The 57,671-nt window shown below is 43.4% G+C and carries 55 protein-coding genes and 1 other annotated feature (2 of these 56 running past the window's edge); of the genes, 15 read left to right on the top strand and 40 right to left on the bottom strand.

Annotated features, from left to right (window positions below; translation table 11 throughout):
* Positions 1-998, bottom strand: partial view of a hypothetical protein gene (locus BUB28_RS07245; protein WP_072950221.1) — the 5' portion only. It extends 331 nt beyond the left edge of the window; 998 of the gene's 1,329 nt are visible here — the first part of the coding sequence; the start codon lies at positions 996-998; its stop codon lies beyond the left edge, outside the window.
* 189 nt (positions 999-1,187) lie between these two features.
* Here BUB28_RS07245 and BUB28_RS07240 point away from each other — a divergent pair, with 189 nt between their 5' ends.
* A complete protein-coding gene (locus BUB28_RS07240) occupies positions 1,188-1,694 on the top strand; it encodes a VanZ family protein (RefSeq protein WP_072950219.1) in 507 nt (168 codons plus the stop codon).
* A gap of 233 nt (positions 1,695-1,927) precedes the next feature.
* Here the strand turns inward: BUB28_RS07240 and BUB28_RS07235 are convergent, their stop codons facing one another.
* From BUB28_RS07235 to BUB28_RS07070, 34 genes are all read right to left on the bottom strand, one after another.
* Positions 1,928-3,148, bottom strand: a complete 1,221-nt coding sequence (locus BUB28_RS07235) for a MarR family transcriptional regulator (protein ID WP_072950217.1) — start codon at positions 3,146-3,148, stop codon at positions 1,928-1,930.
* A 230-nt stretch (positions 3,149-3,378) separates the two neighbouring features.
* Complete coding sequence (locus BUB28_RS07230; protein WP_072950216.1) at positions 3,379-4,308, bottom strand: AEC family transporter; 930 nt, start codon at positions 4,306-4,308, stop codon at positions 3,379-3,381.
* A 164-nt stretch (positions 4,309-4,472) separates the two neighbouring features.
* Positions 4,473-5,306 (bottom strand): hypothetical protein, encoded by an 834-nt coding sequence (locus BUB28_RS07225; RefSeq protein WP_072950214.1) that lies wholly within the window; start codon positions 5,304-5,306, stop codon positions 4,473-4,475.
* 157 nt (positions 5,307-5,463) lie between these two features.
* Positions 5,464-5,982 carry a hypothetical protein gene (locus BUB28_RS07220; RefSeq protein WP_207647089.1) on the bottom strand — a complete coding sequence of 173 codons (519 nt, stop codon included), beginning with the start codon at positions 5,980-5,982 and terminating at the stop codon, positions 5,464-5,466.
* 119 nt (positions 5,983-6,101) lie between these two features.
* A complete protein-coding gene (locus BUB28_RS07215) occupies positions 6,102-6,518 on the bottom strand; it encodes a Fur family transcriptional regulator (protein WP_072950211.1) in 417 nt (138 codons plus the stop codon).
* Between the two features lie 11 nt (positions 6,519-6,529).
* Complete coding sequence (locus tag BUB28_RS07210) at positions 6,530-7,072, bottom strand: hypothetical protein (protein WP_072950209.1); 543 nt, start codon at positions 7,070-7,072, stop codon at positions 6,530-6,532.
* Between the two features lie 117 nt (positions 7,073-7,189).
* Complete coding sequence (locus BUB28_RS07205; RefSeq protein WP_072950208.1) at positions 7,190-7,834, bottom strand: DUF2225 domain-containing protein; 645 nt, start codon at positions 7,832-7,834, stop codon at positions 7,190-7,192.
* Positions 7,835-7,845: 11 nt separating this feature from the next.
* Positions 7,846-10,125 carry a Tex family protein gene (locus BUB28_RS07200; RefSeq protein ID WP_072950206.1) on the bottom strand — a complete coding sequence of 760 codons (2,280 nt, stop codon included), beginning with the start codon at positions 10,123-10,125 and terminating at the stop codon, positions 7,846-7,848.
* Positions 10,126-10,189: 64 nt separating this feature from the next.
* Positions 10,190-11,230 carry an alpha/beta fold hydrolase gene (locus BUB28_RS07195; protein WP_072950205.1) on the bottom strand — a complete coding sequence of 347 codons (1,041 nt, stop codon included), beginning with the start codon at positions 11,228-11,230 and terminating at the stop codon, positions 10,190-10,192.
* 128 nt (positions 11,231-11,358) lie between these two features.
* Entirely contained in the window at positions 11,359-12,126 is a 768-nt protein-coding gene (locus tag BUB28_RS07190; protein WP_072950203.1) for an MmcQ/YjbR family DNA-binding protein, read from the bottom strand.
* Positions 12,126-12,692, bottom strand: coding sequence for a 3'-5' exonuclease (locus BUB28_RS07185; protein WP_175547816.1), 567 nt, complete (start codon positions 12,690-12,692; stop codon positions 12,126-12,128). The genes BUB28_RS07190 and BUB28_RS07185 overlap by 1 nt, the downstream gene beginning before the upstream one ends.
* 211 nt (positions 12,693-12,903) lie before the next feature.
* The gene (locus tag BUB28_RS07180) at positions 12,904-14,295 is read right to left on the bottom strand and encodes an O-antigen ligase family protein (RefSeq protein ID WP_072950201.1); all 1,392 of its coding nucleotides are present in this window, start codon (positions 14,293-14,295) and stop codon (positions 12,904-12,906) included.
* A 122-nt stretch (positions 14,296-14,417) separates the two neighbouring features.
* Complete coding sequence (locus BUB28_RS07175; RefSeq protein WP_081373423.1) at positions 14,418-14,891, bottom strand: VanZ family protein; 474 nt, start codon at positions 14,889-14,891, stop codon at positions 14,418-14,420.
* A 100-nt stretch (positions 14,892-14,991) separates the two neighbouring features.
* Positions 14,992-16,011: a UDP-glucose 4-epimerase GalE gene (gene galE, locus BUB28_RS07170; RefSeq protein WP_072950200.1), complete on the bottom strand. Its 1,020-nt coding sequence runs from the start codon at positions 16,009-16,011 to the stop codon at positions 14,992-14,994.
* Positions 16,012-16,080: 69 nt separating this feature from the next.
* A complete protein-coding gene (gene rfbC, locus BUB28_RS07165; RefSeq protein ID WP_072950198.1) occupies positions 16,081-16,689 on the bottom strand; it encodes a dTDP-4-dehydrorhamnose 3,5-epimerase in 609 nt (202 codons plus the stop codon).
* Complete coding sequence (rfbD, locus tag BUB28_RS07160; protein ID WP_072950197.1) at positions 16,689-17,579, bottom strand: dTDP-4-dehydrorhamnose reductase; 891 nt, start codon at positions 17,577-17,579, stop codon at positions 16,689-16,691. The genes rfbC and rfbD overlap by 1 nt, the downstream gene beginning before the upstream one ends.
* A 3-nt stretch (positions 17,580-17,582) precedes the next feature.
* On the bottom strand, positions 17,583-18,611 hold the full coding sequence (gene rfbB, locus BUB28_RS07155) for a dTDP-glucose 4,6-dehydratase (protein ID WP_072950195.1): 1,029 nt from the start codon (positions 18,609-18,611) through the stop codon (positions 17,583-17,585).
* A gap of 12 nt (positions 18,612-18,623) precedes the next feature.
* Positions 18,624-19,511: a glucose-1-phosphate thymidylyltransferase RfbA gene (gene rfbA, locus BUB28_RS07150; RefSeq protein WP_072950194.1), complete on the bottom strand. Its 888-nt coding sequence runs from the start codon at positions 19,509-19,511 to the stop codon at positions 18,624-18,626.
* A gap of 22 nt (positions 19,512-19,533) precedes the next feature.
* Positions 19,534-20,472 carry a glycosyltransferase domain-containing protein gene (locus BUB28_RS07145; RefSeq protein ID WP_072950192.1) on the bottom strand — a complete coding sequence of 313 codons (939 nt, stop codon included), beginning with the start codon at positions 20,470-20,472 and terminating at the stop codon, positions 19,534-19,536.
* A gap of 3 nt (positions 20,473-20,475) precedes the next feature.
* Positions 20,476-21,708 carry a nucleotide sugar dehydrogenase gene (locus tag BUB28_RS07140; RefSeq protein WP_072950190.1) on the bottom strand — a complete coding sequence of 411 codons (1,233 nt, stop codon included), beginning with the start codon at positions 21,706-21,708 and terminating at the stop codon, positions 20,476-20,478.
* A gap of 10 nt (positions 21,709-21,718) precedes the next feature.
* Entirely contained in the window at positions 21,719-22,765 is a 1,047-nt protein-coding gene (locus tag BUB28_RS07135; RefSeq protein ID WP_072950189.1) for an NAD-dependent epimerase/dehydratase family protein, read from the bottom strand.
* Positions 22,766-22,787: 22 nt separating this feature from the next.
* Positions 22,788-24,299, bottom strand: coding sequence for an MATE family efflux transporter (locus tag BUB28_RS07130; RefSeq protein WP_072950187.1), 1,512 nt, complete (start codon positions 24,297-24,299; stop codon positions 22,788-22,790).
* On the bottom strand, positions 24,299-25,375 hold the full coding sequence (locus tag BUB28_RS07125; protein WP_072950185.1) for an NAD/NADP octopine/nopaline dehydrogenase family protein: 1,077 nt from the start codon (positions 25,373-25,375) through the stop codon (positions 24,299-24,301). The genes BUB28_RS07130 and BUB28_RS07125 overlap by 1 nt, the downstream gene beginning before the upstream one ends.
* Before the next feature lie 2 nt (positions 25,376-25,377).
* Positions 25,378-26,241, bottom strand: coding sequence for an ATP-grasp fold amidoligase family protein (locus BUB28_RS07120; RefSeq protein ID WP_072950183.1), 864 nt, complete (start codon positions 26,239-26,241; stop codon positions 25,378-25,380).
* A gap of 41 nt (positions 26,242-26,282) precedes the next feature.
* Positions 26,283-27,359 (bottom strand): EpsG family protein, encoded by a 1,077-nt coding sequence (locus BUB28_RS07115; RefSeq protein WP_072950182.1) that lies wholly within the window; start codon positions 27,357-27,359, stop codon positions 26,283-26,285.
* A gap of 17 nt (positions 27,360-27,376) precedes the next feature.
* Positions 27,377-28,315 (bottom strand): glycosyltransferase family 2 protein, encoded by a 939-nt coding sequence (locus BUB28_RS07110; protein WP_072950180.1) that lies wholly within the window; start codon positions 28,313-28,315, stop codon positions 27,377-27,379.
* A 9-nt stretch (positions 28,316-28,324) separates the two neighbouring features.
* Entirely contained in the window at positions 28,325-29,311 is a 987-nt protein-coding gene (locus BUB28_RS07105) for a glycosyltransferase family 2 protein (protein ID WP_072950179.1), read from the bottom strand.
* Positions 29,312-29,335: 24 nt separating this feature from the next.
* Entirely contained in the window at positions 29,336-30,379 is a 1,044-nt protein-coding gene (locus BUB28_RS07100) for an NAD-dependent epimerase/dehydratase family protein (RefSeq protein WP_072950177.1), read from the bottom strand.
* Positions 30,380-30,382: 3 nt separating this feature from the next.
* A complete protein-coding gene (locus BUB28_RS07095) occupies positions 30,383-31,099 on the bottom strand; it encodes an IspD/TarI family cytidylyltransferase (RefSeq protein ID WP_072950176.1) in 717 nt (238 codons plus the stop codon).
* Between the two features lies 1 nt (position 31,100).
* Positions 31,101-31,847: a CDP-alcohol phosphatidyltransferase family protein gene (locus tag BUB28_RS07090; protein WP_081373422.1), complete on the bottom strand. Its 747-nt coding sequence runs from the start codon at positions 31,845-31,847 to the stop codon at positions 31,101-31,103.
* The gene (locus tag BUB28_RS07085) at positions 31,844-32,422 is read right to left on the bottom strand and encodes an acyltransferase (RefSeq protein ID WP_072950174.1); all 579 of its coding nucleotides are present in this window, start codon (positions 32,420-32,422) and stop codon (positions 31,844-31,846) included. Before BUB28_RS07085 ends, BUB28_RS07090 begins: the two co-directional genes overlap by 4 nt.
* A gap of 5 nt (positions 32,423-32,427) precedes the next feature.
* Positions 32,428-33,552: a glycosyltransferase family 4 protein gene (locus tag BUB28_RS07080; RefSeq protein WP_072950172.1), complete on the bottom strand. Its 1,125-nt coding sequence runs from the start codon at positions 33,550-33,552 to the stop codon at positions 32,428-32,430.
* 16 nt (positions 33,553-33,568) lie between these two features.
* Positions 33,569-34,267, bottom strand: a complete 699-nt coding sequence (locus tag BUB28_RS07075) for a sugar transferase (protein ID WP_072950171.1) — start codon at positions 34,265-34,267, stop codon at positions 33,569-33,571.
* A 15-nt stretch (positions 34,268-34,282) separates the two neighbouring features.
* On the bottom strand, positions 34,283-35,500 hold the full coding sequence (locus tag BUB28_RS07070; protein WP_072950169.1) for a DegT/DnrJ/EryC1/StrS family aminotransferase: 1,218 nt from the start codon (positions 35,498-35,500) through the stop codon (positions 34,283-34,285).
* Positions 35,501-36,278: 778 nt separating this feature from the next.
* Here BUB28_RS07070 and BUB28_RS07065 point away from each other — a divergent pair.
* Positions 36,279-36,821 carry a stage V sporulation T C-terminal domain-containing protein gene (locus BUB28_RS07065; RefSeq protein ID WP_072950168.1) on the top strand — a complete coding sequence of 181 codons (543 nt, stop codon included), beginning with the start codon at positions 36,279-36,281 and terminating at the stop codon, positions 36,819-36,821.
* A 45-nt stretch (positions 36,822-36,866) separates the two neighbouring features.
* Here BUB28_RS07065 and uvrA read toward each other — a convergent pair whose 3' ends face one another.
* On the bottom strand, positions 36,867-39,689 hold the full coding sequence (gene uvrA, locus BUB28_RS07060; RefSeq protein ID WP_072950166.1) for an excinuclease ABC subunit UvrA: 2,823 nt from the start codon (positions 39,687-39,689) through the stop codon (positions 36,867-36,869).
* A 291-nt stretch (positions 39,690-39,980) separates the two neighbouring features.
* On the opposite strand from uvrA, the gene BUB28_RS07055 reads away from it, so the two are divergent.
* Complete coding sequence (locus tag BUB28_RS07055) at positions 39,981-40,136, top strand: rubredoxin (protein WP_072950164.1); 156 nt, start codon at positions 39,981-39,983, stop codon at positions 40,134-40,136.
* A gap of 37 nt (positions 40,137-40,173) precedes the next feature.
* Here BUB28_RS07055 and BUB28_RS07050 read toward each other — a convergent pair whose 3' ends face one another.
* A complete protein-coding gene (locus BUB28_RS07050) occupies positions 40,174-41,643 on the bottom strand; it encodes a DUF1846 domain-containing protein (RefSeq protein ID WP_072950163.1) in 1,470 nt (489 codons plus the stop codon).
* Between the two features lie 223 nt (positions 41,644-41,866).
* On the opposite strand from BUB28_RS07050, the gene BUB28_RS07045 reads away from it, so the two are divergent.
* The 5 genes from BUB28_RS07045 to BUB28_RS07025 all read left to right on the top strand — a co-directional run bounded on the left by BUB28_RS07045 (position 41,867) and on the right by BUB28_RS07025 (position 46,364).
* A complete protein-coding gene (locus BUB28_RS07045; protein WP_072950161.1) occupies positions 41,867-42,994 on the top strand; it encodes a GGDEF domain-containing protein in 1,128 nt (375 codons plus the stop codon).
* Between the two features lie 52 nt (positions 42,995-43,046).
* Positions 43,047-43,253 (top strand) — a binding site (T-box leader).
* A 49-nt stretch (positions 43,254-43,302) separates the two neighbouring features.
* Positions 43,303-43,764: a hypothetical protein gene (locus tag BUB28_RS07040; protein WP_072950159.1), complete on the top strand. Its 462-nt coding sequence runs from the start codon at positions 43,303-43,305 to the stop codon at positions 43,762-43,764.
* A gap of 96 nt (positions 43,765-43,860) precedes the next feature.
* Positions 43,861-44,430, top strand: coding sequence for an ATPase (locus tag BUB28_RS07035; RefSeq protein WP_072950157.1), 570 nt, complete (start codon positions 43,861-43,863; stop codon positions 44,428-44,430).
* Positions 44,431-44,449: 19 nt separating this feature from the next.
* Positions 44,450-45,667 (top strand): tyrosine--tRNA ligase, encoded by a 1,218-nt coding sequence (gene tyrS / locus BUB28_RS07030; protein WP_072950155.1) that lies wholly within the window; start codon positions 44,450-44,452, stop codon positions 45,665-45,667.
* A gap of 136 nt (positions 45,668-45,803) precedes the next feature.
* A complete protein-coding gene (locus tag BUB28_RS07025; RefSeq protein WP_072950154.1) occupies positions 45,804-46,364 on the top strand; it encodes a prepilin-type N-terminal cleavage/methylation domain-containing protein in 561 nt (186 codons plus the stop codon).
* Positions 46,365-46,416: 52 nt separating this feature from the next.
* Here BUB28_RS07025 and BUB28_RS07020 read toward each other — a convergent pair whose 3' ends face one another.
* The gene (locus BUB28_RS07020; RefSeq protein ID WP_207647088.1) at positions 46,417-46,899 is read right to left on the bottom strand and encodes a hypothetical protein; all 483 of its coding nucleotides are present in this window, start codon (positions 46,897-46,899) and stop codon (positions 46,417-46,419) included.
* A 142-nt stretch (positions 46,900-47,041) separates the two neighbouring features.
* Positions 47,042-48,013: an RING finger protein gene (locus BUB28_RS07015; RefSeq protein ID WP_072950150.1), complete on the bottom strand. Its 972-nt coding sequence runs from the start codon at positions 48,011-48,013 to the stop codon at positions 47,042-47,044.
* A 185-nt stretch (positions 48,014-48,198) separates the two neighbouring features.
* On the opposite strand from BUB28_RS07015, the gene yfmF reads away from it, so the two are divergent.
* From yfmF to folD, 4 genes are read left to right on the top strand one after another with little or no spacing between them, the layout of a single operon-like run.
* Positions 48,199-49,464, top strand: coding sequence for an EF-P 5-aminopentanol modification-associated protein YfmF (gene yfmF / locus BUB28_RS07010; protein ID WP_072950148.1), 1,266 nt, complete (start codon positions 48,199-48,201; stop codon positions 49,462-49,464).
* Positions 49,464-50,741 (top strand): EF-P 5-aminopentanol modification-associated protein YfmH, encoded by a 1,278-nt coding sequence (gene yfmH, locus BUB28_RS07005; RefSeq protein WP_072950147.1) that lies wholly within the window; start codon positions 49,464-49,466, stop codon positions 50,739-50,741. Before yfmF ends, yfmH begins: the two co-directional genes overlap by 1 nt.
* Before the next feature lie 5 nt (positions 50,742-50,746).
* Positions 50,747-51,910 (top strand): prolipoprotein diacylglyceryl transferase, encoded by a 1,164-nt coding sequence (lgt, locus tag BUB28_RS07000; protein WP_072950145.1) that lies wholly within the window; start codon positions 50,747-50,749, stop codon positions 51,908-51,910.
* The gene (gene folD / locus BUB28_RS06995) at positions 51,911-52,768 is read left to right on the top strand and encodes a bifunctional methylenetetrahydrofolate dehydrogenase/methenyltetrahydrofolate cyclohydrolase FolD (protein WP_072950144.1); all 858 of its coding nucleotides are present in this window, start codon (positions 51,911-51,913) and stop codon (positions 52,766-52,768) included.
* Positions 52,769-53,105: 337 nt separating this feature from the next.
* Here folD and BUB28_RS06990 read toward each other — a convergent pair whose 3' ends face one another.
* Complete coding sequence (locus tag BUB28_RS06990; RefSeq protein WP_072950142.1) at positions 53,106-53,846, bottom strand: hypothetical protein; 741 nt, start codon at positions 53,844-53,846, stop codon at positions 53,106-53,108.
* Between the two features lie 531 nt (positions 53,847-54,377).
* On the opposite strand from BUB28_RS06990, the gene BUB28_RS06985 reads away from it, so the two are divergent.
* The 3 genes in view from BUB28_RS06985 to BUB28_RS06975 are tightly spaced (at most 49 nt apart) and all read left to right on the top strand, a layout consistent with a single transcriptional unit that may run on beyond the window.
* Positions 54,378-55,904 carry an MBOAT family O-acyltransferase gene (locus tag BUB28_RS06985; RefSeq protein ID WP_242939956.1) on the top strand — a complete coding sequence of 509 codons (1,527 nt, stop codon included), beginning with the start codon at positions 54,378-54,380 and terminating at the stop codon, positions 55,902-55,904.
* A gap of 12 nt (positions 55,905-55,916) precedes the next feature.
* Positions 55,917-56,873, top strand: coding sequence for a GDSL-type esterase/lipase family protein (locus BUB28_RS06980; RefSeq protein ID WP_072950140.1), 957 nt, complete (start codon positions 55,917-55,919; stop codon positions 56,871-56,873).
* A gap of 49 nt (positions 56,874-56,922) precedes the next feature.
* Positions 56,923-57,671, top strand: the 5' portion of a protein-coding gene (locus BUB28_RS06975; protein ID WP_072950139.1) for a protein kinase domain-containing protein. 568 nt of this gene lie beyond the right edge of the window; only the first 749 of its 1,317 coding nucleotides appear in the window; its start codon is at positions 56,923-56,925; the stop codon falls past the right edge of the window.

Raw genomic sequence — 57,671 nt, 5'->3', positions numbered from 1 at the left:
AATCTGAGTGCATCTGTGTCCATTTCGCTGAAATAGATCCTCTTGCCGTGTTCGCCGTCAACTTCATCAATAAGATCGGCAGATGGATTTTTTACGTAATATCTTCCGTCTGCTTCCTTGCCGATGCCGAAGAAATCAAGCTGTTCATCGTTGAGGGTATCAATATAAACAGGAGCAACGTCAGAAGCTGTAAGTCCTAACGCAAACTTTCGGCTTGCTGAAAGATTTATGAGCTGGAGCTTGTTATCGTAAGTATATCCAAGCTTTTCAAGCTCGGCATCTGTAACTGTTACCTCGATCTTGTCTGAGATAGCGTTGAGATGATCGGTTATCTCCTGACGGTTCTCTGTGGACCAGTTTACCTGTACCTCGTCGTCAGAAGGTCTGTCAAGGAACACTACGCGCTCCATATTTTTAAGTGTGAATGTAACGAAGGAATACTTTACATCAGCGGTATTAGGCTCTACGTAGATAGCTGTGCTTCCGTTTGAGGTATCAACGCTGTTCACGATCCTGTATCTGTAGTCACCCGATGGTGAAACGCCTCTGCCTACCTCTGTCTCCTTTGCAGGTGATACAAAGAACGATGTAAAGAGGAAGTAGCCCAGTGCGCCGAAAATATACATCAGGAGTATGACAGTTGCAAGAGCTGTCTTTACGCCCTCTCCTGCGCCCGAAAGCAGAAGTATCACAATTCCAACGACTATTATGGGTATGATAAGTCCCCATTCGCCGAAATACAGCAGCACCACGGGCAGCATCGCGGGAAGTATGATAAAGCTGGATATTCGTGTAAGTATCTGATGTCTCGTATAAAGCATTATGATAAGCGCTGCAAGCGAGACACCTGTTATGGACAGGCACAGTGAAGTGCGCTGGTGTACGTGTATATCGTAAAATATGGAGTAATAGCAGAGCTTGCATACAAAATAGGTGTATATAACGCTGAGAATCGCTACAACTCTCTTTGTCCAGACATTTGCGAATAATCTTTTCATTATTGCCTCCAAATTTTTATTATCTATATGTAAAAGCTATGCGGCTTAAAGTCACACACAGTATATTATACCATTTTTATTCTCAGGTTACAAGTGATTTTTTGAATTTTTTCCGAAAAATCTTATGCTTTACAAAAGTCAGCAATAATTGTATAATATATACAGCAAGATATGAAAGGAATTATAACAATGGCCGAAAAAATCAGACAAATAAAGCCCTTACAATGGATATTCGCTGCACTTACCTTAGCTGTAATGATAAATATTTTCATTTTTTCCAACGAAAAGGCTGAAAAGTCCTCCGAGACCAGCAGCAGGATCACAAGGTTAGTGATAAAGATCGTTTACGATGATTACAATGACAAACCCATCGAAGAGCAGAACGAAATATGGGAGAGGACTTCATTCATAGTCCGAAAATCAGCTCATTTTTCAATATATACTCTCCTCGGCTTATGCGCCTCTTTTGCAGTCGGAAAAAGAAAGCTTTTCACCATGAAAAGTCTCGGAGTCGTGATATTCGGTTTCCTTTATGCGGCTTCCGATGAGTTCCACCAGAGATTTGTGGAGGGACGCTCCTGCGAATTCCGCGATATGATGATAGATACGGGCGGAGTCCTTACAGGTATGCTCATATCATTTGCAGTCATGGGGATAGCTGCGGCTTTTGTACGCAAACGGCTTAATAGCCGTTAGCTGTTAGCCGTTAGTGGAATGGGCACCACAATTATGCATTGAAATAACGTCGCCATACAAGCAAAAGGCTCGCGGACTGCCAAAGGCAGCCCCTACAATATGCCATTTATAATCATTATACTCCGTCCGCGGAGCAGAAACCTTAACTCTCAACTAATGGGTGGCGAAACGCCGCCCCTACAAACTAAAAAACCCGTAAGGAGCTGAGCTTCTTACGGGTTTTGTTACTAATATTACTGCATACCGCCTCTGATGTAGAAGTTATCCTGAATGATAAGAGCGCAGCCGCCGAGGAAATTGTTCTTTCCGTCTAATCTGCTGAGTACCACTCTGTCAGCGATCTCTTCACTTACAAGGCGTATCATCTCACGCTTGCAGTAGTCAAACTGCTTTTCATTGAGCTTGAAGTTATGAAGAACTATCCTCTTTGCAAAATGGCTGATAGCCAGATTGTTGATAAGAACAGTATATTTTGCGATAAGGTCATCAACAAGTGCCTTTACAGGCTCTTCGCCTCTCATAAGTGCCATAAATACGTTATCTGTATTTATTGCTGTCTTGTCACCCTCTGTAAGCTCGTACAGAACAGGTGTCTTGTCCTTGGAATATATCTCATAGAAAGCGTTGAGCATTGCTGTTCTTGAAAGCTCAGCCTTTACAGAGCCGTTAGGATAGCCCTCGTATGACTTTCCGTTAGGGCATACGATATATCTCTCGATAGTAGATGTATAGGATATATAATCGGCTGAAAGCTCATTCTTGTTGATTATTGCAAGATTTACCTGATTTCCGTTGTGTATGAACGCCTGATTAGTCTGATAGCCGTTCTGTGTTCTGAAATCATTGCTTGCAAGTGCCATAAGTCCTATGGCATTTCCGCAGTGGATCTCGAAATTGAGTCCGCCTGAGAGCTTGTCAATGAAATTTGTGAAATCAAGAACGCCGTCCTTGTAGAATATCTTCAGCTTGCCCCACATTGAAGGAACTACGCCGACACCCAGTCCGAGTATCTTGTCCTTTGTAAGAGCACTGTTCTCAACCATTTCGTTGCTAGTCTTGATTATGTAGTTGATGATATCCTTGCTTGTAGTTCTGTCATCAATGACCATGCTTGCCTTGTCCAGCACCTCGGAATTAAGGTTTGTAAGTCCGATGCTTACTTCCTTTTCATCTACGGTCGCACCAAGAGCAAAACGGCTGTTTACATTGATGTCAATAAGTATTTTTCTTCTTCCCTTCTGAAGCTTCTCGGTATTAACGGGAGCTTCGCCTATCTCGACAAGCACACCTTCCTCTATCATCTCGTTTGTAATGATAGTTACAGCAGCTCTTGTGATCTCAAGAGCACTTGCTACGTCTACTCTCGAAATAGGTCCTGATTCTCTGATGACTCTGAGTATCTGCATTCTGTTACGTCTTTTCAGGTCAAGCTTACTAATTCCTCTTTTTTCCATACAACAACAACTCCATTTCTTAAATCGTTTCGGATTACTTCTTCTCCGCAATTACAACCAACATATCCCCTTGGAACGTCTTGTTACTGTTAAATATTACTGCTGGTATAATTTTTTCTTTTTATTTTAAACTCAATCTCTTTTAACGTATTTATATTATAACACAATATTATTAAAATTCAAACCTTTTAACGCAATTATTTCTAAAATCAGCGTTTTTGACAAACTGATTATATTATTTTTGTTAAATATTCCGTAGCTTTGACAACCAACGGCAATGTACCTACGGAAAGTATAGTTCCTGCGGTAAAAATCTCCGATGCGTATACAGAATTTTTTCCATAACGAATGGAAAGAAGTGTGCACATTGCTGCCGGTGGAGCTGCTGCCGCAACCAGTACAGTCATGCGAACTTTGTCATCAAAACCAGAAAAAAGTGAAAGTGGTACTGCCAATATTAATGGCATAACAAAAAGTTTTAAAAAGCAAACATAGTACACTCTGTAATTTTTTAGCAGTTTCGGTACGTCAGTTGCAGCAATTGTAACTCCCGAAACTATCATCGCCATAGGTGTATTTACATCCTTTATAAAGCCAAGTGCTGTGAGTGCTGTATCAGGCAGCCTTATCTCAAGGAAGAATGTTATGAGTCCAAGTATTATTGAGATTATGGTCGGCGAATAAAATACCTTGACCACCTGCTTGAAGTCCTTCTCACCTGATACAAGTATTACGCCATGTGTCCACACGATAAGGTTAAATACCGTTATAAATGCAGTAAGGTAGAATACTCCCTCATCGCCGAAAAGTGCATTTACGAGAGGTATGCCCATAAATCCGCAGTTTGAATATACTGACGAAAAACGTTCTATCTCAAATTCCCTGCCTGCCTTCTTTCGTACAAGTATGTACGAAAAAGATATCATCACAGACATTGCTATTACCGAAATAACAAATGTAAGCAGCAGATTTTTTGCCAGCTCCGCTTTATAGGGCTTCTGGTAGGACATGAATATTACCACAGGATTTACTACCTGAAGCACGAATTTTGAAAGATCTTTATTCGACGCTTCGCTTATGAGCTTGGTTTTGGCGCAAATCACGCCAACACCTATAAGTATCAGCATTATTATAGTCTGATTAAGTATAGTTGATGCCATTTTAGCCTCCGAAATATGCATATATTACAGCCGAATATAAACTATGTAGAAAGCTGAGACGTTCTGCTGTTTTTCATTAACCGAATTATTTTACCATATTTCTGATAATTAGTCAACAAAAAAATCCGAAGCATTTCTGCTTCGGATCTTATTCGCTATATTGATCAATCAAGAGAATCTGCTGAAGATGAGATGACCTTCCAGCCATCGCCCTTTATCTTAACGACACAAAGCTTTTCTGTTTCATGTCTCTTCTTGCCGTCTTCATCTCTGTACTTGAGTCTTACCTTGAATTCATAGCCCTTTGTTACTTCGATATCATCATCTGCATCGTATTTCTCGCAGATATCTGAGAAATAATCTTCAGCAGCATTGAGCTGTGACTTGCTGAGCTTTTCTTTTCTTATGATCTTTTCATAAGAAGGTATTGTCTCATCATCTTCAAGATCATCTATCTGATCTTCGATACGGTTATTGATCTGCTTTACCATTTTATCAAATTTATCATCGTCCTTGAGAGCATCTATTGCAGAATCAGGAAGTGTAAGAGATAAAATAGTCTTTCCGCCCTTATCATCGGAAGAAGCCTTTATGAATTTCTTGAGAGTACCCTTTGCTCCGCCGCCAAAAATAAGGCAGATAAGACAGATGATAAGAACTAAGATAACGCCTGCCGCTGCATAAACAGCACTCTTGTTGTTCTTCATGCCGCCCGGGAGCTTTTCTGATAACTCGCCTGCTAAACCATCGACCTTTGTTGCACCCTGCTTGAGGCTGTCGCCTACCTTATCAGCAACATCTCCAGCCTTTTCCTTCAGCTCTGCTGCTGTGTCCTTAGCCTTATCAGCAACACTATCAGCAGCCTTTTCAGCTGTATTCTGCACGTTGTCGACTTCTTTTTCTTCTTTTTCTTTAACTTCTCTTTCTGCCTTTGAAGCTGCACAGTCACATGAACCGCCGTCAGGTATCTGCTTGCCGCAGAATTTACAAAATGCCATAAAAAAAACCTCCATAAACAAAAAATATTACAAGATATATTTTATCATATTTTTCTGTATTATGTCAAGTGAAAGAATTTAATTATACTATACACCGTGTTTTTTCAGCAAAATGCATAAAAAGCATAAGTCCGAACTTTGCGAAATAACGCAAATATTATTTATCTGTGTTTCTTCCGCAGACAGCCATATACGGTATAATTACTGCCATAGCGGGAACAATAACAGGAACAAGCATTGCTGCAAGCTCTGCTCCCGTAAGGTCGGAAGAATTTGCACTGCTGTTGATAAGATTGTAAAGCTGCAAAAAAGCTGCGTTAAGCAGCTTATGCCAGCGATAATAGTCAAAACTGCCGCCTTTTGCGGATATATACAGGACTATCCAGCTCACGAGCGGCGGCACGGTCACAGCCGCACCTGCTGCAAATATCCCCGCAGCTTTGACGGTTTCACCGCTCATTCTTGCAAACTTTATATCCGCCCTTGCCGCTTTCACCGAAAAATCCGCAAGCACAAATATCATCAGCAATACTGTGCAGACAAGACATATGAACTTTATAAACGGATTTCCCGAGGCTGCAAAGGTGATATCAATGAAAATGCAAAGTATCTCGGAAGCTGCAAGCCTCAGCAGGGCGTTAAGTATTTTCATGGCTTTTCCTTTCAAATATCTCATAAAAATCAAATTAACGGGCATAATATCCACGGAGGTGGTACTATGCCCGAAAATAACGAAAACGATGTTAAGATCTATATTCCAAGAAGCTCCGACAGCAAAAGCAGTGAAGCAGCCTCTCAGTCGGCGTCCTTGCAGTCGGAACAGCGTCCGTAGAAAACAGTCTGGGAATAATCTATCTCAAAGCCGTGCTCATCTTCTATATGATGAGTCAGCTCTGCAAGATGTTCGCAGTCAAGGTGTATGAGTCTGCCGCAGGTAAGACATTTCAGGTGGAAATGGCTGCGGCAGTGCTCGTTATCTTCGATATACTGATAACAAGCTGATGTTTTGCCGTCAAAGGCATATTTCCTTACAAGTCCATTCTCAACAAGCCTGTCCAGCTGTCTGTAAATAGTTGCCACGCCCACAGGCGTACCCTCGGCAGACAGGAATGCACTTATCTCCTGCACATTGGTATGCTTATCTTTATTACTGATAAGATATTCCAGCAGTTTCTCCTTCTGCTTGGTATTATATCCAGACTCTCTTTTCATCGTTACCTCCGTCAGCGTGTGATTATCTTCCAGCCCTCATCGTTCAGACTTACTACTATTACAGTCTCATCACTTGCAGCTTCGCCGTTTTTCGTATAGCTGTATGTGACCTCGTAGCCTTCCTTTACATCAAAGTCGCTTTCCTTCATGTCAACACCGAACATTTCGCTGGATTCAGCAAAATATTTCTTTACGCCCGAGACCTGTTCCTCACTGAGCGGCTTTGCTTCCTTTATCTCACCAAATGCAAACTTATCGCTGCTTTTTGACAGATTTTCCTGCTGATTCTGATTGAAGGTATCCACAAGGCTGTCGAAATCACCGTTCTGCTTCATAGCGTCAAGTGCAGCATCGGGATACATATACGAATAGAAGACCTTTCCTCCGCCGTTGGAATTCATGGCGTTGAAACATTCCTTTATCGCACTTTCATAAGAACTGCTGTTCTGCTGAGTTACCTTTGCACTTTTTATTTCCTTTTTCTTTGGCTCACAGCCTGTAAAAATACAGGCAGCTGCTGTCAATGCAACCAGAATAGCTGCAACTCTTTTCATCTTGTTACCTCCGTTGTTATCTTTTCATTATTCATACAGATTATATCACTATTTAGCACTATTGTCAATGTCAGTACATATTTTAAAGCCGCACTTCAACAGTGCGGCTCATTATCGTTATTTCAGCACTACTCCATTTGCTTCGTCTGCCTTATGGCAGGAGCTGTCGCCTTTTTCTGCAAGCTCGGCTTCAAATGCTGCAAGAGCCATTATAAGCCTTGAAGGGAACAGTCTGTCCTTATAATCGCGGATAACGCGCTCAAAATCGCCGCTTCTGCGCATAAGGTCAGCAGCAAGAAGCATAAAATCAGGCTTATCTTTAAATTCCTGCTTATGCAGGTCAAAGATCTTCAGTGCAGCTCTGCGGCACTCAGCAGCCTTTTCATCGTCATTTTCATCGTCATAATACCATGCTGCATAGAGACAAGCTTTCATAGCTTCTTCATATACCTTGTTCTTTTCGCAGACCAGAGACATTTTCATAAACTTCTCTGCAAGTCCGCTGCAACCTGTATTCTTGTACTTCTCACTCTCAAGGAATTCCTTTGTAAAAAGCACGGGAATTTCTATCGAAGCATTGCAGTAGCCGCAGTGAGGGCACTCGCTTACCCAGTATTTAAGGTATGAACGGTGCTCACCATTGGGACGCATATCAAGGTCGGGAACACTTGTATCGGGGTCAAACTCCGCTACCACAGTCTGAGAAGATGTCCCGCCGCACACAGCACATTTTATTTCTACTTCATCAGTTCTGAAAGACATATGCTCTCTCCTTATTTCTGCTTGATACGGAAGCTGCTGTTGTGGAGCTGTGAAGCATCAAAGCCCTTTGGCTTGCGATTTTCACGCTTTCTGTTATCGTTTCTGCGCTCAGACTTCTTCTGCTGCTTCTTCTCCTCATCGTCATTAAGGATCATTGTAAGAGATATGCGGTTTCTTTTCAGGTCTACATCAAGGACTTTTACCTTTACGACCTCGCCTACCTTTACGGCTTCAAGAGGGTGCTTGATGTATCTGCTGCATATCTGAGATATATGAACGAGTCCGTCCTCGTGTACGCCGATATCAACAAAGCAGCCGAAATCTATGATATTGCGGACTGTACCAACAAGCTCCATACCGGGCTTTAAGTCCTTTATCTCCATGATATCGCCGCTTCTGAGAAGTGGTGCCGGGAGCTCGTCACGAAGGTCACGTCCGGGCTTTTTGAGCTCGCCGATGATATCTGTAAGTGTAGGCACACCTATGCCGAGATTTTTGCTTATATTTTCAAGACCGATACTGTCAGCCTTTTCTGTAATGCCTTCAGCTCCGCTGCCTGCGATATCAGCAAGTGTAAAGCCGCACTCGCTGAGAAGTGAAGATGCTGCCTCGTAGCTCTCGGGGTGAACTGCTGTGTTGTCGAGCGGATTTTTACCGTCACGGACTCTCAGGAAGCCTGCGCACTGCTCGAAAGCCTTCTTGCCAAGCTTCGGTACTTTAAGGAGCTCCTTACGGTCTGTAAATCTGCCGTTCTCCTCACGGTAGGTAACGATATTCTTTGCAACTGTTGCGTTGATGCCTGCGATATAGGAAAGAAGCGAATGTGATGCTGTATTGAGGTCAACTCCGACAGAGTTAACACAGTCCTCAACAACGCCGCCAAGTGCTTCGCTCATTCTTGCCTGCGGCATATCATGCTGATACTGTCCTACGCCTATAGCCTTAGGGTCTATCTTTACGAGCTCTGCAAGAGGATCCTGCAAACGGCGGGCAATTGAGATAGCTCCTCTGATAGAAACATCGTACTCGGGGAATTCCTCGGCTGCCACCTTTGATGCAGAGTATACCGAAGCTCCTGCTTCGCTTACTACCATGTAGCTTACGTCCTGAGGTACTTCCTTTGCGATCTCGGCAGCAAAGCTCTCGGTCTCGCGTGAAGCTGTACCGTTACCGATAGAGATAACGTTTACATTGTATTTCTGGATAAATTCCTTTACCTTCTTCTTTGCAGCCTCAACAGCTCCTGCCGAGCCTACAGGGTAAATGATAGCAGTGTCGAGGACCTTGCCTGTACCGTCTATTACAGCGGTCTTGCAGCCATGTGCATAACCGGGGTCAAGTCCCAGGATAATGCTGCTCTTGAGCGGCGGCTGGAGAAGCATCTGACGAAGATTTGCTGCGAATACCTTTATGGACTCCTCGGCAGCCTTAGCACTCATCTCTGAACGTATCTCACGCTCGATAGACGGGAAGATAAGTCTCTTGTAGCTGTCTGCGGCAGCAGCTCTCACAAGCTCTCCGCAGGCATTGTTAGCCTTGATATACTTGCCGAAGATAACGTCTGTAGCCATGGTCTCGTCAAGCGTTACAGCTACCTTCAGGAAGCCTTCCTTCTCGCCTCTGTCAAGTGCGAGAACACGGTGGTTTGCTACCTTTGGGATAGCCTCGGAATATTCATAATAGTTCTGATAAACGCTCTCAGCCTCAGGGTCGGAAGCCTTTGAGACAAGTTCACCCTTTTCGCCTGCAAGTGTACGGAGCTTCTTTCTGATATCGGCATCATCTGAGATATCCTCAGCGATGATATCCATAGCTCCCTGTAAAGCAGTCTGAGCATCGTTTATCTTCTTCTCTTCATCTATATAAGCCTCAGCTTCCTTCTCGGGCTCTGTGGAATTCTCCTGAGCCATGATAAGTACAGCAAGTGGTTCAAGTCCGTTTTCACGGGCAATGCTCGCACGGGTACGACGCTTTGGCTTGAAGGGACGATAGATGTCCTCTACCTCTACAAGTGTAACAGCTGCGCTGATAGCAGCCTCTATCTCAGGAGTCATCTTCTCCTGCTCTGTGATAGCATTAGTTACCTCCTCCTTGCGCTTTTCAAGGTTGCGGAGATACATGAGTCTGTCATAGAGCTCACGGAGTATCTGGTCATCGAGAGAGCCTGTGAGCTCCTTTCGATAACGGGCGATAAACGGTATAGTCTTGTCATCGTCGATAAGTGCGACTGTATTGTCTACCTGCTCCTGTTTAAGTCCGAATTCCTTTGCCAGTGTCTTGTTGATATCCATAATTGATCCTTTCATTTTACGATATAAGGACCGTGGGTACTGCCGCGGTCCTGTAGATCGTTATTTATTCATTTACTGTTTCTTCGTTTTCCTGCTGTACGGGAGCTTCCTCAGCAGATGCAACTGCCGCTGCTGTGGCTGCCGCTTCGGCAGCTTCCTCCATACGCTCCTCGTTCCAGCGGTCAAGCCACGAAAACAGAGTTTTTGCAATATCCTTATATACGTTTATGCTGTTTTTCTCCATGAGTACGTCATGGCGCATACCGTCGAACAGTCGGTGTGATATGCTGTCGTATCCGATCTTTTCAAGCTTTGATACCAGCTTCATAAACTTCTTCTCCGATACCATCGCGGTATCTTCCTTGCCCGATATAAAGCGTATAGGAAGCTTTGGATTTTTCAGCTGCCAGCCTGTTCCCGACTGTGAGTTCCTCATTATCCACAGCATCTCCTGATAGCCGTTGAGTGTAGGCTTGAAGTTGCAGAGCGGATCCTCATTATATGCAAGGACCACGTCAGGATCGCTGCATCTCCATGAATTTATGGGATCCTCAAAGAATTTTCCGAGGCTGTCATCTATAGTATCGAATATTTTCTCGCTTCTTGAACGGCTTCCCGGACGCTTTGAAGCTACTGAATTTATGACTCTTGTCACAGGTGAGAACGGGCTGTAATAAAGGCTGCCGAGAAGAACAAGTCCGTCTATGCAGTCGTCGTATTTCTTGATGAAGCACTTTGCGCCCGAAGCTCCAAGACCGCTTGCAGCCATAAAAACAGGAACATTAGGGTAAGCTGCTTTTATGCGCTTGTTTAGCTGAGCGATATCGCTTACAAAGCCCTCGCCGCCTTTTCTGAACATAAAGCCGATATCTTCAGACTCCATGATACTTCCGCCGTGACCGCGGTTATCGTGTATTACTGTTATAAATCCCTGCTCTGCAAGGTAATCCATAAAGGGGTAATATCTCTCCTTGTGCTCATTCATACCGTGAACTATCTGGACAATGCCGTTTATATCTCCCGAGGGCACTGCCATTACAGCCGAGATCACAAGCTCATCGAAATCAGAAGTCAGTTGAAATTCCTTCAGATCAGCATTAAGCATAAAGTTCCTCCTGTCAAAAATCGGAAAAAATAAAAATACACTTACATCGAATATTATACCATATTAACGGAAATAAATCAATAGCATGAGCTTTTCCGCTAAATAACGTTGTTTCTAAAGTATTTGCGTCATATGATGCCTTTACTTTTGCAGAGACATTTAAGCTCGCGGCTGAGTGCAGGCGGTACTCCTCTCGGTCCGCGGACTGCACCTGCTCCAAGCTCTTTCATTGCCGTCAGCGGCATATCGCTTTTATCAAAGCGGCATATAAGCTTCAGCTTCATTGCCTTTCTTATATGATAATCACCGTTATCGTATTTATACGGTATATCCACCTCTATAGCCTCGCACTTGTACATTATTGCGGATACGGGCGCAGCCATGTACATATAGATGATATCTCCCACTATTATGTTTGATGTCTGCTTCCAGAGTATCATACCGTCACGCTGAAAGTCCTGCTCAACATCGTACATGGAAGGAGATGCAGGTATGAGCCACTCCTTATTATCAGTTCTGAGCCTTTTGCTGCCGCCGCTTTGCTTTATGAGCTCATAGCTCATATCCAGCAGCGAGAATACCTGCTCCTCGGCAACAGTGCCGTCAAGGAGCACTGTTATCCAGCTTTCCTTCTGCATATGGTAGGCAGGGTGTATGCCCTTCATAGCAAGCAGAGAGCCTGTCATAAGCGGACTGCACTTCACATTCACGATGTCATAGCTCACGCCCTTTGCAAGTCCAAGCTTGCTGCCATCCACACACATGATTATGCCGTACCATTTATCGTTGCTCTCACAGCGTAATACCGCACAGTCAGGAGTCCTTGCCCAAAGATATTCGGGCTTTGTGCCGTAACGGTCGGCTGCATACTCTATGAGTCTGTCCTTCAGAGCCATTATATAGCCTCCTGCCTGCGCATCTCGTCGCGCAGACATATATAGCAGGCGTTGCATATCTCGCAGTCCCTTGCGGCTCTGTGAGCACCTGCTATCTCTATTCCGTAATGTGCGGCAACAGTGGTCTGCTTCCTGTCGGGAAGAAGCGTAAGCACCTTCCGCGAAAATCTCAGCACATCTACAAAATCATTCTGCAAATATATCCCGTGACATCTGAGAAGATTGTCATAGAGAAAGTTGATATCAAAATTAACGTTATACCCCATGAGCATATCGTTACCTGCAAATTTATAAAAATCAAGTATCGCAGTATTTATATCGGGAGCATTTTCTACCATTGTATCATCTATACCTGTCATTCCCGTTATGAACTCGGGAATATGGTGCTCAGGCTTTACAAAAGTGCTGAAAACAGCTTCTTTTCTGCCGTTTCTGTAGCGAACTGCCGCTATTTCGATTATCTCGCAGGTCTCAGGGTCGAGCCCTGTAGTCTCTATATCGACTACGCAGTAATCCTCGGGAAAATCTATGCGGCTCTTTCCCTTTCTGCGTTTTATACTGCCCAAACCAATGCTCCTTTCACAAACAATATCAGTTTACATTATAATATACATATCCGAAAATGTCAAATCAGCAGTTACATTTGTCACTCAAAAAGTGACATTTGTCATCTTGAAAACTTGCTTATCATGAGTTATAATCTATATGTCATCTGAAAAAACACACTCCTTAATGATCAAAGACCGCTCCCTGTGCACGGGGAGCGGTCTTTGTGCTTTATGCCTTCACGGCTTTTTTATGTTCCTTTGCATAACCGAAGTAATGCTGATTTTTCTTTGACAGACACATACCTATGGTTATCCAGAAATAAGGTACTACATTTACAATGCTGCTGTTGAATAAAGCCTGTGCCGCATATCCAAAGAACATACCGAGCACTATCCAGTTGATAAATCTTTCCTCTTTGTCATCGTTGTGTATAACGTTCCTGATACCTGTAACAGCTGCATAAACAAGAAGCGTAAGATATGTGATGAGCTGGAATACACCCTGTGTTACAAGGTAATGGATATACTCATTATGACCCTTTGCGTTGCTGAACATTCCTTCATGGAAATCAGGACTCTTCAGGAAGGCATCTTTATAGTTGTCAAGACCTATTCCGAATGCCCAGTGTTCGGGAACCATCTTTAAGCCGAATTTCCATATGTATACTCTGCCCGATCCAAGTCCCTGAACGTTATTTTTCTCACCTGATGCAGAGGATATCTCACTATTTGTCAGTTCAAGCTTTCCTGTTATCTTGCCGCATACTATTATAACAAAGGCTGTTACCAATGCCATACCAACTATAAGGAGCAGCAAACGTTTCAATATACTTAGAAGCTTTTCTTTTTCAAGCCCCTTGAACTTCATTATCGTCAGAGATACTGCCAAAAAGATAAGATATGCTGCCACACCTACCCACGCAAGTCTTGCCTCGCATGAAAGCAGAGTGTAAAAGCAAAGAATTGATATAGCGTATGTTATATTTCTTATAAGCTTGCTCTGAGTAAACAGGAATATTCCCGATGTGCAGGCAAACATAAGTACACTAAGTCCGCCGTACCAGTTTGAGTGCTGGGTCAGTCCGTAGCTTCTTTTAAGTTCAAGGATGAGGTCTGTATCATAATAGCACTCTATCATGTATATGCCGCAGGTCTGAAGTGCCGCCACGACTGACTGTATCACCGTAACAAGTATGAATACATTCAGTATGCCTTTTCTCATCTGCTTGTCATGTATCATTGTTCCTGCGAACATAAGGCTGAAATATCCAACAAAATTGAACAGCCACTCATCATAGTTGAAGCCGTGCCATGTTTCCTGTTTATTCAGCGTAAATACCGCAGACAGCAGTGCAAAGACAAACAGCAGCAAATACAGAAGATCAGTAAGATAATACTTGATATTCTGATGCTTCAGGAAATGCACTATTATGGCAAATATTCCCACATAGCCTGCTATCTCTACAATAATAGGCTGGCTCGCAAACGCCTGTGAATGTTTTTCGTCAAATATCTCCATAACAGGCAGAGCTATCATAACCGAGATTATATAATAAAAGAAAAATCTCTCCGAGGTTATCATCTCAAAAAAGCCTGACAAACGTTTTTTTATTTCTTGCATACTCTTCCTCCCTAAAGTACAATAAATATATTATATATCATAAGCCAAACTGTGTCAAGTTATTTGATGAGCTAAAGCATTTTCAGCCAAAACGCCGCTTAAATAAGCGGCGCTTTTAATGTTCATTGATCTGTTTCCGTGACTTTGTCTGGAAGCCTGTTGGATATTATCACATAGATGATGCAGCCGATACAAGCTCCGATAGTATTATGCAGTATATCATCCGACTCAAATAAGCCTCTGCCTGTATAATACTGCGCAAACTCGATGAATATCGAGAATGCAAAGCCTATAACAGCAGCTGCCTTTATACTTCTGAATTTTTCAGACATTATGGGCAGCATAAATCCCAATGGCAACAGCATCACAAGATTTCCGCCGATCTGTCCCGACCAGTAGGAGTAATCTCCGCTTTTCAGCATGACGCTTACTTCCCATAATGGTCTGAACACATGACGGCGCATACCCGGAGTCCTGTCGATAAGTGTTATATTAAGCACACAGTACAGGTAAATAAGCAAAGTAAAGGTGCAAAGTGCCTTCAGCATAAGCTCAGAATAGCTGAGCTTTTTTAGTCTGTCTTTAATTTTCCACATATGTCTCAGCCCTTCTTTCAGTATACTTTATAATATTATACCACAAAAATCCAAAAAATGCAACCTAAATTAAAAACTCGGGCAAATGCCCGAGTTCAAATCACTTATTATAGCCGTTAGGATTGTTTTTCTGCCAGTTCCATGAATCGCGGCACATATCCTCAAGAGTTTTCTCCGTTTTCCAGCCAAGCAGCTTATATGCCTTGTCTGCATTTGCATAGCACTCGGCAAGGTCGCCTTCTCTCCTTGCTCCGTAAACATGATTTACCTTGATATTATTTACCCTTTCAAAAGTATCCACTATCTCGGTAACGCTGTATGGAGTACCTGTGCCGAGATTGATTATCTCAACGCAGTTGTTTGCAAGGATATAGTCTATAGCCTTAACGTGACCCTTTGCAAGGTCTACAACGTGGATATAGTCACGGGTGCAGGTTCCGTCAGGTGTTGGATAGTCGTTGCCGAATATTGTAAGGCACTCGCGTCTGCCTACTGCCACCTGCGATACATATGGCATAAGATTATTCGGTATTCCCTGTGGATCCTCACCTATCATGCCTGACTCATGTGCTCCGATAGGATTGAAATATCTGAGGAGTATAACAGAAAGCTCCTTATCAGCCTTTGCTGCGTCTTCAAATATCTGCTCCATCATCGACTTGGTCCAGCCATAGGGATTTGTGCAGGCACCGCGCGGCATTGTTTCCAGATACGGAACGGGATTTGCTTCACCGTATACAGTTGCCGAGGAACTGAAAATGATATTCTTTACTCCGAATTCATTCATTGTTTCAAGCAGAGAAAGAGTAGTATCTATATTATTCCGATAATACATTACAGGCTTCTGTACAGACTCTCCTACAGCCTTCAGTCCTGCAAAATGGATAACAGCATCTATTTTGTTCTCTCTGAACACCTCTGCAAGCTTTTCATTATCCTTTATATCAAGCTCGTAGAGCTTTACAGCCTTGCCTGTTATCTTTTCAACTCTCTTTATTGATTCAGGTGAGCTGTTTGAATAATTATCGGCTACTATTACATCATAGCCTGCATTTAAAAGCTCAACAGCTGTATGTGAGCCGATATATCCTGCTCCGCCTGCTAAAAAAATCGTTGCCATATCATTTACCTCTTTCCCTAATTATTGATAAACAAATGCAGCCTCTCTATATGAAGCTGCAAAAAATATTCAGAATTTGAAAGTATTCTCAAGTGTTTCCCACTTTTTATCTTTATCGCTGAGATTGAGCTTTGTTCCGTCCTCAAGGGCATATCCCTCACTGTCGGCACTTCCCTTGTATTCACCTGTCATCTCAGGCCATTTGATGCCGATAGCAGGGTCATTCCAAGCAAGTCCGCCCTCATCATTTGCATGATAGAAGTCATCACACTTGTAACAGAATTCAGCAATATCACTGAGTACGAGGAAGCCGTGTGCAAATCCCTTAGGAATAAGGAACTGCTTTTTGTTCTCCTCAGTAAGCTCTACGCCGTACCACTTGCCATAGGTCTTGCTTCCGCTTCTGAGGTCAACAGCAACATCGAATACCCTGCCCTTTATAGCGCGTACAAGCTTGGTCTGCGGGAACTGCTTCTGGAAGTGGAGTCCGCGGAGAACGCCCTTTGTAGAGCAGGACTGGTTGTCCTGAACAAATACTATATCAATGCCTGCTTCTTCCATATCACGCTGTGAATATGTCTCCATGAAGTAACCTCTGTTGTCACCGTGAACAGCAGGAGTTATTACGCAAAGTCCTTCAATACCGCCAACATTTTTTTCAACTGTGATCTGTCCCATTATGCTTCTATCTCCTTTAAATATCTTGAAAGTGCGTCCTGCCATGTAGGAAGCGGTTTGAAACCGTTTTCAGCCAGCTTCGACTTGTCGAGCCTGCTGTTGAAAGGTCTTGCAGCCTTGGAAAGTCCGTATTCTGCTGTAGTAACAGGTGTTACCTTTGTGGACATTCCTGCCTGCTTGTATATCTCAACTGTGAAGTCGTACCATGAGATATATCCGCCCTCGTTTGTAGCGTGATAGTAGCCGTACTTCTCGGTCTCTGCCATATCAACAAGAAGCCTTGACAGGTCGAGAGTATAAGTTGGAGTACCTATCTGGTCATTGACTACTCTTACCTCGGGATACTTCTTTCCGACATTTATCATTGTCTTGATGAAGTTCTTGCCGTTTACGCCGAATACCCATGCGATACGAACGATAAAGTACTTATCAAGGGTATTTGCCACAGCAAGCTCACCGTCAAGCTTTGACTGTCCGTATACATTCTGGGGAGCGTAGTCCTTGCAGTCAGGCTGCCAGGGCTCTGTTCCCTGTCCGTTGAATACGTAGTCTGTGGAAATATATATCATCTTGCAGCCGAGCTTCTTGCAAACGTTTGCGATATTCTGTGTACCGTCAACGTTTATTGCCTTGACCTTTGGCTTGTTCTCCTCGTCCTCGGCAGCATCAACTGCTGTCCATGCTGCACAGTGTACAACAACATCGGGCTTTACCTCTGATATTGCCTTTTCAACTGCTGCTGCATCGGTTATATCAAGCTGTACATAGGGATATTCTGTAGGCACCGACTCCAGTATATCCGAGCCTACGCCCTCATATCCACGCTTTGCAAGCTCGTCCATCACATCATGTCCGAGCTGTCCGCCTACGCCTGTTACGAATGCCTTCATAGATCACACCTCTGCACGGTTGCCGTACATTTTCTCATAGTAATTCTGATACTCGCCGCTGATGATAGTCTCCCACCACTCGCGGTTCTCAAGGTACCACTTGATAGTCTTCTTGATGCCGTCCTCAAACTTTGTCTCAGGCAGCCAGCCAAGCTCGTTGTGGATCTTTGTAGGATCGATAGCATAACGCATATCGTGACCCTTTCTGTCCTCAACATGAGTGATAAGGCTCTCGGGCTTGCCAAGCTCCTTACAGATGAGCTTAACGATGTCGATGTTCTTCATTTCATTGTGTCCGCCTACGTTGTAGACCTCGCCTACCTTGCCCTTGTGAATGATAAGGTCGATAGCACGGCAGTGATCCTCAACATAGAGCCAGTCACGTACATTGAGTCCTTCACCGTATACAGGGAGAGGCTTGTCTGCGAGAGCGTTTGCTATCATCAGGGGGATAAGCTTCTCAGGGAAGTGGTATGGTCCGTAGTTGTTTGAGCATCTTGAAATTGTCACAGGCAGACCATAAGTACGATTATATGCCATAACGAGAAGATCTGCACCTGCCTTTGAAGAGCTGTATGGGCTGCTTGTGTGGATAGGTGTAGTCTCTGTGAAGAAAAGGTCAGGTCTGTCAAGAGGAAGGTCTCCGTAAACCTCATCTGTTGATACCTGATGATATCTCTGGATACCGTACTTGCGGCAAGCGTCCATGAGTACCTGTGTACCGAGGATATTTGTCTGAAGGAATATCTCGGGGTTCTCGATAGAGCGGTCAACGTGTGACTCTGCTGCAAAGTTTACAACGATATCTGGCTTCTCTTCCTCGAAAAGCTTGTATATAGCCTCACGGTCGCAAATATCTATCTTCACGAAACGGAAATTCGGATTCTTCATAACAGGCTCAAGTGTGGAAAGATTGCCTGCATATGTGAGCTTGTCCAGACATACTATTCTGTAGTCAGGATAGGTGTCCAGCATATGGAATACGAAATTTGAGCCGATAAAACCTGCTCCGCCTGTAACAAAAATTGTCATAGTTTTTACTCCTTAATACTTTATTTTGCCCTCGGCAACTTTTTTAAGGTGAGCACCATAAGGTGACTTACCGTATTTTTCTGCTGACTTCATAAGTCCGTCATTGTCTATCCAACCATTGATGAATGCTATCTCCTCGGGAGCAGATATCTCTATTCCCTGACGATTCTGAACCATCTGAACGAAGTTCGTAGCTTCTGCAAGGCTGTCCATTGTACCTGTATCAAGCCATGCAAAGCCGCGTCCGAGAAGCTGTACATCAAGAAGTCCGTCATGGAGATACATCTCATTGAGTGTTGTTATCTCAAGCTCTCCGCGGGCAGAAGGCTTCACCTGATTTGCTCTTGCGCTTACGCCTGCGGGATAGAAATAAAGTCCTGTAACTGCGTAATTGCTCTTAGGAACTGCGGGCTTTTCTTCAATTGAAAGGGCGTGTCCGTCCTTGTCAAAATCAACTACGCCAAAACGCTCGGGATCGGGAACATAGTAACCGAATACTGTTGCACGGCTGTTCTCCTCTGCATTCTTCTTTGCGTTGCGAAGTATGCTTCCGAAGCCGTTTCCGTAGAATATATTATCTCCGAGAACCATTGCACAAGCGTCATCGCCTATGAATTCTTCACCGAGTATAAATGCCTGTGCAAGTCCGTCGGGACTTGGCTGCACCTTGTAGCTGAGGTTGATGCCGTACTGTGAACCGTCACCGAGGAGTCTCTCAAAATTAGGAAGATCAGTCGGTGTGGATATAATAAGTATATCCTTTATCCCTGCAAGCATCAGTGTTGAAAGCGGATAATACACCATCGGCTTGTCATATACAGGAAGCAGCTGCTTCGATGTTACCATTGTAAGCGGATAAAGTCTTGTGCCGGAGCCTCCGGCGAGAATTATTCCTTTCATGCTTTTTACCTCGATTCCTTTATCATTTTATATGAGACAGAACTCTGAATTTAGGATTACGGTACAGATTAGCTCCCATAGTCCCGCATTTCTCAATAGAGATATCATTTTTCCATAATACATAGGGCAATGATAACTGATCTCTGCACGAGCTTGCTTTCAGGAATTCCTTCCACCATTCTTCAAATATCTTCTTGCTTACCTCGCTGTGAAGATCGACTGCAAAAACAGTACATTCAAGAAGTCCGTAGCTTTTCGGGAAGCCCTCGGACTGATATCTTCTGACATCATCTGTGATGCCCTGGGAATTGCCCTTCCTGTAGATCTGACAGAAAACAGCCTCCTGATATAAGCAGTTTCTGTTTCTGTGGGTATGCATAGCAAATCCCACTGTTTCGTCTATCATGTTTGCAAGTCCGGACATATCGGATATCACCTGAACATTGCCGTCGATATATATTGCATAATCATAGTCCCTGAAGAATTCATGAGGGTGCATTTTTAAATAGCGGTTCTTCTGCACATCGGTCAGTTCATTCAGGCTTTCAGGTATAGGACGGACCTCCCACACCTCTGACTTTATGTTCTGATTTGTGTACATGACATATGATATATTGGGATTCTGTATAAATCTCGGCTCGCTTCCGCTGTCATACTTTCCCGATATACAGGTGTAAACAACGGTCTTTTTAGGGCTTCGCAAATACAGACACTGCTCTGACTTCTTCTTATCCCAGCCAAGCTCATTTGCTTTGTCCGCAAACGACTCCAAGCCGTAAAGCTTCATATACTTGCGCTTAGCCTTTTTAAAATCAAACGATTTTTTAAATCTGGCATAATCGAGCTTGCTTTTCCTGAGATATCTCTGCTCATTTTCCTTAGTCAGCAGATATTCATAATTACATTTTTCCAGCTCACGGATAAGCGCTTCTTCCCTATCAGTATACATCTTATGCTCCATAACTCAGTCTCTTCTGAAAAGGTCTCTTGTGTACACCTTTTCCTGAACATCATCGAGACAAGCATCGTATCTGTTGGCGATAATGGCATCTGACTCAGCCTTGAATTTTTCAAGGTCATTTACAACAGCACTTCCGAAGAATGTGTCTCCGTCGCTGAGAGTCGGCTCATAGATGATGACCTTTGCGCCCTTAGCCTTAACTCGCTTCATAACGCCCTGAATAGAGCTCTGACGGAAGTTATCGCTGTTAGACTTCATTGTAAGTCTGTAAACACCGATAGTTACCTCCTTCTCCTTGCTCTTGTCGTAATCTGAATTGGCATCATAATAGCCTGCAAGCTGAAGAACACGGTCTGCGATATAATCCTTACGTGTACTGTTCGATGATACTATCGCAGATATCATATCCTGCGGAACGTCCGCATAATTTGCAAGAAGCTGCTTGGTATCCTTTGGCAGACAATATCCGCCGTAGCCGAATGAAGGATTATTATAATGTGTGCCGATACGAGGGTCAAGGCAAACGCCGTTGATTATCTGCTGTGTGTCAAGTCCCTTCATCTCAGCATAGGTATCGAGCTCATTGAAGTAGCTTACACGAAGTGCAAGGTAGGTATTCGCAAAGAGCTTTACTGCCTCTGCTTCGGTAAAGCCCATAAACAGGGTTTCGATATCCTCCTTTATTGCGCCTTGCTGAAGAAGTCCTGCAAAAGTATGAGCTGCTTCAACAAGTCTCTCATCGTTCATATCTGTGCCTACAATGATACGGCTCGGATAAAGATTATCATAAAGCGCCTTGCTCTCACGGAGAAATTCAGGGCTGAAAATGATATTCTTGCTGCCTGTTTTCTCGCGGATAGACTTTGTATAACCTACAGGAATGGTGGATTTTATCACCATTCCAGCATTGGGATTATACTTCATAACAAGGTCGATAACAGCTTCAACAGCACTTGTATCAAAGAAATTCTTTTTGCTGTCGTAATTTGTAGGAGCTGCGATAACTACAAAATCAGCGTCCTTGTATGCTGCCTCTGCATCAAGTGTAGCTGTAAGATCAAGCTCCTTTTCAGCAAGATACTTTTCGATGTAATCGTCCTGGATAGGAGACTTTTTATTGTTGATAAGCTCCACCTTCTCAGGGATTATATCAACTGCTGTTACACTGTTATGCTGTGCAAGCAGAGTTGCTATCGAAAGACCTACATATCCTGTTCCTGCTACTGCTATTTTCATTTTTTCCTCCTCAAACTTTATAAAACTCTTTATACCACTCTGCGAATTTGCGCAGACCTGTTCTGAGATCTATTTTGGGTCTGTATCCAAAATCACGTTCAAGAGCTGTTGTATCCGCATATGTTACGGGTACATCTCCTGCCTGCATCGGCACAAGCTCCTTATGAGCCTCAAAATCATAATCCGACGGCAATACGCCTGCACGGACAAGCTCCTCCTGAAGGATACTTACAAAATCGAGAAGATTTTCGGGTCTGCCGCCTCCGATATTGTATACCGCATACGGCGGTATCGGAAGTCCATCCTCACCCGTCTTTTTCTCGGGAGCCTTCTTCATTACTCTGTATATTCCTTCAACTATATCATCTACATACGTGAAGTCGCGTTTGCAGTTACCATAGTTGAAGATCTTAATGGTCTCATTGTTGATAAGCTTATTTGTAAATCCGAAATAAGCCATATCAGGACGTCCGGCAGGACCGTAGACCGTAAAAAATCTCAGTCCTGTTGACGGGATATTATAAAGCTTTGAATATGCATGAGCAAAAAGCTCATTGCTTTTCTTTGTTGCCGCATAGAGTGATACGGGATTATCCACCATATCCTCTGTACTGAAAGGCACCTTCTTGTTTCCGCCGTAAACAGAGGAAGAAGAAGCATACACCAGATGTTCAACGGGATTATTGCGGCAGGCTTCAAGAATATTATAAAAGCCTATTATATTTGAATTAAGATAAGCATCAGGATTTGTTATGGAATAACGCACTCCTGCCTGAGCTGCAAGATTAACCACTATATCAGGCTTATGCTCGGTAAATATCCTGTTAACAGTATCCCTGTCCGCAAGATCACCTACGATGTTTGTCCATTTGCAGCCTGACTCACTTGCAAGCTTTTCGATCTCGGCAGTACGATATTCCTTGAGCGAAACATCATAATAGTCATTCATATTATCAAGTCCGATAATATCAAGTCCTGTTTCCGAAGAAAACAGCCTCTTAACCAGGTTGCTTCCGATAAAACCTGAAGAACCCGTTACCAATATTGTCTTGTTCATACAAACTATACCCTTCTGTTATTTATGCGTGTTTAATTCTTTTTATAAGCTTTTCTGTCAGCTTTTTGATCTTATCGGGATAGCATATACAGTTTATTACACAAACTATAGCAAGCCAGCATAAAAATACTTCTATCGCGCGTACAAAAAAGCCAACATATGTTTTTGAAAGCATTGGTATCTTGAATGTTGCTGCACTTGCAAGCACTACTGTGACTGCATCGACCAGCAACTGCTTTAAGAAGTTTTTGAACGGCCAGTTGATGATATTCTTTGAATCATACCAAGCCATCCATACAGTCTGATATGCCATAGCAACAAGAGTTCCGATGGCTACACCGACTAATCCGAAGAATTTGACAAAAGCAACGGATATTACTATATTAAGTATCATCGCAACTATATAATTGCTCTGAGTCTGCTTGTAATGTCCTGCCGAAAGGATCAGGATATTATACGGCAGTCTCAGACAGTGCCCTGCATTGGCTAAGACTATCAGCACACCAAATAACGGCTGGATATAGGAATCTGCATCTTTAAATGTTTTGCTGTATACCTCAACGAAAGAAACGATAAGAATGCCCGTACAGCCAAAAATAAGAGTTGTTCCTGTATGAAGTATCCATTCCACATAGCCAAAGAAACTATGCAGCTTTTCGTTTTCTTTCTTCGCTAACATTTCTCCGATAAGCGACTGAAATCCGCCTGTCATTGAGAGCAGTGCGTTTTTTACGCCAAGGATAACGATATTATATATCGAATAGATCGAAACATTAAGGAGACTTGAAAACAACGTCAGAACTATATTATCTGTTCCGCTGAGAACATAACTTGCAAAATGCTGTGCCATTCCGTTCCATTTTTGCTTTATAGGCTCTCCCGTAAACTGTATCTTTGTATCTATATCATAATGCTTTCTTACATAGAAGAACAGATACAGCGGTCTGAACAGGAATATAAAGGAAGTAGTCAGCTTTACAAGCTGAATGGAAGCACCAAGCTTAATAAGTATCGCACAGGCTATAGTATTTACAATAAGAACTACTATCTGTGCTGTATACTGAATATAGCCCTTCTGATCCGCACTAAGAAGCAAGCTGTTTACAATACCGAAGTAATACTGGAAAAATGTATTTATGCTTATTGCACCGATAAGAGCTGCTGTAAACAGAAAATCAAATTTTTTATTTACTATAAGCGGATATACGAATAGAAGAACTGCGACATAAGCAATAAGTATGGTTGCCAGCCTCTTGAAGAAGCGATGTGCTGATACATATATCTTGCTTATGGTTTCATTATCCTTCTCGGAAAGCGGTTTATACAATGACGACTGAACTACCGCACCAACGCCAAGATCAAGAAGTGTGATAACTCCCAGAAACTGACTGATTGAGTTTACGAGTCCGTTTACATTCGAGCCGAACGTTCCGATGATAAGTCTCGGAAGAATAAATCCGCATATTACTGTAATTACCTGCAACGAAAGTGATGTTACAGTATTAAGAGCAAGTTTTTTACCTCTGCTTGCCATCAATAGCCCTCTTTTTCATTCTCTTTAAGTATTTTAATAATATTATCGTAGCCAAGAGCTTCAACAGTACGTCCGATTTTTCTGAAATCAACAGTTAAAGCTGCATTAGCACAGTTTATCAATCCAGAACAAGTTGGAGTTGGAATATTAAGGATCTGACCTAATGATTCAAGTAATACCAATCCCTGCGGAACATCTTCAGTTATATATCTTGAATCAGGCACATTCGGTCCTGCAGGAGATGAATTCTTCGCATAATCAAAGAAAACTTCAAGAGCATCCTCTGTTTTATCTGTTGAATTACGTTTTTTACAAGCTTCAACATATGGAAGTCTTTCGCAGCTCAAAGCCTCTAAAATATCCATTTTTTCTTTATCCAGACTCTCTACGACATTCCATATATGAGGTGTAAACACTTCCTTATACATCCAATAATCGCCGTTTGAATACTCTATTCTCGGAATACTGAAAATAGCTCCTACTGTATGAACGATAAGATTTGGATTATGAAGAGCAGCTTCAACTACATTTTTAGTAAATTCAAATGGATATCCTAAACTCTTCAAACATTTTTCTGCTATTTCAATATGCGACAGCGGATATACTCCGAATGGATTAAGTACATTTTTAAACAGAACATTTACTTCTCCGGGTTTTACGATCCTACAGTCGATCGGAGAGCTTTCAGCTTCGATTATAGTAATATCAGGACAGTTATGCTTAATAAAATAGCACGTTGACATATATCCCGGCTCGATTATTACTATCTGCCCGTCATGCATATACTGAACTATATCTTTTATAAGCTTCTCATGGTAATTAGTCTGTATATATATAATAATGCACTCTGCATCAGATATCGCACTTTTCACATCATCTGTTACGGAAAACAACTCAGCCAGATATTTATTGCTGAAATCATTTACTTTAATGTTTTTATCTTTTTTTATTTTTTCATAATGCTCATTATGAAGTTTATTTGAAGTTTTTAATAATGTAACCTGATGACCTTTATTTGATAAATCAGCTCCTACTGTTGATCCTGCGTTACCAACTCCGGCAATTGTAATTCGCATATTCAGTTCTCCTTCTTTAATTTAAGTAACCTTCCCCAATACTCATCAGCCTCAGGAAGTATATTTTCATCAAATCCGCTGTCGGGATAAAAGGTCAATTCACCGAAATATATCTGTCCGCAGCTCTGGTAAAGATCAACACGGACAAATGTTATACCTTCTGAAAGCTTTGCAGCAAGCTCAAACATCTGATCCATACATTCAGGCTTAGGTATGGTAAATCCTTCAGGTGCAGCTTTACCGCGCTTATTGAGCCTTTTCAGGTTCCAGTCCTTGTCAAAGAAATAGAACTTTGTATCGCCGGTATATCTGTCAAGGCATACCATAACACAGTCCACCTTGCCGTCAAAGCAGAAGAACTTATAGTCAGTGAAGCCTTCGCTGTTCTCGTCATCTGTCATATACTTCTCGGCAATTATGCGCGGCGGTACGTTTTTATAAGGCCATTCTCTCAGAGAATGATAATAGTTTGTCTTCAAGCTCTTTTCGATCTTAGCTCTTGCAGCCTGCATATCAAAGTTGCTTTTATCCTTGCAGATAGCTAATCCGCCTGAATCATGGGTGCATTTAAGCACGAACCTGTCAGGCAGCTTATCAAAGTCAATATCATCAAACTTTTCCCATACACCGAGTGTAGGTATTATATACTGCTCACCTATCTTATCTGCAACATATTTTTTTACAGCATACTTATCGACCATAGTCGTATACTCAGGTCTGCGGTCATGGAGCTTAAGCCACTGAAGCTTTTCATTAAAGGTCTTTGGATCCTTTAAATTCAGCTTCTTTCCCATATGATGCTTATAAAATAAGCGCAAAAACAAACTGTCAGGCATTGCCTTGATGATCTTGCTTTTCAGACTCATAAACTTTACCCTTTCATATTATACATTTTTCAATATATCTGTCAATTGATAAGCCAGCTCTGATACGGAACATTTTTCCAGCCGACAATATCTGATTGATACTTCATTACAATAAGATACATAATTGGCATCATTACCATGCCAAGCTTAACGAGATACCCGCCGACTTCCTTATCGTGTATCCTCTTGAACTGGAATACGGGAATGAGCAGAACAACATAAAGCAGGATACGGAAACGTATCATTATCTCGACATTCATGGCAAGCAGATCTGACAATAAGAATGCCACGAACATAAAATTGAATACTCTGATGCTTTTTTTATCCTTAATGGTGAAATTAGCTGTTATAAGATAACAGAAATAAACCATATACCTGAGTATTACGCCAAGACCGCTCGATGTTCTGATAGTATGGTTATGGGTGCTCTCATTGCTGAAGTATCTGGAATATTTTGTATTATTCAGCAGGCTTATAAAAATACCTATTACCTTTCCCTTGAGCAATCCAAAGACTACTACCAGCAGGAAACAGCATATAAGCGCATATTTCAGATCTATACGTGAAAATCTTGATAAGAACAATACTCCGATAAATGCGATAGCTGAAATATGGAAGCCTGCTGCCAACAAGGCAAATATCACCTGAGCCTTTACATTCCGCCCCTTTATGTACAGATACGTACTCAGCAGCAAGAACGACATTGCGATAAACTGTCGAACCAGCGAATAGGACATGGAATAAAGGAAAAGATAATACACGCCCATCAATAACGGTGCATTTTCCTTATATGCTATATAGCATATCGGCAATAAAGTCAACAGTGCTGTCACGGCGATCACAAAATAAAAGCCAAGATGCAGCTTTACAGCAAACATATTCAATAAAGTGAAAAGCGGTTCGCTTGCAAAGGTACTTCCCCAACCGCTCTCATAAACATGGTAGATACGCTGATATCCAGCGTAATCGACACCTATGTTGACTCTGAATGCACTCAGAACGAACATAATGAAGAAAAGAACTATTACGATCGTTTTCTTGAATTTTTTATTATTGATGCAATGACCTGCAAATGTGAGTATAAATACCACAAACAGCAATATCCAATAAAATAGCATTTATTCCCCACCAATCATCAGCACCATAACAGAAACCAGAAATTATTCTTTCTTCTTTCTATATGATGTTTCTTGTAGAACATTATCCTGCTCAGTTTATTTTTATTCTTCAGCTCACAGAACTGACGCAGGAATTCTCTTGTTTTTTCCGGGACCTCGGGCAGCTCAGACAATTCATAAGCCTGTGATCTGAACATGGAATGCCACTTTTTCGTCTTTTTGACGTATTCCCGTGATACGAGCCTGTCCAGAACAAGTTTTACTCTTTTAGCAAAGCTTATATTCTTTTCGGCACCTACAACATTGCTTTCATGCTGACGGTACAACAGCAGACCCTTATCTATGTAATATATCTTACCGATAGCAGATGCGACCAAAGCTACCCAAAGGTCATGCATCTGTATGTTATCGTAGCTTTTAAGCTTTAAAACCGCGTCGTAAAGCTTTTTATTCATAATAACAGTACAGCCTGCAACAACATTTTCCACCAAAAGCTGTCTCAGCTCTGTCCTGTGCGGATCAAGTCCGGTATAGCTGAAAAAAGAGGGATACATCTCCTTGAGATGACTGTCAACCACCTTCATATCTCCGAAGCACATTACAGGTGTTTCAGGATACTTCTGTTCCATTTTCAGCATTGACTTGTATGATACCTCTATCTTGTCACTGCACCATACGTCATCATGGTCGCAGAACATAGCATACGGCTCTTTTACATATTTGAGCATGGAGAGGAAATTCGCCTTTGAAGAGCCTGTGGAAGGATAATCCAGGATTATGAACTTGCCCGGATTTTTCGAGCTATACTCCCTTACGACATCAAGGGTCTTATCCTTTGAGCCGTCATCATGCACGTAACAAACGAAATCCTGAAAGGTTTGATCCAATAAAGAATCCAGCAGTTCTCCTACGTAATTCTCACTGTTGTATGTTGCCAATAAAACTGCTATTTTCATTTACTCCGCTCACCTCTCAGTCATATATTTTTTATAGCTCTTCAGGAGCATTATTGTATATATGCCGACTGTCCTGAAAAACTGCTTACGCTTTACCTTATGCTTTGATAACATTCTTACGCCGTAAAAGCCGCCTTTCTTTATAGCTCTTTCGACCTCGGCAGTCTCCCTGGTCATAAGGTTTGATCTTTTCATCATATTTATGGTCAGAAGAGTCTGCGTATACCCGCCTGCGTGGGTCTTTGCAGTTTTCTTATAGCCGAACAAAAGACGCTTTACCGCCATTAACGGTGTAAGCTTTATGCTGTTTCCGCTCGTAACATTTGAGCTGTGTCTTCTGTGCTTGATATACGGCTTGTTCAGATAATGTATCTCACCGTGTGCAAGGCAGAATTTAGCATAATAATTATCATGCGACATTATGCTTATTTGGGGATCATCAAGCGGAAAAACAGGAACTGTCTCCATAAGCTTGTAATTCACCATAGCAGCACAGCCCCAGATAAAGCCCGAGGAATAATACTCCGTAAGACCGCTCATGCTGCCGATGCCCATTTCGGAATCCACACTTTTCAGAGTGATATTATCCTCGCCGTCGATCAGCGTCATATCGCTGTATATCATCAGAGGCTTTGTCTGATCGAATTTCTTTGCAAAGCCGACCATAGCTTCCAGCTTATCCTGTATCCAGATATCGTCCTGATCCGAAAAGAAGCAGTAATCGAATTTTATATTCTTCTTTGCATGATCAATAAGCGTCCAGAAATTAAGATATGCGCCATGCTTGTCGCTTTCGTTGCATATAAGGCGTATGCGCGGATCATTCTCACAATACTGACGGATAATATTCACCGTATCATCAGATGAACCGTCGTCACGAATGATGAGCGTCCAGTTTTTAAGGGTCTGAGAACAAATACTGTCAAGCTGCTGACGGATATAACGCTCTCCGTTATAAGTCGCCATCAGAATAATAATAGGCGTAGACTGACTCATTAAATAATCTCCATTCACATTTGATTAAATGCAGTTCATTATCTGATATGTATGAGAAATACCGCTTTCACTGTCAAACTCGCCCTTCCAGCCGAGGTTATACAGCTCGGTCGAATCAAGGCAGGAATTATCCATCATATTGAAAGCCTTTTTCTCGGAATCACTTGGATTTTCAAATACTACCTTCTTTCCAGAGCAGCGTGAGATAGTTTCAGCCAGCTCCCTGATAGTAATATTAGAGTCTGTATTTGCAATATTATAAGGGAAGCACACCTTGCCGTTGAGCATAACGGTCAGAATAGCCGATGCACAGTCAACAACATAGCAGTATGATCTTAACTGGCTTCCCGCACTTTTCATAATTATATCGCTGCCGCCGATAACATCACGGAAGAACTGTGATGATGCTCTTTTATCGCCCGGTGTAGCTGTAGGACCGTAAATATGTCCGGGTCTGACGATCATAACATCAATACCGTATTCGCTTGCATATGAAGCACATAAGGTCTCTGAAGCTCTCTTTGCAGAGGGATAGCTTGCTCTGTTGCCGAGTATATCAAGATATCCGTATTCGTCTATCTTATAGGGCTCGTTGTTTTCCTTCTTACCGTATACCTCACTTGAAGATATATACAGTATCCTCTTTACGCCCTTTTTGCAGCAGTATTCAAGGAGCTTCTGTAAGCCCATGAGATTGCAGAGCATAGTCTCGACAGGCTTTGTAACGTATAATTCAGGGCTTGCAAGGCTTGCCGCATGGATTATATAATCGAAGGCTATATCAAAAGTTATCTCCTTCAGCGCGTTATACTCGATATACTTTATATCTTCTCTTTCGAGCACCTTGCCGAATCTTCCCTCAGCATCGTCTGTACTGAGTGAACCTATATATATCACATTTTTCGCATCTGTGGTATCATTGAGATTTAAAAGGAAATCCACGATGCATGAGCCGATAAGTCCTGTAGCACCTGTAATAAATATCTTTGAATTCTTTAATTCCGATAAATTCGGAATACATTTCTGAACAGCCGTAAGGTCAGAATAATATAGATCCGTATAATTCATATCTTATCCCTTTATCCAATCTTCCTGTTTTGTAGTGAGCAGAGCCTTGAAAAGGCTGAGATCCTCCAGTGTGGTGAGCTTGAAGTTTGCCTCAGAGCCCTTGGAGAAATATGTCATTTTTCCAAGCTCCTTCATAAGCATACAGCTTGCAGCGGTACCCTCGATACCTCTCTCCGCTGCTTCCTTGTGAGCTTCAAGAAGCTCGTTGAGTCTGTAGGTATGAGGTGTCTGGGTCCTGAACAGCTTTTCGCGTTCTGTGGATACGCATGAAGAAAAACCGTCCTCACTCTCGAATACTACCTCAGTACACGGAATAACAGCAACAGCACTTCCGTACTTTTTGAATGTTGCAAGGCTGTCCGATATTATCTCTGAAGTAACAAGAGGGCGGTTGCCATCATGTATCATAACAACTATATCTTCTTCAATACCTGCATTTGCAAGTGTAACAAGGCCGTTATGGATAGATTCCTGTCCTGTGCTTCCGCCGGGAACTACCCATTTGAGCTTATCGATATTGAACTGTTTTGCGTATGCCCATACTACCTCGCTCCATGAATCAATGGTAACAACGATAATGGCATCAATGCTCGGGTGTCTCTGGAATGCTTCCATAGTATGAATGATAACAGGCTTGTTATCAACGTGAAGGAACTGCTTGGGGATATCCTGATGCATTCTTGTGCCTGAGCCTGCAGCGGTCAGAAGTGCTATATTCATCTTAATTGCTCTCCTTTTTTATATTATTAAATATAGAATAAAGTGCAGCCACCATTTTAAGGGTGTTCAGACCAAAGTAAGCAATGGTGAATACGTCCATTGCTCCAATAAGGATACATACAAATGATATTACCATAACGCCGCCTGCAATGGAAGATACATTAAGTGCAAGTCTTTTTACAAGACCATATTCGCTTTTGTTCTTTACCGATCTTACGGCATCTGTGCTCATGTAAGAGGAAATGATCTTATGCATCATAAGTCTCGGGAAAATAGAGAATATACTTGACAAAGCGCCGAAAACGATATACCATTCCGCATCTATGGAGATATAATCTTCAAGAATACCGCCTGTTCTGAAAGCGGTTATACCGAAGCCCAGGTAGATAAGTGCCATTGACAGATATCCGCCCATTGTATCATAAAGATCGCCCAGCTTTGAGAACTGTCTCTTATATCGTGCGATATTGCCGTCTACACCGTCGAGCAGGCTCCACAAGAAAAACAACGCCCAACCAATAATAATGAACGGAAGCGTTTCTGCAAAGCACAGAACACCAAAGCTTGCCAGAAGGCAGTATATAGATATCCATGTTACGGTATTAGGCGTAATATTAGTGTATAAAAGCGGTATAGTCATCCAGTATGTCAGTTTGCGTCCCACATAATACGAGAAAATATCGCCCTTGGCTTCTGCACGCTTTTCGGGCGGCATTGCCTTATCTTCAACGTCTTTATAAGTAATCACGATTTAACCCCTCTTCTTTTTATAACTTTACACGGTGTACCTACAGCAACCGAATTATCATCAATGCTTTTCGTAACAGTCGAATTAGCGCCTATAACGCAGCCGCTTCCCACAGTCACGCCTGCAAGGATTATCGTGCCGCAGCCGATCCAGATATTGTCCTTTAATGTAGTTTTGGCGAGTTCCATTTCCTGATACTTTATCGGTATCCTGTCATCGGAATAGCCATGATTGCTCGAAAGAACAGTGCATCTGTGTGCTATCGCAACATCATCGCCTATGTCTATCCCGCCCTCTGCATCAATATACGAATACTGATGTATACTAACATTATTTCCTATTTTAAGATTTTCGATATTTTCAAATACGACTCCCGGGAATACTACTACGTTATCCCCTGTTTTTTTAGCAAGAGTACGCAGTAAAATGTACCTTATAAGTATTCCGCTTTTGCCTGATTTGTTTTTGAAAGCATCGAACAGCCAGAGCCTTATCCTTCGCGGAAGGAACGAAACGGCTCCTGATATCTTTTTGATCACCGGACCAAATTTCTCAAAAAATTGTCTTCCGTTCATTTTTATTACAACTCCGATAATGCTTCAAGATAAGCATCTATAACAATGCTTCTCGAGAAGTACTTTTTAACACGTTCTCTGCCTATTTTTCCCATTTTACAGCGAATTGAGTTATCAAGCGAGAGGAAAAGCCTTATTTTCTTTACAAGCTCCTCCACATTTCCGCCGTGATAGATAAAGCCGCTCTTTCTGTCAGCTACAGTCTCACGGCAGCCCGGATTATCGGTAGTTATGAGAGGTCTGCCCGATGAAGCATTTTCAAGAAGGACATTGCTCATTCCCTCACCGTAAACGGAAGGGTGGATTATAGCGTGAGCCCTTGCGATAAAAGGCTTTACGTCCTGCTGACTTCCGCGATAAGCCACGATCTCCTGTTTTTCCAGTTCTTCAAGCTCTCTCTTGTAATGTATCTCAGTCGGTTCGATAAAACCGATGAGATTGAATTCGGTATTCGGATAATCCTTCTTGATTATCTTTGCTGCCGAAATATAGTCATCTACACCCTTATCGTGAAGTATTCTTCCGATATAATTGAAAATAACTGTTTCGCCCTTTACGCCGTTCCCGCCGTTCGGATATTCCTGAAGAGGGTATCTGTCGGTGTCAACGCCCGAGCCCGGGATAAGCTTGTACTTTCCCTTGACCATGCCGAGCTTTTTTGCAAGCTTCAAATTTGTTGAATTCTGGAACATAATACAGCTTGATCTGCGGTATGCCAGCTTAAAAAGCTTCATTATGAATGCCTGCTTTAATTTGCTCTCATTTAAAACGCTTCCAAAACCTGTAACATTGTTTATAACGGGAATACCAAGTATATGTGCCGCAATGCTTCCGTAAACATTTGGCTTTGCTGTATATGCAAGCACAGCAGACGGACGGTATCTCTTGAAGAGATTTAGATAATGAATAAACAGCTTGCCGTCATTTATTACATTAGTACCTCTTCTGTCGATATCAGGATCATCATAGAGATAATCAATATGCTTCATAAGCTCAAACTTAGGACCGTCGGGACATGAGATAAGCACGCGATAGCCATTTGTGATAAGAGCCTCTATAAGCTCCTTTCTGAAGCAGTAGATATCGTCATCGTTATTGGTCAATACCGCTATTATAGGTTTATTTTTCATATTTTAATCCACCCAATTATTCATATTTTTTACCCGCAACAGCAAGAACTGTTCTGAACATGGTAAGCACCTCACGCAAAAATCTGAAGCGTCTTATGCTTTCAAGGTTCCATTTCATCTTTTCGGGCAAAACCTTTTCTATGTAGACCTTATCAACATCATCAGCAGCATTCAGAAGCTTGTATTCGTCCTTATATCTTATAGCTGCTTCCGATGTGATGCCTGCGGGCATAAGCAGAGTTGCAAGCATTTCGGGAGTATATCCCTTTACATACTTTACGACCTCAGGGCGGGTACCAACAAAGCTCATCTCTCCTTTAAGGACATTTATGAGCTGACCTATCTCGTCAAGTCGATAGCCGCGTATCTTTGCACCGACCTTGGTGATCCTGCTGTCGTTGCTTACTGTTACCTGTGAGCCTATCTTATCAGCATTATTCACCATTGTACGGAACTTGTATATCCTGAATTTCTTTCCGTACTGAGTTACTCTTTCCTGCTTGTAGAATACAGGGCCGGGTGAATCAAGCTTTATCGCAACTGCAAGTATTACAAAAACAGGTGAGAGGATAACGAGCATTATTGCCGAAAGGATAATGTCAAAAACTCTTTTGCATTTCAGGCTGAAACGCTTCCTGTTCAGAATATCGTAATATTCACGAACCTCCTCACGCCGCATGAACTTCGGAAGTTCTTCCCATTTTCTTAATATCATCAACTGCACCTACTATTATAAACTCTTGATTATGTCTGAATACTTTTCGATCACATACTCAACATCTTCATCTGTAAGGCAGGTATGAAGAGGAAGAGTGATCTCGTTTGCAAATCTGTTGTATGCATTTGGGAAATCCTTGATATCAAAGCCCATCTCCTTGTATGCTGTATGCATAGGCAGAGGCTTGTAATGAACATTGCAGGCAACTCCCTGCTCCGCCATTTTGATTATTATATCAGAACGTTTTTCAGAGTCTATATCGGGTATTCTTGTAATGTAAAGATGTCCCGAAGAAACATGATCTTCTGTATAGTGGTCCAGTGTTTCAACACCGAGAGGAACAAGCACAGAATCGTATCTTTCAATTATCTGCTTGCGTCTTGCCAGCATAGCAGGATAACGTTTCATCTGGGCAAGTCCCATAGCAGCAGCAATATCTGTCATATTGCATTTATACCATGTGCCCTTTATGTCATACTCCCAGGCACCGAGCTGAGTCTTTGCAAGAGCGTCCTTGCTCTGACCGTGAAGACTGAGGAGCTGTGTTTTGCGGTATATCTCCTCATTATCTATGCCGCTTATATTTCTCCATGCGAGAGCACCGCCCTCGGCAGTTGTGAAATTCTTTACCGCATGGAACGAGAAAGATGAAAAATCAGCGATCGAGCCTGCCATTCTGCCGTGCCATGATGCACCGAAGGCATGGGCTGTATCAGCACATACAGCAATTCTTCCGATAGCCTCCTGTATCTTGTTTGAAGGCTTGAAAAGCTTCTTTTTAGCTTCAACGATAGCAAATATCCTGTCATAATCGCATGGTATGCCTGCAAGGTCAACGGGTATGATAGCCTTTGTTTTTTCTGTTACGGCATTTTCGAGTGCATCGTAATCCATTTCAAGGCTGTCCTTCTGAACATCAACGAGAACAAGCTTTGCACCGACATGACATACAACAGAAGCAGAGGCTGTGTACGTATAGGCGGGAACAATAACTTCGTCGCCTTCACCGATACCGAGAATACGAAGTGCCATTTCAGCACAGGCTGTCTGGGAATTAAGACAAACTGCACGGTCAACTCCGACATATTCAGCAACCTCTTTTTCGAGCTGCTTTGTCTTAGGACCTGTAGTTATCCAACCCGAACGAAGTGCTTCACATACCTCGTTCACCTCAGCTTCGCTGATATCGGGGGGGCTGAAAGGGATTGATCTCATCTGTGTTGAACTCATCAAATACATCTCCTATATTTATCATTAAATCTGTCTTTCACTTCACACAAGGAGGCAAAATCAACTTCCCTGCGGAAGCATATATAACAAGCTATTATTATAATGTATATACAGACATAGCATTGCCGTCTGCATATTCATTTTCACTATCGTCAAATATGCAGACGACCTGTGACCGTTTTCAATTAAAGCCGCAGAATATCCCCACCACCTTCACAACAAAGCGGCTTAACATTTATGCTTTTATCCTATAAAAGATCCGTTGCGTTTTATCCGCATTTATAAGTCATAATATAAGTGGCATCAAAAAACTGCTCAGTAATTTTGTGCCACATCTGTATTTAATATAATCAATAGTTAATAATGTGCCAATTCTCAAAAAAACCTGTACGTTTTAATTATACCCGTTGGCATAAAAAAAAGCAAGCGGAAAAATCGGGGATTTCTAAACCCACAAGGTTTTTTGGCATTTTTCACAAAAATATCATATAACTCTCTGTTAAAATAGCATTGTAAATTATACAAATTGAAAATAAGTTTTATGTATTTAAGATTAGTATAACGATTGCAAGGCTTTAAAGGGCAAAATTGTCCTGAAAATCACTCATAAAATTATCGCACAAACAATTTCAACACCATAATACAAATCGTTTTACATTAGAAAAAAGTGACACGACTGCCGAAAAAACTGTCGTAAAAAGCATCAGACGAATAAAGAATAATTCGGAAATTTTCGCAGATAATATTACCGCAAACTTATTTTTGCGGAGGTAATATTATGAAAGCAACAGGTATAGTAAGACGTATAGATGATCTTGGCAGAGTCGTCATTCCGAAAGAAATACGGCGCACCATGCGCATAAGGGAGGGCGACCCGCTGGAAATATATACAAACAATGACGGTGAGGTCATATTCCGAAAGTATTCCGCAGTAAGCGAAATGAGCGAAAACGCAGGATACGTAGCGGATATAATGCATAAGATAGCAGGCTGTCCCGTGGTCATATTCGATAAGGATCACGTTGTAGCCTCGGCAGGAGTTCCGCGCAAGGAATTTGCCGAAAGACGGGTCACAGGGCAGCTTGAAGAGCTTATGGAGAGCCGCGGACAGTTTTTCTGCCCCGACGGCAGCACCAACAGCTTCTACCCTGCCGAAGGTGTGGAAAGAACAGCTATCGCCGCCCTTCCTATCATTACGGCAGGCGATGTTTCGGGAGCTGTGGCATTTCTCACCAGCGAAAAGTGCAAGGAGATCACAGACCTGCAAAAAAGTCTCATAAATGCTTCTGCCCAATTTCTTGCACGGCAGATAGAAGGCTAAGAAAAAGAGTATTCCCTCCGTATATGGGAGAGAATACTCTTATTTTTATTTAAGATACGGCTTCAGATACTGTCCTGTATAGGACTTTTCGCACTGTGCGACCTCCTCGGGAGTACCCTGTGCAACGATAGTACCGCCGCCGTCACCGCCTTCGGGTCCAAGATCAATGATATGATCCGCAACCTTTATAACGTTAAGGTTATGCTCGATAACAAGGACTGTATTTCCCTGATCCGTAAGCTTTTGCAGAACATCAATGAGCTTGTGTACATCGGCTGTATGAAGTCCCGTAGTAGGCTCATCAAGGATATAGATAGTATTGCCTGTGGAACGCTTTGAAAGCTCCGTTGACAGTTTAACACGCTGAGCCTCACCGCCCGACAGAGTAGTAGCAGGCTGACCTATCTTTATATAGCCCAGTCCTACCTCCTGTAAGGTTTTCAGCTTCTTTGCTATCTTGGGGATATGCTCGAAGAACTCAACGCCCTCGTCAACTGTCATTTCAAGCACATCATATATAGACTTTCCCTTGTAATGCACATCAAGGGTCTCGCGGTTGTACCTCTTTCCCTTGCAGACCTCGCAGGGAACGTAGATATCGGGCAGGAAGTGCATCTCTATCTTGATTATGCCATCGCCCTCGCAGGCTTCACAGCGTCCGCCCTTAACATTGAAGGAAAAGCGGCCGCTTGTATATCCGTGAGCCTTTGCATCGGGAGTTTTAGCAAAAAGTTCGCGTATATCGCCGAATACTCCCGTATAGGTAGCAGGATTTGAACGCGGGGTCCTGCCTATAGGCGACTGGTCTATACATATGACCTTATCAAGGTTCTCGATACCTTCCATTTCCTTGAATTTGCCGCATTTTGTCTTTGCACGGTTGAGCCTTGCAGCAAGGTGCTTATATATTATCTCATTGACAAGCGAGGATTTGCCCGAACCCGATACACCTGTAACACACACGAGCTCTCCGAGAGGTATCTGCACATCTACATTGTGGAGATTATGCTCGGAAGCCCCCTTTACAGTAAGGAATTTGCCGTTGCCGCTCCTGCGCTTTTCAGGCACCTCTATCTTCTTTCTGCCGCTGAGATACTGTCCTGTAATGGAGCTCTTGCATTTCAGCAGCTTGTCCACAGTTCCTGCGAACACCACTTCTCCGCCGTGTATACCTGCTCCGGGACCGATATCGACTATATAGTCGGCAGAGAGCATAGTATCGTCATCGTGCTCGACTACGATAAGGGTATTTCCAAGGTCGCGGAGTCTTTTCAGAGTAGCGATGAGCTTGTCGTTGTCACGCTGATGCAGACCTATGCTCGGCTCATCGAGGATATAGAGCACTCCCACCAGTGACGAGCCTATCTGTGTTGCAAGGCGTATACGCTGGCTCTCACCGCCCGAAAGAGTACCCGAAGAACGTGAAAGCGTAAGATATTCAAGTCCAACGCTTCCGAGGAAGCCGAGACGCTCCTTTATTTCCTTGATTATGCGCTCGCCCACAAAGGTATCGTGCTCCGAGAGCTTCAGCTCATTGAAGAATTTAAGCCCTTCCTTTACAGAAAGATCGGTAAGCTCGCTGATATTCTTATCCCCTACCGTGACTGCAAGGTACTCGTCACGAAGTCTTTTTCCCTTGCAGACAGGACAGCTCACCTCGCTCATATACTCCTCTATCTCGTTTCTTGACCATTCGCTTGAGGTCTCCTTGTATCGGCGTTCAAGGTTATTGATAACGCCCTCAAAGGGTGAGCGGTAGGTTCCGCCGCCCAGTGAGTTAGGTCGTTTAAGTTCGAGAGTCTCGTCACCTGTACCGTACAGGAAAAGGTCCAGCTGTTCCTTTTTCAGTTTCTTTACGGGAACATCGAGAGGAACGCCGTACTGCTCCGATATGGCGCGGTAATACATCATAGAGATAGAAGTCTCGTCAAGACTGTTCCAGCCCGATGCATTTATAGCCCCGTCCTCAATGGAAAGCTCCTTATTGGGCACTACAAGTTCAGGGTCGATATGTCTGAAAACACCAAGACCTGTACATTTCGGACAAGCTCCCACAGGGTTATTGAAGGAGAACATAACAGGTTCAAGCTCGCCAATGCTTATATTATGCTCGGGGCAGGCGTAATTCTGCGAGAAAAGTATCTCCTCGCCGCCGATAACGTCGGCTATGGCAAGTCCGCCCGTAAGATTGAAGATAGTTTCAAGGCTGTCGGCGATACGGGACTCTATCCCCTCCTTGATAACTATTCTGTCAACGATTATCTCGATATTATGCTTTTTGTTCTTGTCAAGCTTTATCTCCTCGGCAAGCTCATACATTATACCGTCAACTCTTACGCGGACAAATCCCGATCTTCTCGCACTTTCAAGCTCCTTTGCATACTGTCCCTTGCGGTTTCTGACAATAGGAGCAAGGAGCTGCAATTTTGTCCCCCCAGGCAGTGCCATAAGGGTATCCACCATCTGATCTACGGTCTGCTGTGAGATGACTCTTCCGCATACAGGACAGTGTGGAACGCCTATTCTTGCGTAAAGCAGACGGAGATAGTCGTATATCTCGGTAACAGTTCCCACAGTAGAACGGGGATTTTTCGAGGTAGTCTTCTGGTCAATGGATATAGCCGGAGAAAGCCCCTCTATACTGTCAACATCGGGCTTTTCCATTTGTCCGAGAAACATTCTTGCGTATGATGAAAGGCTCTCCACATAACGGCGCTGACCGTCGGCGTAGATAGTATCAAAGGCAAGGGAGGATTTTCCCGAGCCCGAAAGTCCCGTCATAACGATAAGGCGGTCACGGGGGAGCTCAAGGTCTATATTTTTAAGATTATTGGCTCTTGCGCCCTTAATGATTATTTTATCGGTCATATTGTACTCCTAAACAATACAAGTATATTCATTTTGCGTACAGATAGTATTATACCATAAATTTTATTAAAAATAAAGCTATCGAACATATTTTCTTCTTTTAACATAAAAATTCATAGTCCATGCCTTGATTTGTTCACAATATAACTATATAATAAGAATTAGCAACAATAAAAGGGATATTAAAGAATAGCTCGTAACGCAGACCTGCAATACTGAGCTGTCGTGTCTTTCCCCGTCATTGACGGGGAAAGGTATGCACGGCTATACCATGCAAAAGGAGGTGTTATTGTGGTATACGTATGTGACGCCTGCGGCTGGGAATACGACGAGGAGAAGGGTTCACCCGAAAACGGTATAGCTCCCGGCACAAAATTTGAAGATCTTCCCGATGATTTTGAATGTCCACTTTGCGGTGCAAGCAAAGAGATATTCTCCGAAACATAAAACACAAGCTCCGAAGCTAAGCTTCGGAGCTTTTTTATCACGATTCATATTTAGGCTCACAGGTAAGATTGATACCCAATCTCTTGAAGATACGCTCGTCAACAGCCGAAAGGATAACAGTTGAATGTACCTCGCAGTTGCGGAGCTTTGATATCTGCTCCATAGCCTTCTTTGCATTTTCATCTGTATTTGCGCAGATTGAAAGTGCTATGAGAGTCTCGTCCGTATGCATTCTCGGGTTGTTATTGCCGAGATGATTTACTTTAAGTGCCATGATAGGCTCGATAACGTGAGGAGACATAAGGAGTATATCATCGTCTATCTTTGCAAAATGCTTCAATGCATTTATAAGGAGCGCAGATACCGCACCGAGAAGATTTGAAGTACGTCCTGTAAGAACAGTACCGTCGGGGAGCTCCATAGCAGCCGCAGGGCCGCCTGTTTCCTTTTCCTTTTCAAGAGCAGCTGCAACGACCTTTCTATCCTCAACGGTAACGCTTGCCTGCTTCATAAGGAGCTCAAGCTTCATTACCTCCTCTTCGGAAATAAGTCCCTTACGGTAATCACACATACCTATGTAATAGCGGCGGATTATCTCCTGCTTTGCAGCCTCACTGACAGCCTCATCATCGACTATGCAGTTTCCTGCCATATTTACGCCCATATCCGTCGGCGACTTATATGGAGATTCGCCCAGTATCGTTTCAAACATTGCATTGAGCACGGGGAATATCTCCACATCACGGTTGTAGTTTACAGTTGTCTTACCGTAAGCTTCAAGGTGGAACGGGTCTATCATATTAACGTCGTTAAGGTCTGCTGTTGCAGCCTCGTAAGCGATATTAACGGGGTGACGGAGAGGAAGGTTCCAGATAGGGAATGTCTCGAACTTGGCATATCCTGCGTTAACGCCTCTCTTGTGCTCATGGTAGAGCTGAGAAAGACAGGTAGCCATTTTACCGCTTCCCGGTCCGGGAGCTGTTATAACTACGAGCCTGCGGCTTGTCTCGATATAATCGTTTCTGCCGTAGCCCTCATCGCTGATGATATACTGGAGATTAGAAGGATAGCCCTTGATGCTGTAATGGTGGTAGACCCTTACGCCAAGAGCCTCAAGTCTCTTCTGGAAAGCGTCAGCTGTAGGCTGACCTTCATAACGGGTAAGAACAACACTGCTGACATAAAGACCTATCTTTGTGAAAACATTGAAAAGACGAATAACGTCAACATCATATGTAATGCCAAGGTCGCCTCTGACCTTGTTTTTCTCGATGTCGTCAGAATTTATTACTATAACTATCTCTGCATCGTCTTTAAGCTGAAGAAGCATCTGGAGCTTACTGTCGGGCTTAAATCCCGGAAGCACTCTCGAAGCATGAAAATCATCGAAAAGCTTTCCGCCGAATTCAAGATAAAGCTTATCACCAAACTGTGATATACGCTGTCTGATGTGTTCAGACTGCATTTTGAGGTATTTTTCGTTGTCAAAACCGATTTTAAAACTCATTTATTATTCCTCCCGTTAAAATATCATAACTTATTATATATCAAACCATTTCAAATTTCAAGTACCCTGCCGAAAAAATCTTAAAACGGTAATAATTCATGGTAAAATCATTACAAATCCGAACATTTTAGGCATAATTTGTAAATTTTCAGTTAATCGCTTGTGCGAATATATATAATGTGTTATAATATGGTATGGTCTTCTAACGGGGAAGGAGGATTTTATGAATCTACAAGCTATCACAGTAACTAACCTTATAGGTGTAACGATACTCGTCGTACTTCTTATCAGCAGTTATCTTGTCCGTCAGCGCAGGCAGCTGAGCGACAGAGTCTTTTCTGCTATGATAGGCATTACCATAGCAGCCTGTATAGGTGAGACCGCCTCATTCTGGATAGACGGCAAAGCCTTTGCGGGAGCCCGCACCTTATCAGCTGTTATAAGCACGGCTTTATTCGCAATGAACATAACACTTTCATTCATGTGGTGTGTATACGTCGACCTCAGGCTTTATAAACAGAAAAGCCGCCTGAAAAAATATTACCTGCGTCTTGCGATACCGTCCGCAGCTCTTATCCTTGCACTTATCCCAAATCTTAAATTCGGATACCTTTTCAGCATTGACGAAAACAATGTTTACCACCGCCAGCCTCTCGGATACATTTACTTTTTCAGTGTATTCCTGTATCTCGGGCTGAGCGTTGTTGTGCGCTACAGATACTACAAAGGCTCACAGAAAGCAAAATTTTTCCCGATATGGATGTTTATTGCTCCTATCATCATAGGCTCAACGATACAGCTTTTCTTCTACGGCATATCCCTTGTATGGTGCTCGATAGCCATAGCTCTTGCAGGTACTTACATGAGCCTGCAAAACGAGCTTTCCTATATCGACCCTCTCACAAAGCTTTACAACCGCAATTACCTTGACCATATTCTTTCCGATATAGCAAGCAGAGGGGCTCACGTAGGCGGCATAATGATAGATATCGACTTTTTCAAGAGCATCAACGATATGTACGGTCATTCCACAGGAGATAAAGCCCTTATCAACGCCGCTGAGATAATAAGGAGCGCCAAGCCTGCAAAAAGCGTAGCTGTGCGCTTTGCAGGAGATGAATTCATCATCGTATCAGAAGCCGAAAACGAATTCGAGCTTCTCAATATCGAAAAAAGCATACGAAATCACCTTAGCAGGTTCAACGCCGAGGACAGAGCCGATTATCAGCTCTCCTTCTCAATAGGCAAAAGCCTTTTCGGTGACGACAGCACTATCGACAGATTCCTCAGCGAAATGGACGATAATATGTACTCCGAGAAAAGAAAGAAGCATTGCCGCTCCACAGCCTGAAATTCTGTGCTTGGCTCTTGACAAGTGCGGAAAGATATGATATGATTATCAGGTAAATACTGTGAACGAATAAAACCTGTGCAGTGCCCGATACAGAGAGTTCCCGTTAGGTGTGAGGGAATGACGGCGTACAGAGACCTACATTCGGGAGTTGCCGCGCTGAATCTCAGTAGGTGCGGACGGGCAGCCCGTTACAGCTTCTCGAGTTCCGTATATACGGAAAAATCGGGGTGGTACCGCGAGTAACTTCGCCCCCGAACAGTTCTTGCTGTTCGGGGGCTTTTATTTTTCGGAGAGGAGTATGCAACATGAAAAAAGCAATAGGATATCTCAGTCTTTCGCTGATAGTGTTCCTTGTTCCGCTTTTATTCCTGTATATCGGCTTTACAAGTCCTGCCAAATCAGGAGCCGACTCCCCTTTCATACGCATGATAATATGCACATTGCTGTGCTTTTTATTTACTTCGCTTTTCACAAGATATATACACCCGTTTTCAGGGCTTGCAGGTCTTGACAGCGCAAACCTGAACCTCGGCTTTACAATAGCCATAATCCTTGCCGTTTTCGTGGAATTCGTCACCTTCGGCAATACCACCGTAGAACCCTACATGGAAGGACTTGTACAAAAGAACACAGGCAAACTCGGTGAAGGCTTATACAGCTATATTAAATATGTATTCATGGGCGGACAGCTCCTCGTTGCAGTCCGTACCTTCCTGCACTCCGCATTTCTCGGTCTGCTGAAAGCAATTATGAAGCACGCCGACTGAATATTATCCCCGAAAGGTCGTGATATACATGAAAACGCCCGACGTTTTCATTGCTTATGCATATAAAACTCTTTTTTTCTGTAAAGGCGGTGAAATATGAAAACCTATACCATAATCGGTGGAGTCAACGGTGTCGGAAAAAGCAGCTTTACAGGCGTCCTCGTCCGCAAAACCGATGACCTCGGTATAATAATAGATACCGACAAGCTCAATGCCGAGTTTGACGGCGACCGTATACAGGGCGGAAAAAAAGCTATAGCTCTTATGGAAGAATGTCTTGAAAAGGGGCTGAGCTTCACTCAAGAAACTACTCTTTCAGGAGTAAGAACACTGAAAACCATACGCCGCGCTATCGAACTGGATTATCATATAAGGCTTTACTATATAGGTGTAAGCTCCTGTGAGGAAAGCCTGCTTCGTATTGCCAACAGGGTACGCAAAGGCGGACATGATATACCGTCAGAGGACGTACAGCGCAGATACGAAAAACGTTTCAGTGACCTTGCCGCTGTGCTCCCCTATTGCAGCGAGGCTGAATTCTGGGATAACGAGAATGGCTTCGTTAATGTAGGCGAATACAAAAACGGCAGCCTTGTAATATACGGCAACGAACCGCCTGAATGGCTCACAGAGCTAAAAAAGCTTATCAACAATAATGAATTATAATATAAAGGAGAAATAAATAATGACTACTTTTGAAGAACTCAAGCGCAGAGGTCTCCTCGCGCAGCTCACAGACGAAAAGGAAATCGAGGAGCTTGTCAACGCAGGCAAGGCTACCTTCTACATTGGCTTCGACCCAACAGCCGATTCTCTCCACGTTGGTCACTTCATGGCACTCTGCCTTATGAAGCGTCTCCAGATGGCAGGCAATAAGCCTATCGTACTCATCGGCGGCGGTACTGCCATGATCGGCGACCCCTCGGGCAAGACCGATATGCGTAAGATGATGACTCCCGAAACTATCCAGCACAACGTTGACTGCTTCAAGAAGCAGATGAGCCGTTTCATCGACTTCTCCGAGGACAAGGCTATCATCGTAAACAACGCTGACTGGCTCATGAAGCTCAATTACATAGAGCTTCTCCGCGATGTTGGAGCTCATTTCAGCGTAAACCGTATGCTCTCACATGAGTGCTACAAGCAGCGTATGGAGCGCGGTCTCACCTTCCTCGAATTCAACTACATGATTATGCAGAGCTACGACTTCCTCGAACTCTTCCAGAAATACGGCTGTAATATGCAGTTCGGCGGCGATGACCAGTGGGCAAATATGCTTGGCGGTACAGAGCTTATCAGAAGAAAGCTGGGCAAGGACGCTTACGCTATGACCATAACCCTTCTCCTCAACTCCGAAGGCAAGAAAATGGGCAAGACCGAAAAGGGCGCAGTATGGCTCGATCCAGAAAAGACCACACCTTACGAGTTCTTCCAGTACTGGAGAAACGTTGACGACGCTGACGTTATCAAGTGCCTTAAAATGCTCACATTCGTACCTGTAGAGCAGATCGAGGAAATGGAAAAGACAATGGAAGGCGCACAGTTCAACGCTGCTAAGGAGCTTCTTGCTTACGAGCTCACAAAGCTGGTACACGGCGAGGAAGAGGCTGAAAAGGCAAAGGCTGCTGCAAAGGCACTCTTCGGCGGAAGCGGCTCAAACGAGAATATGCCTGTTGCAGAGATAGACTCAGCTGACCTTACAGACGGTTCTATCGGACTCCTCAACCTCCTCGTAAAGGCTGAGCTTGCTCCATCTGTATCAGAGGCAAGACGACTTGTACAGCAGGGCGGTATCACAGTCAACGACGAGAAAAAGACAGATCCTAAGGAAATGATAAAGCTTGAAGGCGAAATAATAGTCCGCAAGGGCAAGAAGGCTTTCAAAAAGGTAGTAACAAAATAATACAGGTCGTAATATTTAAAAACAGCTATACAGCTTTATTAAATTTTCTTTAATAAGCTCTTGACAATGACAATAAAACATCGTATAATAAAGAAAAATCATCATTATTTTGCATTATAAGTTAGGGGGAATTTATATGGCAAAATTCAGAAAATATGGTTTTACACTTATCGAGCTTATTGTCGTAATTGCGATAATAGCTGTACTGGCTGCAATTCTTGTACCGTCTGTAATGGGCTACGTAAAGAAGTCGAAGCGAACAGCTGATATTACAAGTGCAAAAACTATATACGACACCGTTATGGCTGTAATCGCAGATAATGAAGAAGCAGCAGAATCTTACACAAGCAATAATAATTCTACTCAAAAAACAGTAAAATACAATGGAAAAGCTAAAACATATACGCTCTTCACAGTATGCACAAAGGACGGCGCTGCCAATAAAGGCGGCAACCACTCACTCTGGAGCGGCGGAAGTGCCGATGCAAAGTTATTTCAGGACGCACTCAATGCGCTTGCAGGAGATGGAAAAACACCTATAAAATATAATACGTCCGCAACAGGCAAGCCGCTTAACCGCTGGTTTGTATGTTATCGTGACGGAGATGCTCTCAATACCGAGATATGGGTTGGAGATGGAACAACAAATATGCCGATGTACAGGCTCTGGCCTGATACAGATGCAGACTACAAATAAGCATAATAATGATGAAAGCCCTGTGTACACCAAGTACACAGGGCTATTTTTTTCAGCTGTAATTGTAAAATGCCATGAACGATTCCGAACTGTATCCGCAGGCTGAAAAACGTTTTTCAACATCTTCCGCGGATATAGCACTTCTTATAGTGCCGGAGGTCTTGGAATAGACCTTCTTTTCATCGTCTGTCATTTCGCTCTTGCTTTTATTGAGCATGAGCATATTATAATTTGTTTTCAGATCCACCATTCCGTCTGCGACAATATATTCCGCAAGCTGCGATCTCAGGTAGTAATAATCCACATCACCGCTTTTGCAGATAAACACTATCTGCGAAGGTGTGTACGAATTACACCCCGAATAGCTGCCGCCGTTATAATCCATTACCTTTTTCTTGCCCCTGAAAACCTTTACTCTTGTATTGTTTTCGGGATAATTTGTCTGCTCGCAGTAATTCACGAGATAATCTTCGCCGAGACTGTTGACTATCTGATAGGTATATGTAGGATAGTCCTGAACGCCGCAGCTAAACAAAAAGATACATAAAAAAGGCAGTAGCACAAAATATGCTTTTTTCAGCCTCAAAACATATCCCCCCAGTATGTGATATGCATATCCGCAAGGGATATGCACATATTATTATTTCTTATCAGATCATTCATGCCTGTATAAACTCTTACATAAGACACAATGAACTGAAATCCTTGATAGTTGCTGCCATTTCAAAACCGTAGTAAAGTGCAGCTATAACAACGAATCCTATACCGTACTTTATTGCAGTGATTATTAGCATATTGAGCGGTCTGATACCGCCTGCGGTCTTTATCATGGAAGCAGGTCTGCCGCTGGTCTTGTGTTTTTTCAGCGAATTCATTGCAAAGCGGAAGTACAGCCAGTTGGCAAACAAACAGAACAGTGCTCTTACGCCGATATCAGCCACGATACATATATCGCTCACAGCCTGTATTATATGCTTGTTGCTGGAAACAAAGTTTGCCAGTCCGTCAGGGAATTCCTCGATATACAGCAGAAGATCGGCGGGAAGATTGAACAGTACCCCGAGAATTGCTGCAAGTATAGCCCAGCCCCACATTTTTCTGTTTGCAAAATAAAGTGCAGGGAATACGAGACTAAAAAAGTTGAATGATGGCTTTGCACCGTCGTCCTTCATGCGTTTGAATTTCGGCAGATAATATATAGTGCTCGGACCTACGAAATCAGTTACCTCCTGCATAGACGCACCGCCCATATCCTCGTTCGGATCAAGCCCGAGGTACTTTATAGGATCAATAAGTCCTTCCATTTCCGATGTAAACGGATCACGAATATTACCGTTATTGCTGTCAGAAGTATTCTCGTCCTGAGAAACAAGAGATACATCGGCTATCTCAGCACCGCATCTCTGACAGTTGCTGTCAGAAACTCTGTTAGGATAATTGCAAACGGGACAAACCTTGTAAAGCGGCTTGTTCTGCACCTTTCTTTCCCATTTTCTGCCTTCGGAATGATATTCCTCATTGGCACATTTATTCTCAGCAGCATAACATTTTCTGTGATGAGGCGTACCACATTCAGGGCAAACTACAATATCGTCCTCGGCTGTGAAGCTCTCTCCGCAGACAGGACATTTTTCGCCTTTATAATCCATACTCTGCCTCCTTTTTCCAATGCATACAATTTACTAACTTATATTATACCACTTTCATTAAGTTAAATCAAGTATTTTACAGGATTATCACAAAAAATGAAAAAATTGCAAAAATACTATGGTAATTTATTTTTAATTGTGTTATAATATATTGTATAGCTTTTTAGGATTGGAGTGTAAGCCTGATGATATATAAACGGTCAGAGTTGGGCGATAATATCGGATTTACAACCATTATTGACGATAAATTCAAGTCCAGTTCCCTTGCAGTCTATTTTCTCACCGAGCTGAGTGAAGAGACCGCAGCCGTAAACAACCTTGGAATAACTATTCTTACCTTTTCCAGCCGTCAGTACAGAACCTATGCCTCACTGTGTGAAAAGCTTTCAGAGCTTTACGGTGCAGGGCTCGGTTCTATAGCGCGAAAAAAAGGCGATGCCCAGATACTTGGTCTGAAAGCCTCATGGCTTGATAACAAGTACGCTATCGACGGCGAGGACATATGCGGAGAAATGCGCAAGCTGATACACGGCTGCCTTTTCGAACCCAATGTCAACGGAAATGCATTTGATGCAGAGTCCTTCAATATAGTGAAAAAAGACCTCATCGACAGGATAGACGGTGAGCTCAATCAGAAGCGCAGCTACGCCATATCGAAGGCTGCAAAGACCGCCTTCCGCGGTGAACCTGCCGAGTGTACAGGCTACGGAAGCCGTGAAGCAGCCCTTTCCGCAACTTCCGAGAACGCACTCAAAGCGTATCGTGAGCTTATGAAAACCGCTCAGATAGAGATATATTACGTTTCTCCCCGTGAGGACAACAGCTTTGCGGAGATGTTCACCGAAAGCTTCGGCAGCATTGAAAGAGCCCCGAAAAAGGTAAGCATACGCAATCACAGCCCTCTGAAACCCGAGCCTGAGCACGTTTCTGAGGAATTTGACGTAAACCAGTGCAAAATGGTACTCGCCTTCAAAACCGAGTCCGACGACAAATACGCACTGAAAATGCTCAGCATCATCTACGGCGAAATGCCGTTCTCAAAGCTTTTCCTCAACGTAAGAGAAAAGCTCAGCCTTTGTTATTACTGCGTCAGCACTTCTGTTTCCGCAAAGGGAACATTCTTTGTGGACAGCGGCATCGAGCGTGAAAATATCGACAAAGCCCGCAATGAGATAATGGCTCAGCTTGAGGAAATAAAAAAAGGCAATATCACAGACGAGGAGATAGAAAGCTCTCTTATGGCGCTGGATAACGCTGTATTGCAGATAGGCGACACCGCTTCCTCTTATATAAGCTGGTTCTTCGACTGCTTCAGCGACGGCAAGCTCATAACTCCCGAGGAGCATTTCAACGAGTTCAAGGCTGTTACCAAGGAAAGGATAGTTCAGGCGGCAAACTCATTGAAGCTTGACACCGTATATCTTATGCTCGACAAGGAGGTGCAGGAGTAATGAAAAAGGATATCCTTACAAGCTCCCGCACAGGCGACAGCTGTATACACATAAAGCACAAAAGCGGACTTGATATATATATATGTGAAATGAAGGGCTTCAGCAGTATCGAAGCCATGTTCGGAACTAAATACGGCTCTGTGAACACCATGTTCAAGACTGCCGCAGACAAGGATTACACCACCGTCCCAGAGGGCATCGCCCACTTCCTCGAACACAAGCTTTTCGAGAATGAGGACTGCGGAGTATTTGAGCTTTATGCCAGAACAGGCGCATCAGGCAACGCATTTACCTCCTTTGACAAGACCTGCTACCTGTTCAGCTGCTCAAAGAACTATGAGGAAAACCTGAAAATACTGCTGGATTTCGTCCAGAAGCCCTATTTCACAAAGGAAAACGTAGACAAGGAAATGGGTATCATCGGTCAGGAGATAAAAATGACCAATGACAATCCCGAATGGCGTGTATTCTTCAATATGCTCAGAGGAATGTACCACGCCCACCCTGTAAAAATAGACATCGCAGGCACTGTTGAAAGTATCTCTCATATCGACGCAGACCTGCTGTACAAGTGCTATGATACGTTCTATAATCTGAATAATATGGTACTTTCTATCGCAGGCAACATCAGTGCGGACAAGGTACTGGAAATATGCGACAGCTGCCTGCGTCCATGCGCCGACAAGGGACTCGAAACCGTTTTCCCTGACGAGCCTGCTGAGATAGTTCAGGCGGAAATACGCGAAAAACAGCCTGTAGGCGCTTCAATTTTCAACTTAGGCTGCAAATGCACTGCAAAGAGCGGCTACGAGCGCCTTAAAGATATGACCGCAGCTTCTATAGCCACTTCCCTGCTTTCAGACCCTGCACTTCCCATGTGCGAGAGGCTTCTCAAGGAAGAGGTCATCAATTCCACCTTCGGCGGCGAGGTTTTCTACGGAGATAACTACTTTACCGTGATATTCTCGGGCGAGTCCGACGAACCCGAAAAAATAAGAGAAGCTCTTTTTGCCGAGACAGACCGCCTTATAAACGAGGGCATAAACGAAAAGGACTTCCAGAGGATAAAGAAATCCTCATACGGCATGATGGTCTGCGAGCTCAACAACGTTGAAGCCGTAGCAAATCTCATGCTCAATGCTCATATAGACGGCGTAAAGCCATATGACGCAATAGAAGTGCTGTCAGAGATGACGAGCAATGATGTTATTGATTTTATGCGCAGAGAAATGCGCAGGGACAGATGTGTACTGTCCATAATAGAAAAGGAGGCATAATTTTAATGTCAACAGAAACACTTTTAGACCCAAACGAAATACAATTCCCCGAGCTGGGCTGGAAATTCCACATTGATCCTACCGCATTTTCTATCGGCGGCGTACACATACAATGGTACGGAATACTGATAACAATCGGACTTATCCTTGCGGTCGTCTACGCTCTGCCGAGAATGAAACGCTTCGGACTTGATGCAGACAGAGCTATAGACGCTGTTATCGGCGGTGTTATCGGCGGTATCATCGGAGCCCGTTTATACTACGTCTTTATGCGCTGGGACGAATACAACAAGGGTTCGTTCGGCGAGACACTCAAAGCTGTGATAAACACCAGAAACGGCGGACTTGCCATTTACGGCGGCATCATAGGTGCGCTCCTTGTCGGTCTTATAATATGTAAGATACGAAAAGTCAAGATGCTCCCCATGCTGGATATAACCGTTATCGGCTTCCTCATCGGACAGGGTATCGGACGCTGGGGCAACTTCGTAAACCAGGAGGCATTCGGAACCAACACCTCCTCATTCCTCGGTATGACAGGCGGCACTATCCAGCGTACTATCAGCGACAGTATGCAGATAGGCGGAGATATGTACCAAGAGGGCGTTGAAATGCTCTGGGAAAAGCCCGTACACCCCTGCTTCTTATATGAGTCATTATGGTGTCTGCTGGGATTTGTTATCCTCGCCTTCTGGTCAAAGCGCAGAAAGTACGATGGACAGCTCTTCCTCATGTACCTTGCATGGTACGGCGCTGAGCGCTTCGTAGTCGAAGGTATGCGCACAGACAGCCTTATGCTCGGCAATATCCGCGTATCTCAGGCACTTTCAGCTATCATATTCATTGTATCTGTGATACTCCAGATCATATTCTTTGCAAAGAGAAAGCGTGATCCAGAGAGCATGGTGCTTTACGCAAATACAGAGGAATCCCACCGCCTTATAGAGGAGTCCCGCAGAAAGCGCATGGGTATCACCGGCGAAGACGCAAAAACAGGAAACAACGACGATGATGACGATGACCTCGACATTTTCAACGACGATGACGACGACTTCGACGAGAGCGAGCTTGACGACCTTGACGATGACAACGATCTCGATGACGACATCGAAGAAATAAAAGCTAACAATGAGGACGAACAGTCCGACAGCCATAAGGAGGACAAATAAATGGCACAGTTAATAGACGGAAAAGCAGTTTCCGCAGCAGTAAAGGCTGAGGTAGCAGAAGAAACAGCTAAGCTCAGAGATGAAAAGGGACTCAAGGTAGGTCTTGCAGTAGTTATCGTAGGAAACGATCCTGCATCAAGAGTCTATGTAAACAACAAGAAGAAGGCTTGCGAGGCTGTTGGCTTCCAGTCATATGAGTATGCTCTTGACGAGACAACAACACAGGAGCAGCTCCTCGACCTTGTAAATGTACTTAACCGTGACGACAGAGTAAACGGCATACTTGTACAGCTCCCTCTGCCTAAGCATATCGACGAAAAGGCAGTTATCAACGCTATATCACCTGATAAGGACGTTGACGCTTTCCACCCTATCAACGTAGGAAAGATAATGATAGGCGAATATTCTTTCCTGCCATGCACTCCCGCAGGCGTTATGCGCCTTATTGAGAGCACAGGCACAGATATCACAGGCAAGCAGTGCGTAGTTATCGGCAGAAGCAATATCGTAGGCAAGCCGCAGGCAATGCTCCTTCTCCAGAAGAACGGCACAGTTACTATCTGCCACTCAAAGACCAAGAACCTCAAGGAGATATGCCTCGGTGCAGATATACTCGTAGTTGCTATCGGTCGTGCTAACTTCGTTACAGGCGACATGATAAAGGAAGGCGCAGTAGTTATCGACGTAGGCATGAACCGTCTTGAAAACGGCAAGCTCTGCGGAGATGTAGAGTTCGAGTCTGCTGAGAAGAAGGCTTCATTCATTACTCCTGTTCCCGGCGGCGTAGGTCCTATGACTATCGCAATGCTTATGAAGAACACTCTCACAGCCGCAAAACAGCAGGCAGGTATTGAGTAATATGTAGGGAACGCCGTACTCGGCGTTCCTTTTTTTGTAGGGGACGGTGACTCCCTACAGTGTATGGAGATGTCAGCAAAGCTGACAGAGGGTCGCGGCTTCTGTTGGAAGTCCTCGACGTCCCGAGCCCTTAGCTTTTAGCAGAACTAAGAACTAAGCCATGTAGGGGCTGCCTTTGGCAGTCCGCAAGTCTCAAAAAGACCTCAAATGACCATTTGTAGGGGCGAACATCGTTCGCCCGAAATAGCCGCAAAAACTAACGGGCGCACACTGTGCGCCCCTACAGACAGAAAAAACGCAGCAGGTATTATCCTTGCTGCGCTGTGTTTTTATTATGTCATGAAGTCCATGTCATATTCACACCAATAATTGTCCAATCATTATTGTTATCAAAGCTAAAAACGATGCTTCTTTCCTCGTCGGTGAAAACAGTTGATGTTTCTGTATAAAAGAATCCATTTTCACCTTTTTTGTAAGTCGGTTCGCCGCTGTTTGCGGTAAGTTCATCTGCTGTAAGATTATAAGGGAAAGCAAATTCAAAACCATTGCAGTATTCCCCGTTTTTCTTATCAAGTTTGCTGCCATCATAGCTTATATAACAGAGAACACAGTCTTTCATCGGCGTTCCTTCCTCTTTAAGATTGCAGAAATATAAATTGCAATATGCTTCAGAATTTCCTAAAGATACGGTATATTCAATTGCACAGCCAGCCTCATGCGGACTACCATGAAAGCTTTCTTTCCACACCTTATCGTAATTGTCCTTTGGCTCTAAGCCTGCGTCAAGGAAATCCTGTAATGTAGATACGCCGAGCGTCATCAAATGACCGTTATACTTAAAACTCATGTTATTAAAGTCAACGTATTTGTCGCTGAGCTCTGTTGGAACAGCAGCCTCTGTTACGGCTTCTGTTGCAGTCTCTGTAGCTTCTGTTTCTGCTTCTTTTGCCTCTGTAGCTTCGGCAGTTGTTGTAGCCTCGGTTGCCTTTTCCGAAGTCTTTTCGCTTGTTTTAGACTCGCCGCAGGCTGTAAGTACCAGTGCTGCAATGAGCGCTGCTGCGATAAACTGTTTCTTCATGTAAATTTCTCCTTTTTTGCCCGTTATATGGCTTTACTCGTTGTCAATTATAGCACCGAACCGAAGCAACGTCAACAAAAAGCCAAAAAATCAACCATTAAATCGTGATTGTACGCAAATAATGTAAAAATAAAACCAAAATAATTATAAACATTGCTTACCCATATTTGCACAGCAGCGCAAGTATTGCGGTCGTTCCTACACTACTCTCTACTTACTACTAACTGGCGGACTGCCAAAGGCAGCCCCTACACGGCTTAGTTCTTAGCTCTTAGTTCTGCTAACGGCTAAGGGCTAAAGGCTAACGGCTCTAATATAGTCGGAAATGGCAAAAAAATCTCCTTTTCGATGACTGTTTACTGCAAATTGCTACATTATTCCAAAGGTATTGACATTTAAATATCAAACGTGTAAAATATAAATGTATGAGTTTTTATACTGCTATTTTCCGCAGATAACACACAAAGCTGAGTTCTGCGTTTTGATAATAAATGAATTAATTAAAGGGTGGTTTATTTGGTCTTCAGCAGCTTGGAATTTATTTTCATTTTCCTGCCTGTTTTTATGATAGCCTATGCGGCATCTAAAAAGAAATACAGAAATTTCGTATTATTGATTGGAAGCTCGGTCGCGGGATACGAGATTTTCCACACTCTCGGATATACAAAGCCGCTTCATATAATGATTTTCTTGCTGGCGGTGCTTTTGATCTTCCTGAAAGCAAATACGTGCTCGCGGATAGAATATCAAAATCTTATAATATTCGCAGGAAGCGTTTTATTCTACAGCTTCGGCGTAAGAAAGCCTGTTTACATCTTTCTTTTCCTGCTTACGACTCTGCTTAACTTCATAGTAGCGCAGTTTATTGAAAACAGCCGCCATGCCAAAAAGGCATGGCTGTTCTTTGGTGTGGCATTCAACTTCTGGTGGCTCATATTCTTCAAATACTGGTCATTCGGCACCGAGAATATCAACACTCTTTTCCACCAGAGCCTGACAGTTAAAGATATTATCCTCCCTATAGGCATAAGCTTCTATACCTTCCAGAACGTATCCTATATAGCCGATGTTTTCAGAGGAAAAGCTAAGGCTGAGAAAAGTCTTGTGAACTACGGTGCATATATCAGTATGTTCCCACAGCTTATTGCAGGTCCTATCGTAACATACGACCATGTTGCAAAGGAGCTCAGAAACCGTAAACACACCATGAGCAAGGTTGAGGACGGTCTAAAGACATTTACCATTGGTCTCGGATATAAGGTGCTTATCGCAAACCAGATAGGCGGACTTTGGAGCGATATCTCCATGATAGGCTACGAAAGTATCTCCTCAAAGCTTGCATGGCTTGGCATATTCGCTTATTCCTTCCAGCTCTACTTCGATTTCTGCGGCTATTCCCTCATGGCGATAGGTCTCGGAAAGATAATGGGCTTCGATCTTCCCCGAAACTTCGACCACCCTTACCTCTCCCTCACTATGACGGAGTTCTGGAGAAGGTGGCATATGACCCTCGGTACATGGTTCAAGGAATACATATATATCCCCCTTGGCGGAAACAGAAAGGGCAGCGCTGCTACGATCAGGAATACATTTATCGTATGGCTTTTCACAGGTCTGTGGCACGGCGCAAGCTGGAACTTCGTACTCTGGGGACTTATTCTCTTTGCAATAATAATGACAGAAAAGAACTGGACAGGCAAGGTACTGAATAAGATCAAGCCTCTCGGACACGCCTATATGTTCTTCGTGATACCGCTTACATGGCTTATCTTCGCCATTACGGACTTCCATGAACTTGGCATATACTTCAGGAGACTTCTTCCATTCCTGCCGCAGAAGACCTATGCTGTACTTGACAATGACTATGTAAAATACTGGGGAATATACTGGAAATACTTCGCAGCAGGCATCATCTTCTCAACAACGCTTCCTCAGAAGCTTTACAAAAAGATGAAAAATTCCCCGTTCACTGCAATCGTTCTTCTGGCAGTATTCTGGGCATCTGTCTACTGTATGTACAAAGGACTCGATGACCCGTTCATGTATTTCAGATTTTAAGGAGAGACTATCGTGAGTAGATTCAGACAAGGTATATATACGATAATACTGCTTCTTACCTGCTTTGTGGCTTCGCCCTTCATATATAAGCAGATATGGAAAAACAGTACCGCCAAAGCGTCAAAGACAACTATAAAAATGCCTGTTGCCACAACTCAGCCTGCAACATCAGCAACTCCTGCCGATCCAAATGCAGCAACTCAGCCCACATCCGAGGGTGAAACAGCTGCTGCGGAAGTGCAGAATGGAACTGTTCCCTCCCCTGCACAGACCATTTTCGTGCCGAGCGGTCCCGAATACTTCGATGACGCGCTGTTTATCGGCGACTCCCGTACAGTTGGCATACGCGACTACGGTACGCTGAAAAATGCAGATTACTTCTGCAATGTGGGTCTTTCCGCATATCAGATAGACAATACCACAGAAAACGGAAAAACTGTATGGGCATTTCTCAATGAAAAGAAGTATGCAAAAATATACGTTATGCTCGGCATAAACGAAGTAGGCAACGATATAGAGCTTACTGTATCAGCTTACAGAAAGATCATCGACGGTATAAAAGAGGTACAGCCCGATGCTATCATATACATTCAGGCAAATCTCCACGTTACTTCTGCATATGAAAACAATATCATCAACAATGATCGAATAAATATGCTAAACAGCCGCCTTTCTGAAATGGCGGACAACAGCAAGGTCTTCTACCTTGATGCAAACTGCATCTTTGATGACGAATACGGCGCACTCCCAAGCGAAAGCTCAAGCGACGGAGTACATTTCCTTGCTAAGTATTATTCGATATGGTGCGACTGGCTCTGTCAGAATACAGTTGTAAAGGGCGGTGCTCCTGCACCTGCGGCTACAGCTGCACAGCAGCCTGAAGATACAGCCAAAACCGAGGAAAAGCCCTCGGAGACAGAACCTGCAACCACAAAGCTTCCTCAGAACGAGGAATTTTCAAATATGTGATAAACGGCGGTAATTCCGCAATTATAAGGGATATGAAAGGAGCATTATCATGGCAGAACTCAAAACAGGCTACAAAGGCAAAACCATTTACAATTCTACGTTTACTATTCTGGAATTTCTCGGCGGAGGCGGACAGGGAAATGTCTACAGAGTCGAGTGCAACGGAAAGCAAATGGCACTTAAATGGTACCATAAGTCCACTGTTGACAAGATGAAGAACCCGCAGGAATTCTACGAAAACCTCAAGGCAAACATCAAGAAGGGCGCTCCCACAAAGAATTTTCTCTGGCCTGAGGAGCTTTCCAACTGGATAGACGGAAGCTTCGGCTATATAATGCCACTTCGTCCAAAGGGATATGAGGAGCTTACACGTTTCCTGCTCTGGGATCCTAAAACCCGCCGCATGAAGGCAAGCTTCGCAAATATTACTGCCCGCTGCAATGCCGCGATCAATATCATCGAGGGCTTCCGTGCTCTCCATAATGACGGCTACAGCTATCAGGACCTCAATAACGGCAACTTCTTCATTGATCCGCAGAACGGCGATGTTCTTATCTGCGACAACGACAACGTTTCCGAGCGCGGTGTAAACTTCGGTATCGCAGGTAAACAGCGTTATATGGCACCTGAGGTAGTCCTCGGCGGTGCTCCCGACAAACGCTCTGACCGTTTCTCACTTGCAGTTATCCTTTTCCGTATGCTCTTTATCGAGCACCCTCTTGAGGGCAAGTATTCAACTCCCCCATGCATGACTCCCGAGCTTGAAAAGAAATTCTACGGAAGTGATCCTGTTTTCGT

This window comes from Ruminococcus flavefaciens (assembly GCF_900143025.1).
GTDB lineage: Bacteria > Bacillota > Clostridia > Oscillospirales > Ruminococcaceae > Ruminococcus > Ruminococcus flavefaciens_I.
The sequence above is the reverse complement of the archived record's forward strand: the minus strand, read 5'-3'. Positions and strand labels throughout refer to the sequence as shown.

Bases quoted from the DNA above. Each gene is read 5' to 3' on its own strand.
- BUB28_RS07240 (WP_072950219.1), top strand. From the start codon at position 1,188: ATGGCCGAAAAAATCAGACAAATAAAGCCCTTACAATGGATATTCGCT.
- BUB28_RS07235 (WP_072950217.1), bottom strand. From the start codon at position 3,148: ATGGAAAAAAGAGGAATTAGTAAGCTTGACCTGAAAAGACGTAACAGA.
- BUB28_RS07230 (WP_072950216.1), bottom strand. From the start codon at position 4,308: ATGGCATCAACTATACTTAATCAGACTATAATAATGCTGATACTTATA.
- BUB28_RS07225 (WP_072950214.1), bottom strand. From the start codon at position 5,306: ATGGCATTTTGTAAATTCTGCGGCAAGCAGATACCTGACGGCGGTTCA.
- BUB28_RS07220 (WP_207647089.1), bottom strand. From the start codon at position 5,982: ATGAGATATTTGAAAGGAAAAGCCATGAAAATACTTAACGCCCTGCTG.
- BUB28_RS07215 (WP_072950211.1), bottom strand. From the start codon at position 6,518: ATGAAAAGAGAGTCTGGATATAATACCAAGCAGAAGGAGAAACTGCTG.
- BUB28_RS07210 (WP_072950209.1), bottom strand. From the start codon at position 7,072: ATGAAAAGAGTTGCAGCTATTCTGGTTGCATTGACAGCAGCTGCCTGT.
- BUB28_RS07205 (WP_072950208.1), bottom strand. From the start codon at position 7,834: ATGTCTTTCAGAACTGATGAAGTAGAAATAAAATGTGCTGTGTGCGGC.
- BUB28_RS07200 (WP_072950206.1), bottom strand. From the start codon at position 10,125: ATGGATATCAACAAGACACTGGCAAAGGAATTCGGACTTAAACAGGAG.
- BUB28_RS07195 (WP_072950205.1), bottom strand. From the start codon at position 11,230: ATGCTTAATGCTGATCTGAAGGAATTTCAACTGACTTCTGATTTCGAT.
- BUB28_RS07190 (WP_072950203.1), bottom strand. From the start codon at position 12,126: ATGGCTCTGAAGGACAGACTCATAGAGTATGCAGCCGACCGTTACGGC.
- BUB28_RS07180 (WP_072950201.1), bottom strand. From the start codon at position 14,295: ATGCAAGAAATAAAAAAACGTTTGTCAGGCTTTTTTGAGATGATAACC.
- BUB28_RS07175 (WP_081373423.1), bottom strand. From the start codon at position 14,891: ATGTGGAAAATTAAAGACAGACTAAAAAAGCTCAGCTATTCTGAGCTT.
- galE (WP_072950200.1), bottom strand. From the start codon at position 16,011: ATGGCAACGATTTTTTTAGCAGGCGGAGCAGGATATATCGGCTCACAT.
- rfbC (WP_072950198.1), bottom strand. From the start codon at position 16,689: ATGGGACAGATCACAGTTGAAAAAAATGTTGGCGGTATTGAAGGACTT.
- rfbD (WP_072950197.1), bottom strand. From the start codon at position 17,579: ATGAAGGCATTCGTAACAGGCGTAGGCGGACAGCTCGGACATGATGTG.
- rfbB (WP_072950195.1), bottom strand. From the start codon at position 18,611: ATGACAATTTTTGTTACAGGCGGAGCAGGTTTTATCGGCTCAAATTTC.
- rfbA (WP_072950194.1), bottom strand. From the start codon at position 19,511: ATGAAAGGAATAATTCTCGCCGGAGGCTCCGGCACAAGACTTTATCCG.
- BUB28_RS07145 (WP_072950192.1), bottom strand. From the start codon at position 20,472: ATGGAGCATAAGATGTATACTGATAGGGAAGAAGCGCTTATCCGTGAG.
- BUB28_RS07140 (WP_072950190.1), bottom strand. From the start codon at position 21,708: ATGAAAATAGCAGTAGCAGGAACAGGATATGTAGGTCTTTCGATAGCA.
- BUB28_RS07135 (WP_072950189.1), bottom strand. From the start codon at position 22,765: ATGAACAAGACAATATTGGTAACGGGTTCTTCAGGTTTTATCGGAAGC.
- BUB28_RS07130 (WP_072950187.1), bottom strand. From the start codon at position 24,299: ATGGCAAGCAGAGGTAAAAAACTTGCTCTTAATACTGTAACATCACTT.
- BUB28_RS07125 (WP_072950185.1), bottom strand. From the start codon at position 25,375: ATGCGAATTACAATTGCCGGAGTTGGTAACGCAGGATCAACAGTAGGA.
- BUB28_RS07120 (WP_072950183.1), bottom strand. From the start codon at position 26,241: ATGAGTCTGAAAAGCAAGATCATCAAGGCAATGCCTGACAGTTTGTTT.
- BUB28_RS07115 (WP_072950182.1), bottom strand. From the start codon at position 27,359: ATGCTATTTTATTGGATATTGCTGTTTGTGGTATTTATACTCACATTT.
- BUB28_RS07110 (WP_072950180.1), bottom strand. From the start codon at position 28,315: ATGAAAATAGCAGTTTTATTGGCAACATACAACAGTGAGAATTACGTA.
- BUB28_RS07105 (WP_072950179.1), bottom strand. From the start codon at position 29,311: ATGAGTCAGTCTACGCCTATTATTATTCTGATGGCGACTTATAACGGA.
- BUB28_RS07100 (WP_072950177.1), bottom strand. From the start codon at position 30,379: ATGAATTATACGGATCTATATTATTCTGACCTTACGGCTGTTCAGAAA.
- BUB28_RS07095 (WP_072950176.1), bottom strand. From the start codon at position 31,099: ATGAATATAGCACTTCTGACCGCTGCAGGCTCAGGCACAAGAATGCAT.
- BUB28_RS07085 (WP_072950174.1), bottom strand. From the start codon at position 32,422: ATGAACGGAAGACAATTTTTTGAGAAATTTGGTCCGGTGATCAAAAAG.
- BUB28_RS07080 (WP_072950172.1), bottom strand. From the start codon at position 33,552: ATGAAAAATAAACCTATAATAGCGGTATTGACCAATAACGATGACGAT.
- BUB28_RS07075 (WP_072950171.1), bottom strand. From the start codon at position 34,267: ATGATATTAAGAAAATGGGAAGAACTTCCGAAGTTCATGCGGCGTGAG.
- BUB28_RS07070 (WP_072950169.1), bottom strand. From the start codon at position 35,500: ATGAGTTCAACACAGATGAGATCAATCCCTTTCAGCCCCCCCGATATC.
- BUB28_RS07065 (WP_072950168.1), top strand. From the start codon at position 36,279: ATGAAAGCAACAGGTATAGTAAGACGTATAGATGATCTTGGCAGAGTC.
- uvrA (WP_072950166.1), bottom strand. From the start codon at position 39,689: ATGACCGATAAAATAATCATTAAGGGCGCAAGAGCCAATAATCTTAAA.
- BUB28_RS07050 (WP_072950163.1), bottom strand. From the start codon at position 41,643: ATGAGTTTTAAAATCGGTTTTGACAACGAAAAATACCTCAAAATGCAG.
- BUB28_RS07045 (WP_072950161.1), top strand. From the start codon at position 41,867: ATGAATCTACAAGCTATCACAGTAACTAACCTTATAGGTGTAACGATA.
- BUB28_RS07040 (WP_072950159.1), top strand. From the start codon at position 43,303: ATGAAAAAAGCAATAGGATATCTCAGTCTTTCGCTGATAGTGTTCCTT.
- BUB28_RS07035 (WP_072950157.1), top strand. From the start codon at position 43,861: ATGAAAACCTATACCATAATCGGTGGAGTCAACGGTGTCGGAAAAAGC.
- tyrS (WP_072950155.1), top strand. From the start codon at position 44,450: ATGACTACTTTTGAAGAACTCAAGCGCAGAGGTCTCCTCGCGCAGCTC.
- BUB28_RS07025 (WP_072950154.1), top strand. From the start codon at position 45,804: ATGGCAAAATTCAGAAAATATGGTTTTACACTTATCGAGCTTATTGTC.
- BUB28_RS07015 (WP_072950150.1), bottom strand. From the start codon at position 48,013: ATGGATTATAAAGGCGAAAAATGTCCTGTCTGCGGAGAGAGCTTCACA.
- yfmF (WP_072950148.1), top strand. From the start codon at position 48,199: ATGATATATAAACGGTCAGAGTTGGGCGATAATATCGGATTTACAACC.
- yfmH (WP_072950147.1), top strand. From the start codon at position 49,464: ATGAAAAAGGATATCCTTACAAGCTCCCGCACAGGCGACAGCTGTATA.
- lgt (WP_072950145.1), top strand. From the start codon at position 50,747: ATGTCAACAGAAACACTTTTAGACCCAAACGAAATACAATTCCCCGAG.
- folD (WP_072950144.1), top strand. From the start codon at position 51,911: ATGGCACAGTTAATAGACGGAAAAGCAGTTTCCGCAGCAGTAAAGGCT.
- BUB28_RS06990 (WP_072950142.1), bottom strand. From the start codon at position 53,846: ATGAAGAAACAGTTTATCGCAGCAGCGCTCATTGCAGCACTGGTACTT.